48 protein-coding genes and 2 pseudogenes (1 of these 50 only partly in view) are annotated in these 57671 nt (G+C 64.1%); 11 read left to right on the top strand and 39 right to left on the bottom strand.

The genetic code is table 11. The features are described 5' to 3' along the window. Positions 1-57: 57 nt before the first annotated feature. The gene (locus tag GSQ87_RS09190) at positions 58-873 is read left to right on the top strand and encodes an IclR family transcriptional regulator (protein ID WP_158915174.1); all 816 of its coding nucleotides are present in this window, start codon (positions 58-60) and stop codon (positions 871-873) included. Between the two features lie 71 nt (positions 874-944). On the opposite strand, the gene GSQ87_RS09185 is transcribed toward GSQ87_RS09190, so the two are convergent. The 9 genes from GSQ87_RS09185 to mug form a co-directional block, all read right to left on the bottom strand. Continuing rightward, positions 945-1754 (bottom strand): RMD1 family protein, encoded by an 810-nt coding sequence (locus GSQ87_RS09185; RefSeq protein ID WP_158915173.1) that lies wholly within the window; start codon positions 1752-1754, stop codon positions 945-947. A 109-nt stretch (positions 1755-1863) separates the two neighbouring features. After that, complete coding sequence (locus GSQ87_RS09180; RefSeq protein WP_216839169.1) at positions 1864-3015, bottom strand: TauD/TfdA family dioxygenase; 1152 nt, start codon at positions 3013-3015, stop codon at positions 1864-1866. Positions 3016-3019: 4 nt separating this feature from the next. Then, positions 3020-4369 carry a DUF5690 family protein gene (locus tag GSQ87_RS09175; RefSeq protein ID WP_254062845.1) on the bottom strand — a complete coding sequence of 450 codons (1350 nt, stop codon included), beginning with the start codon at positions 4367-4369 and terminating at the stop codon, positions 3020-3022. Positions 4370-4551: 182 nt separating this feature from the next. Continuing rightward, entirely contained in the window at positions 4552-5388 is an 837-nt protein-coding gene (gene modA / locus GSQ87_RS09170) for a molybdate ABC transporter substrate-binding protein (RefSeq protein ID WP_158915171.1), read from the bottom strand. Beyond that, complete coding sequence (locus GSQ87_RS09165) at positions 5388-7526, bottom strand: TonB-dependent siderophore receptor (RefSeq protein ID WP_158915170.1); 2139 nt, start codon at positions 7524-7526, stop codon at positions 5388-5390. The genes modA and GSQ87_RS09165 overlap by 1 nt, the downstream gene beginning before the upstream one ends. A gap of 339 nt (positions 7527-7865) precedes the next feature. Beyond that, the gene (locus GSQ87_RS09160) at positions 7866-9308 is read right to left on the bottom strand and encodes an efflux transporter outer membrane subunit (protein WP_158915169.1); all 1443 of its coding nucleotides are present in this window, start codon (positions 9306-9308) and stop codon (positions 7866-7868) included. Further along, on the bottom strand, positions 9305-10924 hold the full coding sequence (locus GSQ87_RS09155) for an MFS transporter (protein WP_158915168.1): 1620 nt from the start codon (positions 10922-10924) through the stop codon (positions 9305-9307). Before GSQ87_RS09155 ends, GSQ87_RS09160 begins: the two co-directional genes overlap by 4 nt. Further along, positions 10921-12012: an HlyD family secretion protein gene (locus GSQ87_RS09150; RefSeq protein WP_158915167.1), complete on the bottom strand. Its 1092-nt coding sequence runs from the start codon at positions 12010-12012 to the stop codon at positions 10921-10923. Before GSQ87_RS09150 ends, GSQ87_RS09155 begins: the two co-directional genes overlap by 4 nt. A 210-nt stretch (positions 12013-12222) precedes the next feature. Next, the gene (mug, locus tag GSQ87_RS09145) at positions 12223-12741 is read right to left on the bottom strand and encodes a G/U mismatch-specific DNA glycosylase (RefSeq protein WP_158915166.1); all 519 of its coding nucleotides are present in this window, start codon (positions 12739-12741) and stop codon (positions 12223-12225) included. 466 nt (positions 12742-13207) lie between these two features. Between mug and GSQ87_RS09140 the strand changes: the two genes are divergently transcribed. Then, positions 13208-13591 (top strand): glyoxalase, encoded by a 384-nt coding sequence (locus GSQ87_RS09140; RefSeq protein WP_158915165.1) that lies wholly within the window; start codon positions 13208-13210, stop codon positions 13589-13591. A gap of 35 nt (positions 13592-13626) precedes the next feature. On the opposite strand, the gene GSQ87_RS09135 is transcribed toward GSQ87_RS09140, so the two are convergent. Then, positions 13627-14535, bottom strand: a complete 909-nt coding sequence (locus GSQ87_RS09135; RefSeq protein WP_158915164.1) for a LysR family transcriptional regulator — start codon at positions 14533-14535, stop codon at positions 13627-13629. A 137-nt stretch (positions 14536-14672) separates the two neighbouring features. On the opposite strand from GSQ87_RS09135, the gene GSQ87_RS09130 reads away from it, so the two are divergent. After that, entirely contained in the window at positions 14673-15392 is a 720-nt protein-coding gene (locus tag GSQ87_RS09130; RefSeq protein WP_254062844.1) for an SDR family NAD(P)-dependent oxidoreductase, read from the top strand. Positions 15393-15416: 24 nt separating this feature from the next. Here GSQ87_RS09130 and ribH read toward each other — a convergent pair whose 3' ends face one another. The 4 genes from ribH to ribD are packed head-to-tail and all read right to left on the bottom strand — an operon-like array spanning position 15417 to position 18728. Beyond that, entirely contained in the window at positions 15417-15881 is a 465-nt protein-coding gene (gene ribH / locus GSQ87_RS09125) for a 6,7-dimethyl-8-ribityllumazine synthase (RefSeq protein WP_158915163.1), read from the bottom strand. Then, complete coding sequence (gene ribB / locus GSQ87_RS09120) at positions 15878-17122, bottom strand: 3,4-dihydroxy-2-butanone-4-phosphate synthase (protein ID WP_158915162.1); 1245 nt, start codon at positions 17120-17122, stop codon at positions 15878-15880. Before ribB ends, ribH begins: the two co-directional genes overlap by 4 nt. Further along, positions 17098-17712 carry a riboflavin synthase gene (locus GSQ87_RS09115; protein WP_158915161.1) on the bottom strand — a complete coding sequence of 205 codons (615 nt, stop codon included), beginning with the start codon at positions 17710-17712 and terminating at the stop codon, positions 17098-17100. The genes ribB and GSQ87_RS09115 overlap by 25 nt, the downstream gene beginning before the upstream one ends. After that, on the bottom strand, positions 17697-18728 hold the full coding sequence (gene ribD, locus GSQ87_RS09110; RefSeq protein ID WP_158915160.1) for a bifunctional diaminohydroxyphosphoribosylaminopyrimidine deaminase/5-amino-6-(5-phosphoribosylamino)uracil reductase RibD: 1032 nt from the start codon (positions 18726-18728) through the stop codon (positions 17697-17699). Before ribD ends, GSQ87_RS09115 begins: the two co-directional genes overlap by 16 nt. A gap of 574 nt (positions 18729-19302) precedes the next feature. Here ribD and GSQ87_RS09105 point away from each other — a divergent pair. Beyond that, complete coding sequence (locus GSQ87_RS09105; RefSeq protein ID WP_158915159.1) at positions 19303-21573, top strand: ATP-binding protein; 2271 nt, start codon at positions 19303-19305, stop codon at positions 21571-21573. Between the two features lie 166 nt (positions 21574-21739). On the opposite strand, the gene GSQ87_RS09100 is transcribed toward GSQ87_RS09105, so the two are convergent. The 3 genes from GSQ87_RS09100 to GSQ87_RS09090 all read right to left on the bottom strand — a co-directional run bounded on the left by GSQ87_RS09100 (position 21740) and on the right by GSQ87_RS09090 (position 27091). Beyond that, positions 21740-22363 (bottom strand): potassium channel family protein, encoded by a 624-nt coding sequence (locus GSQ87_RS09100; RefSeq protein ID WP_254063131.1) that lies wholly within the window; start codon positions 22361-22363, stop codon positions 21740-21742. A gap of 157 nt (positions 22364-22520) precedes the next feature. Then, a complete protein-coding gene (locus tag GSQ87_RS09095; RefSeq protein WP_254063129.1) occupies positions 22521-26213 on the bottom strand; it encodes a two-component regulator propeller domain-containing protein in 3693 nt (1230 codons plus the stop codon). A gap of 302 nt (positions 26214-26515) precedes the next feature. Beyond that, entirely contained in the window at positions 26516-27091 is a 576-nt protein-coding gene (locus GSQ87_RS09090; protein ID WP_158915156.1) for a methyltransferase domain-containing protein, read from the bottom strand. 383 nt (positions 27092-27474) lie between these two features. On the opposite strand from GSQ87_RS09090, the gene GSQ87_RS09085 reads away from it, so the two are divergent. Further along, the gene (locus GSQ87_RS09085; RefSeq protein ID WP_158915155.1) at positions 27475-28032 is read left to right on the top strand and encodes a sugar O-acetyltransferase; all 558 of its coding nucleotides are present in this window, start codon (positions 27475-27477) and stop codon (positions 28030-28032) included. 207 nt (positions 28033-28239) lie between these two features. Here the strand turns inward: GSQ87_RS09085 and GSQ87_RS09080 are convergent, their stop codons facing one another. The 9 genes and pseudogenes from GSQ87_RS09080 to GSQ87_RS09045 form a co-directional block, all read right to left on the bottom strand. Continuing rightward, entirely contained in the window at positions 28240-29547 is a 1308-nt protein-coding gene (locus tag GSQ87_RS09080; protein ID WP_216839168.1) for a hypothetical protein, read from the bottom strand. Between the two features lie 32 nt (positions 29548-29579). Next, positions 29580-32372 carry a TonB-dependent receptor gene (locus tag GSQ87_RS09075; protein ID WP_158915154.1) on the bottom strand — a complete coding sequence of 931 codons (2793 nt, stop codon included), beginning with the start codon at positions 32370-32372 and terminating at the stop codon, positions 29580-29582. Between the two features lie 103 nt (positions 32373-32475). After that, positions 32476-33198 (bottom strand): FecR family protein, encoded by a 723-nt coding sequence (locus tag GSQ87_RS09070; RefSeq protein WP_254062840.1) that lies wholly within the window; start codon positions 33196-33198, stop codon positions 32476-32478. Positions 33199-33375: 177 nt separating this feature from the next. Beyond that, positions 33376-33513: pseudogene (locus GSQ87_RS23090) on the bottom strand (FecR/PupR family sigma factor regulator); the annotation flags it as partial. Next, positions 33506-34045 carry an RNA polymerase sigma factor gene (locus tag GSQ87_RS09065; protein WP_158915152.1) on the bottom strand — a complete coding sequence of 180 codons (540 nt, stop codon included), beginning with the start codon at positions 34043-34045 and terminating at the stop codon, positions 33506-33508. The pseudogene GSQ87_RS23090 and the gene GSQ87_RS09065, both read right to left, overlap by 8 nt. A gap of 553 nt (positions 34046-34598) precedes the next feature. Further along, on the bottom strand, positions 34599-35291 hold the full coding sequence (locus GSQ87_RS09060; RefSeq protein ID WP_216839166.1) for an alpha/beta fold hydrolase: 693 nt from the start codon (positions 35289-35291) through the stop codon (positions 34599-34601). Positions 35292-35358: 67 nt separating this feature from the next. After that, positions 35359-35664 (bottom strand): TlpA disulfide reductase family protein, encoded by a 306-nt coding sequence (locus GSQ87_RS22945; protein WP_256375881.1) that lies wholly within the window; start codon positions 35662-35664, stop codon positions 35359-35361. 67 nt (positions 35665-35731) lie between these two features. Continuing rightward, on the bottom strand, positions 35732-36244 hold the full coding sequence (locus GSQ87_RS09050) for a hypothetical protein (RefSeq protein ID WP_216839164.1): 513 nt from the start codon (positions 36242-36244) through the stop codon (positions 35732-35734). A 44-nt stretch (positions 36245-36288) separates the two neighbouring features. Next, positions 36289-37182, bottom strand: coding sequence for an SDR family NAD(P)-dependent oxidoreductase (locus GSQ87_RS09045; protein WP_158915149.1), 894 nt, complete (start codon positions 37180-37182; stop codon positions 36289-36291). 185 nt (positions 37183-37367) lie between these two features. On the opposite strand from GSQ87_RS09045, the gene GSQ87_RS09040 reads away from it, so the two are divergent. Continuing rightward, on the top strand, positions 37368-38054 hold the full coding sequence (locus GSQ87_RS09040) for a TetR/AcrR family transcriptional regulator (protein ID WP_158915148.1): 687 nt from the start codon (positions 37368-37370) through the stop codon (positions 38052-38054). Then, complete coding sequence (locus tag GSQ87_RS09035; protein WP_158915147.1) at positions 38047-38211, top strand: hypothetical protein; 165 nt, start codon at positions 38047-38049, stop codon at positions 38209-38211. Before GSQ87_RS09040 ends, GSQ87_RS09035 begins: the two co-directional genes overlap by 8 nt. Positions 38212-38798: 587 nt before the next feature. On the opposite strand, the gene GSQ87_RS09030 is transcribed toward GSQ87_RS09035, so the two are convergent. Further along, positions 38799-39281 (bottom strand): MucR family transcriptional regulator, encoded by a 483-nt coding sequence (locus tag GSQ87_RS09030; protein WP_158915146.1) that lies wholly within the window; start codon positions 39279-39281, stop codon positions 38799-38801. An 80-nt stretch (positions 39282-39361) separates the two neighbouring features. Here GSQ87_RS09030 and GSQ87_RS09025 point away from each other — a divergent pair, with 80 nt between their 5' ends. Next, positions 39362-39736 (top strand): hypothetical protein, encoded by a 375-nt coding sequence (locus GSQ87_RS09025; protein WP_158915145.1) that lies wholly within the window; start codon positions 39362-39364, stop codon positions 39734-39736. 776 nt (positions 39737-40512) lie between these two features. On the opposite strand, the gene GSQ87_RS09020 is transcribed toward GSQ87_RS09025, so the two are convergent. The 5 genes from GSQ87_RS09020 to GSQ87_RS09000 form a co-directional block, all read right to left on the bottom strand. Beyond that, positions 40513-42243, bottom strand: coding sequence for a hypothetical protein (locus GSQ87_RS09020; RefSeq protein WP_158915144.1), 1731 nt, complete (start codon positions 42241-42243; stop codon positions 40513-40515). 35 nt (positions 42244-42278) lie between these two features. Then, complete coding sequence (locus tag GSQ87_RS09015) at positions 42279-42683, bottom strand: hypothetical protein (protein WP_158915143.1); 405 nt, start codon at positions 42681-42683, stop codon at positions 42279-42281. A 50-nt stretch (positions 42684-42733) separates the two neighbouring features. After that, complete coding sequence (locus GSQ87_RS09010; protein WP_158915142.1) at positions 42734-42910, bottom strand: hypothetical protein; 177 nt, start codon at positions 42908-42910, stop codon at positions 42734-42736. 5 nt (positions 42911-42915) lie between these two features. Next, a complete protein-coding gene (locus tag GSQ87_RS09005) occupies positions 42916-43095 on the bottom strand; it encodes a hypothetical protein (RefSeq protein ID WP_158915141.1) in 180 nt (59 codons plus the stop codon). 167 nt (positions 43096-43262) lie between these two features. Continuing rightward, positions 43263-44519: a cupin domain-containing protein gene (locus GSQ87_RS09000; RefSeq protein ID WP_158915140.1), complete on the bottom strand. Its 1257-nt coding sequence runs from the start codon at positions 44517-44519 to the stop codon at positions 43263-43265. A gap of 205 nt (positions 44520-44724) precedes the next feature. Here GSQ87_RS09000 and GSQ87_RS08995 point away from each other — a divergent pair, with 205 nt between their 5' ends. Both GSQ87_RS08995 and GSQ87_RS08990 read left to right on the top strand, forming a co-directional pair. Next, entirely contained in the window at positions 44725-45588 is an 864-nt protein-coding gene (locus GSQ87_RS08995) for a LysR substrate-binding domain-containing protein (protein WP_158915139.1), read from the top strand. Between the two features lie 243 nt (positions 45589-45831). After that, a pseudogene (locus tag GSQ87_RS08990) lies at positions 45832-45966 on the top strand (integrase); the annotation flags it as partial. A 42-nt stretch (positions 45967-46008) separates the two neighbouring features. Here the strand turns inward: GSQ87_RS08990 and GSQ87_RS08985 are convergent. From GSQ87_RS08985 to GSQ87_RS22455, 7 genes are all read right to left on the bottom strand, one after another. Beyond that, the gene (locus GSQ87_RS08985; protein ID WP_216839162.1) at positions 46009-49527 is read right to left on the bottom strand and encodes a DUF3857 domain-containing protein; all 3519 of its coding nucleotides are present in this window, start codon (positions 49525-49527) and stop codon (positions 46009-46011) included. Positions 49528-49662: 135 nt separating this feature from the next. After that, on the bottom strand, positions 49663-51573 hold the full coding sequence (locus tag GSQ87_RS08980) for a S9 family peptidase (RefSeq protein WP_158915137.1): 1911 nt from the start codon (positions 51571-51573) through the stop codon (positions 49663-49665). 555 nt (positions 51574-52128) lie between these two features. Continuing rightward, on the bottom strand, positions 52129-53304 hold the full coding sequence (locus GSQ87_RS08975; protein WP_158915136.1) for an epoxide hydrolase family protein: 1176 nt from the start codon (positions 53302-53304) through the stop codon (positions 52129-52131). Positions 53305-53312: 8 nt separating this feature from the next. Beyond that, the gene (locus GSQ87_RS08970) at positions 53313-54413 is read right to left on the bottom strand and encodes an alpha/beta fold hydrolase (protein ID WP_216839160.1); all 1101 of its coding nucleotides are present in this window, start codon (positions 54411-54413) and stop codon (positions 53313-53315) included. Beyond that, positions 54410-55528, bottom strand: coding sequence for an alpha/beta fold hydrolase (locus GSQ87_RS08965; RefSeq protein WP_216839157.1), 1119 nt, complete (start codon positions 55526-55528; stop codon positions 54410-54412). The genes GSQ87_RS08970 and GSQ87_RS08965 overlap by 4 nt, the downstream gene beginning before the upstream one ends. Then, positions 55525-56037, bottom strand: coding sequence for a DUF302 domain-containing protein (locus tag GSQ87_RS08960; protein WP_158915135.1), 513 nt, complete (start codon positions 56035-56037; stop codon positions 55525-55527). Before GSQ87_RS08960 ends, GSQ87_RS08965 begins: the two co-directional genes overlap by 4 nt. Before the next feature lie 89 nt (positions 56038-56126). Next, on the bottom strand, positions 56127-57194 hold the full coding sequence (locus GSQ87_RS22455) for a TetR family transcriptional regulator (protein WP_216839155.1): 1068 nt from the start codon (positions 57192-57194) through the stop codon (positions 56127-56129). A 116-nt stretch (positions 57195-57310) separates the two neighbouring features. On the opposite strand from GSQ87_RS22455, the gene GSQ87_RS08950 reads away from it, so the two are divergent. After that, a protein-coding gene (locus GSQ87_RS08950) for a DUF302 domain-containing protein (protein ID WP_158915134.1) crosses the window boundary here: on the top strand, positions 57311-57671 show its 5' portion. Its footprint extends 137 nt past the window's final position; 361 of the gene's 498 nt are visible here — the first part of the coding sequence; the start codon lies at positions 57311-57313; the stop codon falls past the right edge of the window.

Raw genomic sequence — 57671 nt, 5'->3', positions numbered from 1 at the left:
ATGTTCTTATATGAACATAATGTTCAAATAACTTATTCAGACCGAGGGGACGCGTCAATGCCCAAGGGCCGTAAAGGGATGGCGACCTCCGAGCCAACCTCGAAAGAGCGGGCCAATCTGGACGAACTCTACATGGTTCCGGCCGTGGATCGGGCTTTCCAGCTGCTCACGCTGCTGTCCCATGCGCGCCGGGAGATGCCGCTGGCGGAGATCACCCGCGAGCTCAAACTGCCTCACGCCACCGCCTTGCGGCTCGTCTACACGATGGAGCGTCACGGGGTGCTGCGAAGGACTCCGGCAGGCTATGAGGTCGGCCCGCGGGTGCTCACCTTTGGGTTCGAGTACCTGGCTTCGCAGGACATCGTCGCGGTGGCGCGGCCGGGGTTGACAGCTCTGTGCAACGCCACGGGCGTCTCGGCCAACCTGGCGGTGCGGGACGGCCGCGAGATCATCTACCTATGCCATGTGGCGCCTGTGGGCTCGCTGAGTTCCCGGGTCGAGATCGGCAGCCGTCTTCCCGCCCATGCCTCGTCCACCGGTCGGGTGCTGCTCAGCGGCATGGAGGTCACGGCGCTGACGGAACTGTACAGCGGGGTGGCGCTCGCCCCTCTCCCGGATACGGTCGACTCGGTGGAGGGCATCCTGGCCCAGAGCGAGGCCGATCGTCGGCGCGGTTGGGTGCTGAAGCACGGTGTGTTCACCCGGGACCTGGTCGCGATCGCCGCGCCGATCTTCAACGGCGCGGCTCAGATGATCGCGGCCATCAACATCAGCGGGTCGGCTGCGGTCATGGGCGGCGATGGCCCGGAAAACGCGAAGATTCAGGAGCTGCTGGTTTGCGCGAGGCAGCTCTCCGGTCGGCTAGGCTTGTGACGTGGCGGCGCTCGAATCCTGCTCCGCATCGATCCGAAGGCGGGGCGTCTGGGCGCCGGTCACGCTGGCTCTCATCTCACCATCTGAATCAGTGTCAGCGCAATCTCAGCCAGAATGAGGCCAACGACGATGGCCTCCAGACGAAGCGAGCGTTTTGTGTCGATGAGATCGGTCAATACGGTCACGGTGTCACCGATGAGGTCGAGCTTGTGGGCTAAGGTCTCAGCGCGCTCGACGAGCTCATATTCGTCCTCAAGCCGGGCATAGAGACGCTCAAGATCAGGCCGCTCCCACAGGATGTCGGGCTTCTCTCGAACCGCCACCCGTTCGGCTAGCCGATGCTGGACCAGCAGGGCGGAACCGATCAGTCGAAGCATGTCCCGCCGACCCCCTGGACTGCGGCCGGTGTTGGCCAACTGGCGCGCCCAAGGCTCCACGGTATCGAAGACCCTAGCGACTTGCCGTTCGTCCTGCGCAAGCGCCGCGCTCTTGGCGAGGGCGTCCGCGACGACCAATAGCTTGTCCGGCGCCAGGGCGCCGATCCTCACAACGCCATCTGCACCCACGCCCTCATCCTGATCGTCGCGCAACGCGAGCTGGATCTGTTCCTCTTCGCGTTCCGAAAGGACGCCTTGCACCCGCGGCAGGATTCTTTCGAGCGCGTCGTCCTCCGTTTGGGCGTCCAGGCCGATCAAGACCACGACGCCGTAGCGGAAGACCACGATCAATCCATTGCCCGCTGGAAAGGATAGCGGAGCCGTCGAGATGGCGTCGCGGCGCTCCAACCCAGCCGTATCGATACGCTCCCCCAGGACCAACGCCTTGGCGGACAGGGTCGACAGGGTGGGGGGCGTCGGGCCAGCGGGCAGGGTGGATGTCATCTAGATACATCAGCACGGGTTCGGTATCGTGTCGCTTGTCTAGGATGTCCTCGGGCGAATACTCACCCAATGCGCTCGATGATATCGCCCCCGTCCAGGGTTGGGGTCGTCAATGCTCTGCGCTGTCTTCCTCGAGGGCGGCGAGGGTCGATGACAGGCCGTCCTTATCGGCATAGCAGCCTTGCAACCAGCGTTCGCCGCCGCTGGTGATGGCGCTCCGGGCGTGCAGCACGCGCAGATTGTCGACGATGAATAGATCCCCCGGCGTCAATTTAAATCGCACCGCCAAGGCCGGCTCCTCAATCAGTTCAGCCATGCGCCGATAGGCGGCGTAGTAGTCGGCCATGTCGTCATAGGGGATATCGGTGAAGGGCGCCGCCGAACGGTTGTTGAAGCGAATGGAGATCAATTCGCCGTCGGGGCCCAGTTCGATGACCGGGCGCTTGGACCGCAGCCGGACGCCCTTGGAGCCCGCGTATTCAAACCGGGCGCAATACTTGGCGAGCAGCTCAAAGCCGTGCGGCGATTGGGCCTGCAGCTCTTGCGCCACTTTGAAACCGTCGATGACGATCGATTCCCCGCCCTCAACGCTGTTTTCCAGGCAGGCCAGGATTTGCAGGCCCGGCGCCGGATCGCGATAGGGATTGTCGGTGTGGGCCTGCAGTCCGAGGTTGGTGTAGGCGAGGTTGCTCGGATCGACCTCTGCGCGGACGTCGAACGTCCGACCGTAGTTGGTTTCGCGCACGTAGCCGAACAGTCGGGCCACTTCCAGACAGCCGCCGCTGGTCGTCGGCGCTTCGGTCAACCGTGCAAAGCCATAGCGTTGGACTGTTCTCAACCATCGCAGTCGCGCGCCAGGATCGGTGCGAACGACGTGATAGCGCTCGACGGGACCCTGGTCGCCCAGGCTGGCGTCCCAGCGGCTGATCTCGGGGCCTGTCCAGCCGGCGGCGGGAGGCGCGGGCTTGTCATAGGTGCGGGAGAGCAGCCAGTCCGGGTCGAAGCCGACCACCTTGCCGTCCGGCTCGAACCGGACGGTCAGCCCGCCTTCATCCCACCGCGCGTCGGCGATGCGGGTCTCGCGCGGGATGTCCAGCAGGGTGATCAGGCGCTGGCCGTTGCCTGGGCTGCGGGTGGCGGCGTCCTGGGCGTTGTCGCGCAGCCAGATGGCGTGGAACCGATGCGGTTCGCCTCCGAGCTGGACCTCCAGGGCGCCGCCGCCGTCCAGCAGGCGCGGTGGTGGGGAAGCTTGGCCTTGCACCCGATCATCCTTCCACATCGAAACTCGGTGCGAGGCGGTCGACCGCCCAGGGCGCCGCTAATCCCGGCGCTCCTGCGCTGCGATCCGCCGAGCGACGGTAGAAATAGATCGCCGCCAGCGCCGTGGCGGCCACCCCGATCAGGCTGGTGACATAGGCGCCCATGGTGAAGAACTGCAGCCAGTTGAGCGAGGCCTGGCCGAAGTTGCGCCACAGCAGCAGCGCCACGCTGCCCATATAGCCGGAGGCGTCCGCGACATAGATCAAGAAACCAGCGTTGGCGACTCGTCCACTGACCGCGACCAGTCGGTCGAACAGCACGGCGTTGATCGGGTTATAGGCGATATACAAGCCCGACCCGGCCAGGATCATCCAGATCAGCGGCGAGATCAGATGGGCCTGAAAGGCCAATGTCGAGAGGCCGAGCAGAGCGAAGCCCGCCGCCACCATGGCGTGGATGATGGTCAGGGCGCGTCGGTTGTCGCGCACGACGATGACCGCCGCCATGCCGACCAGGGCGATGATCGCCACGGGTAGCTCGCTGGCTGAGAAGATCCCCGCCTCGCCGCCATAGCCCAGCGCGGTCCAGATCTCGGCGGCGAAGTTGTCGCGGAAATCACGGAAGGCGGTCAAAAGGATATAGGCGAAAACGATGGCGAACAGGCCGGGGCCATAGGTTTTCAGGAAATCGATCCGCTCGGCGCCGGTCATCGGCGCGCGTCTGACCCGTTCGGCCTCGTCGCGGGCGCTCGGCGGCGGCAACTGGCTGAGCACCCAGACCGACAGCAGCAACAGCGGCATGAACAGCGATCCGGTTGCGGCCGGCATCCAGAACCGGTCGACATGCCAGGTCTGCATCAGCCAGACGCCCACCGACTTGACCACGCCGGAGGATACGATGAAGCTGGCGCACATCATGGAGGCCAGGATTTCGGAGACGCGGCGGCCCTCCATGAAACCGTAGACCAGACCCCAGATCATGCCCAACGGAAGGCCGTTGACGAACAAGGCGAGCACATTCCACGGGGCCGGGATCACCGCGAAGGCGACGAGGGCCAGCCAAGCCACCCCGATCAGGCCAAGGATCGCCCAGGCGCGGTGTCGCGGCTGAATCTCCGAAATGACCTTCACGCCGATGAATTTGGACAGGGCGTAGCCAGCGACCTGGGCCAGGACCAGGGCGATCTTGTAGTCGAGCGCGAAATGCCAGCCCGGTACGCCCTCAAAGGTCGCCGCCGTGAACGGCTTGCGAAACGCGTACATCGAGAAATATGCGCAGAACCCCGCTAGTCCGGCGACGGCGGTGAATATGATGGGATTGCTTTGCGCCAGGACTTTCCGAAGGCGATCGTTCACGTGGATGTCTCGGACTGCGCCGCCTAGCGACCTGTCCGTCATACTGCGAGCTCATGACAGTTGCGCTTCGTCGGCGCTCGCCTTCCGAGGCTCCCGACTTGAGCTTCCGTGTTTTTGGCGACCTCCATGCGTCGGCCGCGCCCAGATCCATGGGCGCGGCTCGGACATCGCGCCTCTCGTATTTAGGAAGCGGGGCCGATGGCTGCGACAGGGATGAAGCCGTACGGGACCATCATGGCCTGGGCTTGCGGGCTCATCAGATATAGCGCCAGCTGGTCGGCCGCCTCGCGACGCGCGGCGTCGCCCGAGGCGATCAGCACGGTCATCCCGTAGTCCACCGGGATGGCGAGGTTGGGCGGGAGCCCCACTTGCGCGACGCTGAGGTCGCGCTTGGTGGTGTGGCCGCTGCAGTAGCCGATCATCACGTCGATCTTGTATCGGTCCATGGACGCCAAGGCCGTGGCCGGAGCAGCTTCCTTGGGGGGCGCAGGCTCCACGCTGCCGCCGACGACCTGATGCGCCTTGGCCTTCAGGCGCTCGGCCGCGCCGGACCGGACCGTTCCAGCCTTGTCGAACAGCGCCCAGGCGTAGTCGCCCCCGGGGTCGGCCTTGGGCGTGGAGGTGCCGATCCGAACCTTCGGGTCGAGCAGCTTGTCGAGCAGGTTGGCGCTGGTCATCCCGAGCTCGGGGCGCGCCGAGACGCAGACCCGGTTGCGGGCGAAGACGACGGTCGCTGTCGACTTGTGTTCGTCGGTGAGCTTCTGTGGATGCGCCATATTGGCGGAGACAAAGACGTCGGCCGGTTCGCCGGCTTCGATCTTGTCCAGCATCAGGCCCGCCGGCCCGGTCTGCAGGTCGACCTTGCGTCCCGTCTCGGCCATGTAGCGCTTGAGCATCGCGCCAAGCGCGCCCGTCATGCTGCCCGCGGCGTAGACCACGAGCGGGGTGGGCGTCGGTTGGGCCCTCGCTGTACCGGCGAGAAACAGGGCGGTGGTCAGGGCAAGAGCGTGGAGCCGCATTAGAAACCCACTTCGATGGAGACACGCACCGTACGCGGAGCGCCAAGGGTGCCGGTGCCGCTGTCGGTCCCGGTATAGCCGTTCTGCCCCACCGGGGCGATGTTGGCCCAGTAGCGCTCGTCGCCCACGTTGTCGGCGGCGATCCGCAGAGCGACCGGCCGACCGGCGACGTGCATCTGGTAGCGGGCGTTCAGGTCCACTACCGTGTAGCCGTCGACGAAGTCGGTATTGGTGTAGTTGCCGGCGCGACGGCTGGCGTAGTTCACGTTGGTGCTGAGCGTCAGCTGGGGCAGCACGGGCACGCGGTACTCCAGCAGCACGTCCAAAGTGACCTTGGACAGGCCAAGGATGTCCTTGTCGGAGGTAGCCGCCGAGCCGGTGTCCAGTAGTTTCGGATCGAGCAGGGATAGGCCGGCGAAGACATTCAGGTTGGGCGTCACGCGTCCGTTGGCGGTCAGCTCCAGACCACGGTTGCGCTGTTCGCCCCCCAGCGCGAATGTCTTGTCCGGCTGGGTGAAGGCGTAGGGCCGCTCGATCTGGTACAGCGCCAGCGCCAGGTTCACCCGGCTGATATCGATCTTGTAGCCCACCTCCCATTGCTTGCTGCGGTAAGGTGCGAGCGCCTCACCTGCATTGGTCGTGCCGGCCGGCGCGTTGTCGCCCTGCTGCAAGCTGTCGGCGTAGGTGACATAGGCCGTCATGTTGGCGCGGGGCTTGTAGATCAGGCTGGCGGTAGGGCTGAGACCATCGGCGGAGTACTGAGAAGTCACCGCGCCGGTCTTGCTGATGTTGGATGCGCTGATCCAGCTCTGGCTGGCGGCCGCCATCACCGAAACCTGGCTGCCAAGCTCCAGGGTGTCGCCGAAATTGAACGACTGCTGGTTGGTGGCCTGGGCCCGGAAGCGGTTCTGGAAGTTCGGCAGAACCGGTTCGGCGAAGGCTACGGGATTGGCCAGGGTGGCCTGACCTAAGGTGATGGCCCCGGTCTGGAACGGCGTGTAGCGCTGCCAGGTGAAGCCCGTGGTGCCCAGGAAGAGATTGTTGACCAGCCCCGCCAAAGTGACCTTGCCGTTCAGCGCCGCATTGTTGCTGAGCACACGGTCCAGGGCGAAGGTGGTGTTGACGGTGGTGGCGGTATAGGCGCCCGTCGTACTGGTGATCGTGTCGGTCGGCGCCGTCGAAGCCCGATCGTTGGTCATGTAGAGCAGTCCGCCGGTCAGCTTCCAGTTCGGAGCCAGATCCTGGAACACCCGGCCGGCGAAGATGTGCGTCTCGTTGTTGTCGCCCGCCCAGGGCAGGCCATAGCCCACCTTTGTCGGGTCTGGTGGCGTAGTGGGGAAGGGAACGCCTTGGGCCAGCGAGAAGGTGCCCGGAAAGCCCGTGTCGATGTAGCGATAGGTGCTGAAGTCGAGCTGCACCACGGTGCCAGGCAGGACGTGTCCATCCAGGGCCAGGCTCACCAGTCGGCGCTTCAGGCCGCTGCCGTCGACGTAGTTCTCGCCCGCCTGGTTGAGCAGGTTGAGCCGCGCGCCGAACATGTCGTCCGGTCCGAAGCGCCGACTGAGGTCGGCATGCTCGATCAGCGAGTTCTGCGAGGCGTAGGCGAGGGTGACTGCGTTCAGCGGATCGACGGTCGGGCGCTTGAAGACGTAGTTGAATGTGCCCGCGGGGCTTGCGGGGCCGTAGAGCGCGCCTGCCAGTCCATTCAACACCTCGACCTGCTCGAACTGCTCGATGGCGTAGTCGGTGGTGGCTGCGATGTTCAGCCCGTCGATTCGGGTGTTCTGCACCACCCCGGCCTGGAGACCGCGCGACTGGGGTCGGATGTTCTCGCCCTGGACTGAAGGTATGTAGCGGAACAGCTCGCGCACGCTCTCCAACTGCTGATTTTCCGCCAGCTGAACCGGGACGACGCTGATCGAATAGGGGGTGTCGAGCAACAGTTTGTCGCCCAGCGGCCCCACCTCGACGGCTGGGACGCGGTAGGAGTTGTCGACGGACGGCAGGATGCCGTTGACCACGACCTCCTGCACTTGGGTCGGAGCCTGCGCCGCCTGCTGTGCATGGGCGGTAAGCGGGACGCTGGCGGCGACCGCCAGCGATAAAACGGCCGAAGTGCGGCCAAGCCCATGTCCCATGAATTCCCCCGATACAGGAAGGCGTTATGTCCTAGACGACATAACGAGGCAACCTGGGACCGTTGGGTGCGTGTGAGCGACCAATAGCATCTCTCGCTTGGCTGGCGCTTACTCGCCACTATAGATTGTAACCAAACTGAAATCTCGGCCAGAAGCCAGGACGATGGTAAGCTGAAAGACTGTAAAGTCTCCGGGCAGATCTCTCGCCGATTGCCGGAGAGCCGCCTCGCGGCAGGCCAGCTTTCCAATCTGGCGATAGTTCGCCGCGCTACCTCTCCAGTGGCGCTTGATCTAGGCGAACAGCCTTCGCCGACGTCGCGACCTTCATTCGACATTCTCCTAGTTCGAAGGCTTCCCTGACGCCGGCGCCGCCCAGCCGCCGCCCAGGGTTTTAAACACCGCGACCTGGTCTTGAACGATGGCGGCGTCGGAGGCGGCGAGAGCGGACTCCGCGGAAACCAGGGCTTGTTCCGACGCTAGGATATCGAGCTGGGTTGCCGAGCCGGCGAGGAATTGGCCGTGCGCCAGCTCATAGGCGCGCCGCGCCCGGTCCTGGGCCTCGGCCAGGGCTTCGCGGTGCTTGAGCTCGGCGCTGTAGGCGGTGAGGGCCTGTTCGGTCTCTTTCAGCGCCTGGAGCACGACGGAGTCGAATTCCGCCAGGGCGGCCGCTTCGCCTGCCTTGGCCTGACGGATGCGGGCGCGGGGCAGGGATTGGTTAGGGAAGCTCCAACTCACTGAGGGGCCGATCCCCCAGGTCAGTCCGCGCTCGTCGGTCAGGTCGGAGAGGCGCGAAGCGATTCCACCATAGAGGCCGGTGAGACTGATACGCGGATAGAGGTCGGCGGTGGCCACGCCGATCTGGGCGGTGGCGGCGGCGACCCGCCGGTCGGCCTGACGTACGTCTGGCCGGCGTTTCAACAACGCCGCTCCATCGCCGACGGGGATCAGGGCGAGCAGCCCGGGCGGCGTGACGCAGCCCTCGGCCTCCGTCGGGGCTTTGGCGGGCGTGCGGCCCAGGACCGCGGCGAGTTGGAAGATAGCTGCGCGCCGCTGTCCCTCCAGCGGTGGGATGGCGGCCCGGACCTGGGCGACCAGCACCTGGGTGCGGACGACGTCGAACTCCGAGCCGGCGCCTGCCTCGCGCCGGTTGACGGTGATCTGCGATTCCCGGCTGACCACCTCCAGCGCATGACGCGCCACGGCGATCTGTTCGCCAAGCGTGCATACCTGGGCATAGGCGCGGGTGGTTTCCGCCGCGATTGTGACCTTAAGATTGTCGCGGGCCGCGGCCACGGCCTGGGTGTCGGCGCGGGAGGCCTCGATGGAGCGGCGCACCCGACCAAACAGGTCGAGTTCATAGGAGACGTCCAGCAGGGCGTCATAGGTCCAGATGGTCTGCGGCTTGGCGCCGCCGATCTCGAGGATTTCGTCGGTGGTCGCGTCGCGGCCGTAGATCGCGCCCCCCACCGCCGTGGTGGACGGATAGCGGCCAGTCCGGGAGGCGTCGAGCACGGCGCGAGCCGCGGTGAGGTTCGCCTCCGCGGCGGTGAGGTCGGCGTTGGCCGTCAAGGCCTCGGCGACATAGCGGTCCAACAGGGGATCGTTGTACAGCCGCCACCAGTCGTTGGGGGGGCCAGCAGCGCTTGTCACCGCGGGATTCAGCGAGACCAGCGGGTTCGTCGCGCCGACAGGCGTCGGCGGCGCGTGGTAGTCCGGTCCCACGGCGCAGGCGATGAGGGTCAGGGTCCACGCCAGCGCCGTGATGAGGCGCAAAGGCGTCATGACGTGGTGACCGATGGGGGCGGTTGCGCCACGGACGTCCGCGAGAACAACGGCAGGTGGGACGCCGGGCCGATGGGCGCGGATTTGTGGGCCACCAACATGATCAGCGCCAAAGCGGTCATCGCGCCGATGACCACGAATCCGTCGATCACCCCTTGCGTGGCTGCGGCGTTACGCACGACCGCGCTAAGCACCGCAGTCGCTCGCCCCGTGGCGGACGCCGGATCGACCGAGCGCCCGACGGCGCCGGCATAGGCCTGCAAGCGACGCAGCACCTCGCCGTCGCCTGCTTGGATATGCAGGCCGATGTGGTTGGAAGCGATCTGGGTGCGGACCCGCACCAGGGTGGCGATGAAGGCGGAGCCGATCTGGCCGCCCATCAGCCGGGCGGTCTGGAGGGCGGCGCCGAAGGTCAGCGCGTCTTCGGGTTTCAGGTGCAGGATGCCGAAAAAGATGATGCCGGAGAGCGCCAAGCTCTGGCCGACGGCCTGTAGGAGCTGAGACAGCAGGAACTGGTCCGACGACCACAGGGGTGTCAGGCCGTGGGCGACCATCAGGCATGCGAAGCTGACCAGCAGGAAGCCGATCGATGAGACCAGGCGCGGGTCCATGCGGCGAAGCATCACTGCGGCCAGGGGACAAATGATGAGCTGTGGCGCCGCGACCCAGATCAGCGTGTCGCCGACCTCCAGCGCCCGGAAGCCGCGCACCGGGCCGAGGAACTGGGGAATGAGGTAGGACGTCGAAAGGATGGTCAACCGCAGGAAGGCGATCAGGACCAGCAGGCGGGGCAGCGGTTGGGTCGTCGCGACCTTGAGACTGATGAAGGGATGGGGCGAGCGCCGCTCATGCACGACGAAGGCGACCACGAGGACGATCCCGGCGGCCAGGAGACCGCAGACCAGGCCGGAGTTCAGCCAGTCCAGGCGATTGCCCTGGTCGAGGCCGGCATAGATGAGCGCTAGCCCGACGCCGCTGAACAGCAGGCCAAACCGATCCGCCTTCGGACGGTTCCGAGGGGACGGGTCCGGGCGCGTGCCAAATTTGAAGCAAGCGAACATCCCGAGCGCCAAAGGTACATTCTGCCAGAAGATCCAACGCCAGGAGAGATGGTCGACGTACCAGCCCTCCAGCGACGCGGAAATATTGAGCGAGAGCTCGAGGTTGAGGGCGTAGAGGGCGATACCATAGGCCCAAAGCCTGGGCGGCGTGGCGCGCAGGATGAAGCTCAGGGTCAGCGGGATGAAGAAGCCCGACGCCAGGCCTCCGACGAACTGCAAGCTCAGCAGTATGGCCAGGTTGGGCGAAAAGGGTTCCAGGAACGAGACGACGGCGAAGGCGAGCGCCGCTTCGATAAGCACCCGGCGCGATCCGAACACGCCGCCCAGCCAGATCGCCACGGGCAGGATCAACATCTGGGCGACTGTTTGCGCCGTGGTGATCCAGGCTCCATCGTCGAAGCCGGCATGCACCGCCCCACGGATGTCGTTCAGCCCGAAGTTGGAGAGCCGGCCGTTCAGTGTGGAAATGAAGGTCCCCAGCAGCACGGCGGCCAGTCCAAGCCAGGGGATCGACTGAGTGGCCGGCCGGGCCAGCGGGGCGGCGGCGTCGCTCATTTGCGGCCGTCGCGCGCATTGATCCTGGCCACCACCGACATGCCGGGACGCAGACGGTCGGCGAGACCGTCTGCGTCGTCGATGGCGATCTTCACCGCGATCCGCTGGACGACCTTGGTGAAGTTGCCGGTGGCGTTATCAGGCGGCAGCAGGGCGAACTGCGCGCCGGAGCCCGGCGCAAAGGCCTGGACGTGGCCCTTCAGCAGGCCTCCGGGGAAGGTGTCGACGGTGATCTCGGCGCTCTCGCCCACGGCCATGTGGGTGAGTTGGGTTTCCTTGTAGTTGGCGATCACCCAGACCTTCGGCAGGGGCGTGAGGGTGGTGATCTGGCCGCCGACGCCGACGAACTGGCCAGGCCGCACTTGGCGCTGGCCCAGCACCCCGTCCTGTGGAGCGACGATCCTAGTATAGCCCAGGTTGATGCGCGCGAGTTGCAGATTGGCCTGTTGGCCGGAAACAGTCGCGGCCGCCTGGACGGCTTGGGCCGAGAGCACGCCGAGCTGGCGCTGGGCGGCGTCGGCCTGCGCTTGATTCTGCTTCAACTGGGCGGAAAGCTGGGTGCGGGTGGTCTGCAGCTTTTCGGTGGCTTCCAGCGAGGAGGAGCCGGTCTCCAGCAGCCGCTTCTGGCGGGCCAGGTCGCGGATGTTTTGGTCGAGGAGGGCGGCGGTGGAGGCGGAGACCGCGCGGGCCGCCTCGACATTGGCCTCCTGTAGGTTGCGCTGAGCCTTCAGGGCTTCGATCTGAGCCTTTGCGGCTTCGACGTTGGCCTCTCCCAGCGCGACCGTGGCGCGGTAGTCGTCGTCGGTGACCTGGGCGATCAACTGGCCGGCGTGGACTCGCTCGAAGTCCCCGCCGGGTACGGCGCGCACATAGCCCGCCACCTTGGCGGCGATCGGCGTCAGGTCAGCCTGCAGATAGGCGTCATCCGTCGTTTGCCATCCAGCTCGGCCCTGCCAACGGTTCCAACGGGTGGCGACGATGATCAGGATCGCCAAGGCGGCCAGAAACACCAATGCTCGCCAAGCCACCTCCGAAGCCGAGCGCCAATCGATCCTGGACTTGCGTGGTGTCGTGCCGGGTTCGGTCATGCACGGCGGCCCCCCTGGCGCCGAAATTAAGGCCGCGTGGCGGCAGTCTTTGGCATCGCCGAGCGGGAACAGAGCGAATGGCATGCTCGAAGTTTTGCGGATCGTACTTTGATGAGCGCGATCCGCTTCGTGAAGTGTCACCCGAAATGATGAGAAATTCCACCGCGCCGGCGCACCTTGATTTTAGCGATGGCGGCGCCCTTAAGGCGTCTATTGCAGGTCGATGGCCGCGGCGATCCGCAACGCGCTATAGGCCTCGACGAGCCGATCGAGACTGAAGCTGCGATTGAGACCGCTAGGGTTTGGCAGCAGCCATACTGAAGCCCCGCCGAAGCTTGCCGGCTGCGGGCCCCATTGGATGTCACGCTGTGCGGTGATCGCCGCATAGGCGGCCTTTCCAAGGAAGGCGATCGTCCGTGGTGCAAAGTGTTCGATCTTTCGCCGCAACGCATCCGAGGCTGCGATGAGTTCGTCTCGCGACAGTTCGTCGGCCCGTCGAGTGGAGCGGCCCACGGCCGTGGTGAGACCGCAACGGTAGTTAAGAAGTGTTTGATCCTCTGTGGCGGGGATTTGCATGGGCGTGAAGCCGGCAAGATGGATGGCGCGCCAGAAACGATTGCTATGGCCGACGAAATTATGTCCGACGGCCGCTGCGCGGGCACCTGGATTTATCCCGCAGAAGACGACCGCCAGGCCTGGAGCGATGACATCGGGCAGGGTGTCGTTCATACGGCTTCCGTTAAATTCGCCAGGTGGACGGGGTGGGTCCGCGGTCGCACTCGCGTACGCGTAAGGGCCGACGAAATGAAAAACTATATGACGTAGGCGGCGGCGAAGCCGGCCCGATCTGCCGGGACGAGCTACCCTGGCGGCATTGGCAGAAGCAGGTCGAAGCCATCCGGAATCTTCTAGGCGATACACAATGGATTTATGCGAGACACGCCGTTTCCTTGCGCAATCGGCTAGACGCCTTTCGCCGCACCCAGCAGCTCAATGAACCACTTGTTTGAGCGAAGGTGACGTCGGCTTTGTCGGAGCAGTTGTCATATGGGCTGCGCGAGCATTGGGGTCGTTAGCGGCCGCGCCCTCGCCGCCGGAAAACGGACATCCGCCAAGAAATGTTGACCCAACCCATCTGAAGTTGACGGGCGAGCGCCTATGCGAAAAATACTCCCGTTAACGACGGAGCAGACGGATGTCCGAGTCCCCGAGCATCGGCGCGTTCGCCATTGTTCCGAGCAACGACTTGCCTGCCTCGGTTCCGTTTTGGGAACGTCTGGGTTTCGTTCGGACGGGCGGGGACGCCAACTACATCATCATGTCCGGCTGGGGCTGCGAGGTGCACCTGACCCAGGCAGGGGATGGCCCTTGGCGCGTGCCGGAGGAGAACAACCCGTTTGGCGTCTTCATCCGCACGCCAGACGTGGACGCGATCGCCGCGCGAGTAGAGGACTTGATCATCCGCCCAGGAGGCGTCCTACGCCACCGCGAATGGGGCCTCTACGAGGTAGGGATTTGCGGGCCGGACGGCCTCTTGGTCCGCATCGGCTGGCCCTCGCGCTTGATTCAGGGCGATTGAAGTCCTTGTTGAAAACAAACCTCGTCGGCGGCGCTTCAGCCTGCGCAGACCTTCAGCACGATACCGCGCAGCCACCGGTGGCCCGTATCCGCATCCATCCGCGGGTGCCACATGAGCGACACCGTGATCTCGTCCACATGCAGCGGCAGGTCGAATATCTCGATCGCATGAAGCGGGCCTGATCGCCGTGCGCCTGCAATAGCGAACGACTGCGGAACCAGCGCGACCAGATCGGACCTCTCGGCCAGCGCCAGGGCTGTGGAGAAGCTCGGAACCACGGCCATCACCTCGCGGGAAAGGTCGAGTTCGGCGAGGGCTCGATCGACCGGACCGGTTGCGCGGCCCCGCCGCGAAGCGACCACGTGCTCGCACGCTGCATAGCGAGCAGGCGTGATCGGGGCGGCGAGAAACGGATGACCTTTTCGCGCGGCTCCGACAAACCGATCGCGGAACAAGGTCTGGATCCGGATTTCCGGGCCAGAGTCGCCGAGCACGCCGATCTCCAGATCCACGCTGCCGTCGCGCAAGGCGCGGACATCCTTGTCGGGCTTGGGAGTGAAGCAGAGTCTGACGCCTGGCGCGACAGCCCGGGCGGCCCTGACCAGCTCTGCGCCATACGCTTCGACGAAGCCGTCGTTCGCGCGGATCGTGAACATCCGCCCGAGCGTGCTCGGGTCGAGGGCGGCGCCATCGGGCTGAAGAACTGAGATCGCATCCTGGGTGAGCACTCGCACGCGATCCCGCAACGCTTCAGCGCGTGGGGTGAGGACCAGTCCGCGGCCCGCGCGCACGAGCAGGGGATCGTCCGTCGTCGCCCGAAGCCGGCTGAGCGCCCGGCTCATCGCCGATGGGCTCAGACCCAGCCGGCGGGCGGCTCCGGTGACGCTCCCTTCCGTGAGCAGCGCGTCCAGGGCGACAAGAAGATTGAGGTCCAAGCCCTCCATAGCGCCGGTATAACGCGGGCCCAGCCTCCGGGCATAGCGCTCTACGCAACTATTCTTTGCGTCTGATGCGTCTGGCGCACGACCTGCGGCCTGGTTAGCTCCGGCTGACCGTTGAACCAACGAAGGGGCTCGCGCCTGTGACCTTCATCTCACCTGACCAAGCCGCTTACACGATCCTGATCGTTGGCGCCTCGCGAGGCCTCGGCCACGCCATGGCCGCCGAGTTCCTGATGAAGGGATGGCGCGTCGTCGGCACGGTCCGGGCTGGGACGAGCCGGACCAAGCTGCACGACCTGGCGGAGACCTCCGAAGGCCGATTGGAGATCGAAGTGCTCGACATCAACGATCCAGTGCAGATTGTGGCGCTGCGAAACCGCCTGTCGGGCCGCGTGTTCGACGTCCTCTTCGTGAACGCCGGAACCACCACCCAGAACGAGCACGTGAAGGTCGGAGAGGTGACTACCGACGAGTTCATGCGCGTCATGGTCACGAACGCCTTGAGCCCGATGCGTGTCATCGAAACTCTTCAAGACCTTGTTCCTGCTACCGGTATGATCGGCCTCATGTCATCCGGGCAAGGCAGCATCACCAACAACATGATGGGGATGCGGGAGGTCTACCGGAGCAGCAAGGCGGCTCTGAACATGTTCATGCGCAGCTTCGCGGTACGGCCGTTCAACGCATCGCGCGCCATGGTGCTGATGGCGCCGGGTTGGGTCCGCACCGACCTGGGAGGGCCGGATGCGCGCCTGAGCATCGAGGAAAGCGTGCCTAACCTGGTGAACGTGATGCTCGCGAAGCGCCAAAGCCCCGGCCTGCATTATGTCGACTACCTCGGCCGGGTGGTTCCCTGGTGAGCCCTTCTCGCCGAAGAGCCCCTTCTATTTGACAGCGCCCTGGCGGATACGCGTGAGCAGGCGGGCGGTCTCCAGGCAGGCGAGGGCCGCCTCGCGTCCCTTGTTCTCGGGGCCGGGCTGGCTGCGGGCCTCGGCTTGAGCATCGTCATAGGTGGTCAGGACACCGAAGCTGATCGGCGTGTCGGTCTGCAATGCGCCCATCATCAAACCGATGCTGGCGCCCAGGCTGATGAACTCGAAATGGGCGGTCTCGCCTTTGATCACGCAACCGAGACAGACCACCCCGTCGTAGCGGCCGGTCTTGGCCAGTGCCGTCGCGATCAGGGGCAGTTCGAAGGCGCCGGGGGCGTCGAACACGTCCTCGTCGCTCAGGGCGCAGCCCGCTTCCGCCAGCGTCGTGCGGGCGCCCTCCAGCAGGCCGCCGGTGACCTCGGCGTTGAAGCGGCTCACCACCACGGCGATGCGCGGCAAGACTTCCGTGGCGCTCATTGACAGGTTTCCTTGACCTTGGTTGCAGGCGGCTCGGCGGTCTCGGCCAGGTCATGACCCATGCGCAGTCGCTTGGTGGCGAGATAGGCTGCGTTGTGCGGATTGGGCGTCACCTGGACCGGCGCGCGCGCTTCGACTTCAATGCCGTAGGCGGCGAGGGCGTCGGCCTTGTGCGGATTGTTGGTCAGCAGGACGATCCGCTCCAGACCCAGAGCCTTCAAGATCTGGGCGGCGACGGCGTAATCGCGCCCGTCCACAGGCAGGCCCAGCGCGGTGTTGGCGTCCACCGTGTCCATGCCCTGGTCCTGTAGGGCGTAGGCGCGAATCTTGTTGGCGAGGCCAACGCCGCGCCCTTCCTGTCCGCGCAGATAGATCAGGGCGCCGCCGGTGGCCGAGGCCGAGATTTCCGCCACGGAGCGCCTAAGCTGTTCGCCACAGTCGCAGCGGAGCGAGCCCAGGGCGTCGCCGGTCAGGCATTCCGAATGGACCCGGACCAGGGGCGCGCCGAGGAACGGGCGCTTCACCAGCGCCAGATGTTCCCCGCCGTCGAGTCGGCTGACGAAGGCGTGGGCCTCCAGGTCCGCTCCGCCGGCGTAGGCGCTGGGCAGCCGCGCGACCGCCGCCTCTTCCATCCACTGCTCGTGGGCGAGGCGGTAGGCGATGACCTCGCGGATGGTCAGGATCGGCAGACCGTGGCGTTGGGCGAACACCTCCAGGTCCGGACGCCGGGCCATGGTCCCGTCCGCATTCATCACCTCGCAGATCACCGCGGCCGGCTCCAGGCCCGCCATCCGCATCAGGTCCACCGACCCTTCGGTATGGCCGGCGCGCGCGAGCACCCCGTTGTCCACCGCGCGCAGAGGGAAGATGTGGCCGGGCGAGACGATGTCGGCGGCGGTGGCGCCGGGCGCGGCCGCGGCGGCGACGGTGCGCGCCCGGTCGGCGGCCGAAATGCCCGTGGTCACGCCGGTGCGCGCCTCGATGGAGACGGTGAAGGCGGTCTGCCGGCTGGTCCGGTTGACCTGGACCATCGGGGCGAGCCCCAGCCGGTCCACCCGCTCGCCGGTCAGCGCCAGGCAGATCAACCCCCGCGCCTCGGCGGCTAGGAAGTTGATCGCAGCGGCGTCGGCGAACTGGGCGGCGATCACCAGATCACCCTCGTTCTCCCGGTCCTCGTCGTCGACGAGGATGATCATGCCGCCCTGACTCAGGCGGGTCAGGGCTTCAGATAGGGCTGACATAGGCGCTCCACGTACTTGGCCATGACGTCCACCTCGATGTTGACGCGGCTTGCGGGGCGCGCGTGCTGCAGGGTGGTGGCCGTCCAGGTGTGAGGGATGATGTTCAGGCCGATGCGGAAGCGTCCGTCCGCCTGGGGCGCCGACACGGTGTTCAGGGTCAAGCTAATGCCCGAGACGGCGATGGACCCCTTCTCCACGCAGTAGCGATAGATGTCCGCTGGCAAGGCCAGGACAAGTTCAGTGCTCTCGCCGCGAGCGGTGATGCGTTCGATCTCGCCCACCCCGTCCACATGGCCCTGGACCAGGTGGCCGGACAGGCGGGTCGAGAGGCTGGCGGACCGCTCCAGGTTGGCGGCGCTGCCCACCGACAGCTCGCCCAGGGTGGTGCGGGCGAGGGTCTCGTGGCTGACGAAGAAGCGGGCGAAGCTGGCCTCCGATCCCTCCGCCACGGTCAGGCAGGCCCCGTCCACCGCGACGCTCTCGCCCAGGGCGAGGTCGCTGTAGCCCGTCTCCATGTCCAGGATGGCGGCCTCGCCGGATCGATCGATCCGGCGGACGCGGCCAAGCCGCTCGACTATGCCGGTGAACATGCGAGGTCCCCTATGGTAAAGCGTTCCAGCCGCGCCGGATCGCGCCGGCGCACCTCCACAGTCTCGGGGGCGGCGGTCGGTGGCTGGCGGATCAGCACGTGTTCATCCCAAAGCTCGGTCGAGAGCACGGCCGAGGTCAGGCTCGGGCCAGCCTCCACTAGGACCTCCAGCGCGCCGCGGCGGCCCAGTTCGTCCAGGGTCGCTTCCAGGTCATCGGCGCGAAAGGCGTCCAGCCCGCGCACGCCTGCGGCGGCGAGGAAGGCGGTAGAAACGCGCCCCCGCCGATCCAGCACCGCCAGCATCCGACGCTTGCCAGGGTGATCGGGAACGTGACGCACGGTGAAGGCCGGGTCGTCGGCCAGCACCGTGCCCGAGCCGGTCAAGATGGCGTCGGCCCTGCGGCGCAGGCGATGGGCGTAGGTCAACGCGGGCGGGGAGGTGAATGTGGTCTCTCCCGGCGGCGGGATCATGCCGCCCGCCGAGTCCAACGCCTGCTTCACCGTCACCCAAGGCCGATTGGTAAGTTTATGCTTGGCGAACGGGGCGATCAGGTCCCTGCACCGAACGCCCAGCGCGGAGTCCGGATCGAGCACGCGAACATCCAGGCCTGCATCGGCGAGCCGAGCCGCCCCGCCGCCGGCGACGTCGCCGTTAGGATCGATCGCGCCGATCCAGACCACGCGTGCCGAGCTCGCGAGGATCGCCTCGGCGCATGGCGGCGTACGGCCCCAATGATTGCAGGGCTCAAGCGTGACGACGACAGTGTGGATGCGGTCCTGGGCGCCTGCACGGCGGCACGCAGCGAGGGCGTTCGCCTCCGCATGGCTTTCACCCGCGCGTTCATGGGCGCCAGCGGCGAGCACCTGGCCGCCTTCATTGAGCAGCACGCATCCCACCGGCGGATTCGGGCTCGTCGCGCCCCGGTGTTCCGCCGCCATATTCAAAGCAAGATCGAAATTAGGCTCAATCGTGGACGATGCACTGCTAATTAAAGATTGCAAACTGACGGTCGTCATCAAACTCTATGCCTTACCAACGCAGCATAATGCGGGCCCAGGGGTCGGGCATATAAAGGTGTCCTGTTGTTTGGACGATGATCGCTGAGCCACCGATATCTCTATCGGCCGCCACCGCAAGCGCATTCGACAACTGGTGCAGCTAACATTTTACGCTCAGGCGCCCCACGTCTCAGCGCCGGTCTTCGTGCCCGCCTCGCCAGTCGCTGCGAGAGCCCAAGCGACCCCCGAAGATACCTGCCCGGTGGGCAGAGCGAAAAGCGCGGCGTCTCGCGGCCGATCGTGCAAAAGCTGGCGATTATAGGCTACTGTTTCCGCACCGCTAAGCTGATTGCGGTTTCTGACAAAGGCTCATCTTTAAACGGCTGGGATCGTGTGTTCCCGTCTCTCGGAGGCCTCGCGCCGCTTTGGCGTTCGGCGCGGCTCGACATCATAGCCATTCCACCTCCACAGGTTGTGGATAAGGCCCCGGAGGCGTTGGGCGACCCCGATCGTCAGCGGTCTATTGAGCCGCCGTTTACGTGTTTGTGCCCTAATGCCGCGAAATAACGGTAAACCTTAGAACGCGTAGGCTATGGTTTTTCTGCAGCACGACCTTCCGCTCGTGGCGCTCGCTGTCGGCGTGTGTTTGGTCTCTACCAGCACAGCGCTGCGTCTGATGATCTATGGCGCGCGATCAAAGCGGCGATCAGGACCAGCGTTGCTCATGCTTGGCGGCGCATGTGGCGGTATGGGCGCCTGGGCGACCAGCTTCATCGCGTTTCTGGCGTTCCAGCCGCAATACCCGGTCGGCTATGAGACGGGGGGCGTTCTAGCCTCGCTTTTGGTCCCGGTCATCAGCGGGGCGCTCGGCGTTTTCGTCACCGACCGTACCCCGAGACCTTGGAACCTGCCGGTCTGGGGCGTTATTTTTATCTCTGGTCTGGGTGCGATGCAGTTCCTGGGCCTCAAGAGCTTGCTTGTCCCTGGCGACCTCGCGCCTAGCCCCATCGCGATGGTCGCGTCCTTGCTGTGTGGCGGCGCGTTTGCGGTGCTCAGTCTGCGGATTGCGCTCCGGGCGCACACGCCAGCGAAGTTCCTACTGTCTTCGGCTACGATGGCGATGGCCATCTGCAGCCTGCACTTTATCGGCATGGTGGGCCTGGGGCTGGTTCCCGACATCCATGCCCAGGCGCCCCGCAACCTGGTCTCCCGCAACGGGCTCGCCTTGGGGATCGCCGGCCTGACGGGCCTGCTCGTGTCCGCGGGACTTGGGCTGGTTTGGCTACGGGCTTCCAGCCGCAAACAGTCTTTGAACCTACTTCAAGCGGTCATCGAAGCCATGCCCCAGGGGCTCGCCTATTTTGATGGCGACGACAGGTTCGTCCTCGGCAACGAGATTTACCGTCGGGAGCTGGCGAGTGTTGGGCTGACGCCGAAGATTGGCCGCACCTATCGGCAGACCATCGAAGCCGCCGTGGCCGGCGATTGGGGCCCCGATACGGTGGAGGGGAAGCGGGCCTGGGTGGAGGAGCGCCTCAACGCCCGGCGAGACGGAGCCGCGGAATTCGACCGGGAGACGGTGGACGGCCGGTTCCTGAGGGTGCAGAGCAGCCGCACCGGTGGCGGCGTTGTGACCGTCGTCTCCGATATCACCGACCTGAAGCGTCAAGCGGAGAGCCTTCTCCTTGCGCGGGATCAATCCGAGGAAGCCACCCGCGCCAAGAGCCGCTTCCTGGCGACGATGAGCCATGAGATCCGAACGCCCCTGAATGGCGTGCTCGGCATGGCCCAGGCTATGGCCAACGACCGCCTCTCCAAACGACAGCGAGAGCGGCTCGACATCATCCGCACATCCGGCGAAACCCTTTTGGCGGTGCTCAATGATGTCCTCGATATCTCCAAGATCGAAGCGGGCAAGTTTGAAGTCGAAGCCATAGCGTTTGAGCTCGATGAGGTCGTCGGCGCCGCCAGGGACGCCTTCGCCAGCGTCGCTGCGGAAAAGAATTTAGACTTCACTCTGGCGGTAGAGACAGGCGCGCAAGGCGCCTACGTCGGCGACCCAACGCGGATTCGGCAAATCCTACTGAACCTTCTCTCCAACGCGCTGAAGTTCACCGAGACAGGGTCCGTGCGGGTGGAGGTCAAGGCTGGCGCAGGCGAGCAGTTAAGCTTTGTGGTCCGCGACACCGGGATTGGCATGACGCCGGATCAAGCCGGGCGGCTCTTTGAAAAGTTCACCCAGGCGGATGCTTCCACCACCCGTAAATACGGAGGGTCCGGGCTAGGTCTCGCCATCTGCTACGAACTTGCGGCGCTCATGGGGGGAGCGCTCGAAGTTGAAAGCGCGATCGATCGAGGCTCGACGTTCACGCTTCGCCTGCCGCTTGCGCGTGCGGATGGGCCGGTCGCGGATCAAGCGGTCGAAGCCGAGAACGAGCCGCATTACGCGTTGCGGGTGTTGGCGGCGGAAGATAACGCCGTCAATCAACTGGTCTTGCGCACGCTCTTGACGCAGGTCGGGATCGAGCCTGTGATCGTCGAGAACGGCGTTCAAGCGGTTGAAGCCTGGGCGCGGGCCGACTGGGATGTCATTTTGATGGACGTGCAAATGCCGCAGATGGACGGACCGACGGCGACGCGGGAAATCCGCGCGCGTGAGCTGATCCAAGGGCGAGTGCGCACTCCAATTATCGCTTTCACCGCCAACGCCATGGCGCATCAAATCAGCGCTTATCGCGAGGTCGGCATGGACGGATTCGTCGCCAAGCCGGTCGAGACGGCGAAACTCTTCCGAGCCATCGAAGAGGCGCTGGCCGATGCCGGCTTTGAAGAAGAAAGCCCACTAGTGGCATTGTCAGATTAGAATTTCTGACTACGATTTGGCGTTGATCCAGTGTTGGGGTCCTCGCGTTACACTTGTAGTGATGGAATCTGCTGATGTCCCCGCAAACGGGTAGGGCCAAGATCAATAAATTCCATTTTAATCTGACAGTGCCCGTTAGGCCTTAAGGGGGCCGCGACGGAGACGATCAACCTTTTCGATCACCTGCCGCGTGAAGCGTGACCAGGCGGGCTAGCAGTGTCGCGGGGAAAAGTTGGCCAATGACCGCCTCCAGATTGGCCAAACTGCGCACGAAGGGATGAATGGGCGTGATGTCGCCGAATCCCGTGGTCGTGAGCGTGCTGAGACTGAAATACAGCAGCGCGCTGAAGCCTTGCCCGGGATTACTCGTCAGCCCGGCGAAGGACGGGTGCAACAGAAGTGCGGTCGCGCGGTAGGCGTTCGCGAAGATCAGCCCGATGGAAAGATACAGGATCACCGCGCCCATGATCCTGTGGATCGTCACCTTACCCCCGCCGAATGCGACGTTCGCGACGGCGGCGGCCACCGCGATGTCGAACGCCGTGGTGGCCGCAAGCCGCTCGAGATCGATGGCCAAGGCGGCCATGCCGGCCTTCATCACGACCGAAAGAAAGAGCGACACCAGGAAGGTCGCGATGATGGCTATCGAGGCCACGCGGTTTCGCGTCAGCAGGACGACGGCGGCGGCGGCCAGACCGATCCGGAAAATCTCCACCAGCACGGGCGGCAGCCGCCCTGTCGCCGCCAGTGGAGACACCACGAACATGATCCCGACCTGGATCATCAGCACGACCGTCAAGCCGATTTCACGCGATCTCGCCGTTCGGATCATTCGCCTGACACCATGCTTGCACGATCAAATCTAGGCACAACGAATGTTGCCTTTCAGGACCGAAGCCAATGGCCGTTTTGGGGGCCTTCCTGTCGTATCAAGCATGCCGTCGTCATTACGCCGCCATGTCCCCGTCATCCCGCATTGAGAGCGCGGTGTTGATGGCGTCGAACAGGGCCGAGGCGATGAAGGGCTTGGCAAGGTGCAGGTCTGCGCCGACGGCCAATGCATTTGCGATGTGCTCGGGCAGCGCATTGGCGGTCAGCATCACCACCGGGGTACGGGCCAGATTGTCCGCAAGCTCCAGCCGGCGAATCTCGGCGATGGCGCTCAGACCGTCCATCACCGGCATCTGCATGTCCATCAGGATCAGGTCGAAGCTCCCCGTGCGGAAGGCCTCCAACGCTTGAGCTCCGTCCTCCACCGAGGTTAGCTCCGCCAGTCCGCCCTCCAGCATCAGCTCCACCACCTTGCGGTTGGTGGGATGGTCGTCGGCCAGCAGGATTCGCAGCGGCTGGTCGTCGCCTTCCGAGGCGAGGGCGGTCTGGATGTCCAACACCGCCTCGGCCACGGCCGGCGCCAACGGGAGCTGCATCCAGAACCGCGAGCCCACGCCAGGTTCGCTCTCACAGTCCAGCACACCGCCCATCAGGACGGCTAGGTCGCAGCAGATTGACAGACCCAGCCCCGTACCTCCGAAGCGGCGGGTGATGGAGCTGTCGGCCTGCTCGAAGCGGCCCAGCACCTTGCTCCTATGGGCCATGGGAAATCCGACTCCGGTGTCGGCCACTAGGAAGCACGCCTGTCCGTCCGACAGCCGCTCCGCTGTCAGCCGCACCTCGCCTTTTTCGGTGAACTTGATTGCATTGGAGAGCAGGTTGGTGACCACTTGGCGCACGCGCACCATGTCGCCCATCACCATCTGGTCGATCTCCGGCGCGATCTCCACAATCAGCCCTACACCCCTCTCGTCGCACTTTAGCTGCATCAGGCCCGCCACCGCGCGCACCATGGCGCCGGCGTGGAAAGGGGCGGTCTCGATGGTGATCTTGCCGCTCTCGATCCTGGCCATGTCGAGGATGTCCGACAGCAGGCGTTGGAGGGTGTCGCCCGAAGCGCGGATAATCTCAGCCATGTCCCGCTCTTTCTGCGGCAGGTCGCAGCGGGTCAGCATGTCCGCCACCGCCACCACCCCGTTCAAGGGCGTGCGGATTTCATGGCTCATATTGGCCAGGAAATCGGTCTTCGCTTGAGCGGAAGCTTCGGCCCGGGCCCGCGCTTCGGCCAGTTCGATCGCTTGGTCCTCAAGCACATGGGTTCGCTCTGCAACGAGCTTCTCCAGCGCACGGCGCTGGCTATGAAGGTGCGCGGTGCGCCAGCGGATCAGGAGCAGCACCACCCCACATGCTGCGAGCCCCTCCAAAACGTCAAACCACCAGGTCTGCCACCAGGCGGGCAGGACAGTGACAGGCAGGTGCAACACCTGAGGGGGCCAGGCTCCGCTGGGGTCGGTCGCGCGGATTTCCAGGCGATAACGCCCTGGACCGAGATTGGTGAAGGCGGCGAGCCGCCGGGTGGCGTCAACCTCTGTCCAGGTGTCGTTCGAACCAACCAGCCGATAAGCATACTGCACCCGTTCGGGCGCAGTATAGTCGAGCGCAGCGAAGCTGATTTCGAACCCACCGCCCCCACTTGGGATGCGGAGCGACGAGCCGGTTGTAAGATCCAAGAACGGATCACCCGGCAAGGAACGACCACGAACGCGCACCTCGGTGATGACCAGCCGCGCTTGAGGTCGGACGGGTTTGAGCAGCTCAGGTCGGATCAGCTCCAGCCCGCCGCGTCCTGCGAACAGAAGTCGATCATCCTGCGTGCGCAAGCCTGCATTGTAGAAGAAGGTGCTGATCGACACGCCTTCGGGCAGCCGGAACGTCTCGGGGCGAAGAGTTCTCGGATCAATTCGCGCGAGGCCTCCGTCCGTGCTGGCCCATATGTAGCCCTGCCGATCCTCCAGCACCTTGTTCACGTTGCTGTTGGGGAGGCCTTCAGAGGTGTCCAGGCGACGGAACCTGAGCGGCTGGCCCGATACGGGGGGCTCGGCGACCGACAGGCCGTGGCCAAAGGTAGTCACCCATAGCCGGCCCCGGCTGTCGTAGCTCACACTGGAGATGAAGCCTCGCGGAGTGGTCTCATCGCCGGGGGGCGGGACTATGCGCTGGACCCTGCGGCTGTCGGGGTCGTAGTGGTTCAACCCGTTATCGGTGCCGATCCATAGGCCGCCGCGAGGATCGCGGGTCAGGATATCGACCCGCCGGTCCGTTAGCTCGTCCGCGGGCACGGCGATCTCGGGCAAGAGGGTGTCGCCCACACCAATCCGGTAGGCCCATACCCCGTCCCGCCCGGCTACCCAAAGGCGCCCACCGTCGCGGAGCAGGGCTTGGACCCTGGCGTCCAGCGCACGGCCCGGCTGACGAAGGTGGCGGACGTGCTTAGCGTTGGCGTCGGTTCGGAAGAGGCCAGCATCGGAGCCCAGAACCACGTCTCCGCCCGGCGCGACCGCATAGGTTCGGATGGCGACATTCGGCAACCCGTTGGCGCTGGGCGCTACGTTGACCACCCGCCCGGTCTCAGGATCGATCAGATCCACGCCGTGGCTGGTGTAGCCCGTCCAAATGCGATGATCTGGAGCCTGGAACACCGAGATCGACGATCGGTCGGTCAGGGCCGCGATAGGAGTCGATCCGCCCATCAGGGTCGCGAAGGCTGTTCGGCGTGGATCATATCGGGTGATCGCGCCGTTGGCCGCGATGAACACCAGGCCATCGGGGGCACGGAGAAGCGCGCGGATATTCTGGTCGCCGTAAAACAGGCTCGCGTTCCCGGCGCGTATGTGGCGGCTTTGCAAGGTCTTGGGATCGACCACCTGCAGTCCGTCATCGTAAGCGGCCAGCCACACCTCGTCCGGGGCGACCTGCAGCAGGGCGCGCACACGCATCCCTCGGCGACTGGCCGCGGTCTTCTGCGACCCGGGGATCGGCTCCGCATGCATCGCGCCCGGAGAGACGACAAAGGCTCCCTGGCCCTCACTGCCCACCCAGACGCGTCCGTCCGACGCGAGCATCAGCGCATTGACCTGCGGCGCGCCGGACTCCCCGAGATGGATGGTGGCCATTGCACCAGTTCGCAGGTCGCGGTGTAGAAGACCGCGTTGGGTCCCGATCCAGAGGTCACGTCCGCCATCCGTCGCCAAGGCCGTGACGCCGGCGGCGAGAGCGTCGCGGATCTCGATCTGAGGTGAGTCGGCGACGCCGACATGGCGCACCTGGCCGGTCGAAGGCGTCAGTTCGTCGAGTCCCGCCTCAGTCCCGACCCACAGCTTGCCACTCGGCGCGTCCGCCAGGGCTTGGATGCCGACATGGCTCAGACCGAGCTTGCCGGCCGAATAGGAGATGAAGCGTCCGGTACGCGGATCGTAGCGTGCTAAGCCCGCGGAAAGGGTCCCGACCCACAGCCGCCCTAGCGGGTCGGTGTGCAGTGTCTGCACCTGACTGTCAGGAAGCGAGCCTGGAGCGGGATCGCTGTTGAAAATGCGAAAGCGCAGGCCGTCCCATCTGGCCAGCCCATTCTGGGTGCCGATCCACAGGAAGCCTTGGCCATCGGTTGCCAGCGCCATCGGGATCGCCGAATTCGGCAGGTGTTCGTCCTGAGCGATCGGTTGGAGCAGCGCGGTCGTCAACGTCTTCCAGCCGTTCGACTCCGCGTTCGCGTTGGAAGGCGCAAGATACAAGGCCGCCAGGGCGGCGAGCATCGCCGTCAACCCCGCTTTCATGTACGGCCAACGCCACCCCATCCGCGCAAGACCGTCCATACCCCCTCCGACGTCAAGTCGACAGCATGAAACATCTGTACCCTGTAAGATCACGTTACCGCCCGCAAACGCTCAATATGGTCCGAAAATCTGGGTGTAAGCTTCGCGGTGAGCACCTGATGTTCGAAATAGGCGCTCGCGTTGGGCTCGCATGCGAAAGCCGGCATTGGGCTTTTCATGCCGCGGGGAGGGGGGCAGCCGCCGCCTATGTCCGATTTGGACCTGGGGTAATTGGGTCCAGACTACCCCCGACGCCGACCCAATGATCCAATCATCGCAGGCCAGTAATACAGGGCTGTGGCGCCAAGGAGCCCGGAGCTCGCCCGGGAGGCGGCGACCTGCCTGTCGCGGAACCAGAAGGACAGCGACACCACCGGGGTTCCAGGCTCCAGCATACGATCGAGGAAGGCTGCTAACCTTGGCATCGGCTTGATCATCAAATAGCAGGTCACGGCTTGTGCATCGGCCAGATCGCAGTCGTAGAAACTCCCCCGTCGCAGGAGCACATTGGGGATGTTGCGGGTTCGGACCCTAGAGACCCAATAGGGCAGCGGAGATATTTCGATGCCGCGGATCTGGGCCTGGGGAAAGGCTCGGGCCAGCGCGATTGCAAGCGAGCCCCAGCCAGAGCCGAGTTCGTACACCACCGCCTGTTCCGCCAGGCCAGCGTGCTTCAACAACGCCACGACATCGGCGGCTTCGTTCGGACTGGATGATTGGGGCGGAACCCCTGTGACGCCCTGAAATAGCAATATTGATGCGCCGAGCACCAAAACGATGGACAGCGCCACTGTGGCGACGACATCAGGTCCCGACATTTGCTGGCGTTCGTCGTCTAGGTGAGGCGCGGGAGCGCGCCGAACGACGAAGTGTGTCGTTCATAAGCTCCAATCTCAGAAACTCGACGCTCTCGGATTGTCAATGTGCACCCAAATCTTCGGCGCGGAAAACGCTCCTCAGGGGGAACACCATTACGGGCGTTCTCACAATATCAAACGTGCGGAATCCGGCAGAGAGCCTCTGGGGGGTAGGACGCGATCGCGCCCGCGACCACCTTTTGAGCTTGGCAGTCGGAAGCGGTCGTGTCGATCGGCAGGGAAGGTTGGATTCCGGCACCCCCATCTCGTGGCTACACTCATCGAATCTCAGCGCGTTCGGCGCGCGCCGACTGCTTGCTCGACCGCGCCCAAAGGAATTAAGAATGGCGAACGACGATCGCACAAAGATCATTCTCCGGAGAACGCCGGAATCAGCCGTCATGTCGGCAGAAGTCAAACGAGCGATGGAGATCACCGCCGATCTCAATCGTTTGACGTTCAACGATGCGGACGAAGTCCGAGCACTGTTCAGCATTCTCATAGGAAAGACGGTGGACGCCAACTTTGTATTGATACCGCCGTTCTACGCAACCGGCGGAAACAATACCCGTGTCGGGCGCAACGTCTTCGTAAATCAAAATTGCACCTTCTATGATTTAGGCGGCCTCGACATCGCCGACGATGTGATGATCGGACCGAACGTCAGCATCATCACGTCCGGCCACCCGCTAGAGCCCGCCCAGCGGCGCTCCTCAGTCGTCGCAAAGCCCATCACGATCGAAAGAAACGTCTGGATCGCAGCCGGCGCAACCATCATCGGAGGCGTAACAGTAGGTGAGAACTCAGTCGTCGCAGCGGGTTCGGTCGTCACCAAGGACATTCCGCCTAACTGCCTTGTCGGGGGGAATCCGGCGGGGGTCATTCGTTCGATCGGCGACTGAGAAGATGTTCGTAAGGATCTATTTTCGCCCTACCGCCCGTCCCAACCCCGACGCTGAGGCTCGCCAGGCTTTGGTGCTAGAAAGCGGACCCGGAAAAGGTTGCTAGGGATGGTTAGCTGACGTGTCGGTCGTTCTGCCGCCGCACATTCCGCGCGCCCGCTGAGCCGTACCACGCGACCTATGTTGAGCGCGCGTGCGACGGCCGCGTCAGTTCGCTGGATAGGGGCCAAAATGCCCGATGACCTCACGGGCCGTGTCCTCGTCGTTCAGGACGAAGACCTCATAGTTCGATCCACCAGGCGCAACGCGAATAACCACGTGGCCGTGATAGCTTCGATAGATCTGATCCATGATTGGTCCGATGGCGGCCCGTGTTTCAGGGGCCATCCCGGTCGCGAAAACGTCCCGGGGCCCGGAATAGAACTCCTGAGACGCCAATCTGACCACCACCTCCTCGCCCGGCTGAGCTGAAAGCCAGTTTTGTTGGACGATAACTCGAGGCCTGAGCGCCCGCAGGATGGCGCCGTTGACCGTGTCCCGATTGCCGTGATGGTCGAGCGTCATCACGCTGACCGGCCCGACCACGGCCGCGACCGGCGTCTCCATGTCGCGCCACCATGGTTGGGTGTAGTTCGGAACGCCTGGGATGTCGCCACCCGAATAATAGCCGAATTTTCCGTAGGTGATCTTGATCACGTTGCTGAACGGATTTTCGTCGTAATGACAGTCCTTGATGGCGTCGGCCGGAATGTATTTCTGGGTATCCTCACCCCGGCCCGTCCAAATCACTCCGCTCGACGCGATATTCCTGATGTGGAAGTCGGGAAATTTTTGCGGACGGACCAAATGAATTTGATCCAGCAAACCCGGACGCAACCCCTCGACCGGCTGCTCGCTCCGGCGGCGGAAGTCAACCATCTTCAAATAATTGACGAGCGTCTTCTCGTTATTGGTTTCAAGGCACGTTCGAAGATTGACCGGCGTGGTGTAGTTTGGCGCGGCTCGATCGACGAGGGTTTTGATCGGGATCAGATCAGCCACCTCGGTGATGCCGGTCAGCTGATAGGCGCCTGTCGCCGACATCGGACTCGACGGCAGCAGCATACCGATGTGGTCGGTGTGGAAATGAGTGATCAGCGCATAATCGAGCGCGACAGGGCGGTCATGCGGCGCGAAATGGCGGATGTAATCCGCGATCCAGTAACCGGCGGCATGCTCGGCGTTCGGTCGGGGCGGGAACGGCTTGAGAGGCGCGACCGACTTGATGAACTCTTGATCTGTCTCACCGGCGTCGATCAGCATAGTCGTGCCATCGGGCATGACGATGTAGGCGGAATTCCCGCGACCGGTGCTGATGTGATGGACGTACAGGTAGCCATCCGTCCATGGAGGCAGGACTTGCTGGCGTGCCGGTGCGATCGATGACGCCCCTGCCGCCCCACCGGAGGCGGGACCTTCGGCCTCCGCCGCCCCAGCCACCAAAGGGGCCAGGGCGAGAAGACCGAGCAGCGCCAAGATACGGGATCGAGTACGCAGAGCCACGCCGCTCACCACCGATAGAGTACGGAGACGGACGCCTCGCGCCCGAAGATTGGGCGGCCGACCGTAGCATCGCTCACCGTTCCGATCCCGAGCGCCGAAGCGCGGGAGTTGCCCTCGGTCAGGCCGGCCGAGTTCGTCACGTTTGAAACCAACGCCCGCAGCTCGATACGGTCGGTCGGCTTGGCGGTGACGCCAAGGTCGAGCGTCGTGTAGCCCGGTAGGACGCTGAGGTCGGAATCGTCCTGAAATCGCTTGCCCACAGTATAGATGTCGGCGAATGCTCGGCCGCGCCAACGGCCAATATTGAACAGATAGGCCGGCTCCAAGGAAACGCTGTAGGTCGGCACGCGTGGGATCGTATCGTTGAGCGAGCTGGCGGCGGACAGTCCGGTCAACGTCTGTATCGAGTCGATCTTGGGGTTCTGGATTGTGAACGTGCCCGACAGATCGAAGAAACGAACCGGCCGCCAATCCGCTTCTCCTTCCACGCCGACCGTTGTCGAATTGAACACGATGCTGGAGTTGGTGACGCTGCCGTTGGCGGCGGCGACCTGGGTGGTCGCGCTCAGCTGGTCGAAGTGGGCGTAGTAAGCCGTGACGGCGGCTTGGAAAGTCGATGTCTTGAACTTCAGGCCGCCTTCCGCCTGGTTGACAATCGAAACAGGGAGAGGCTGGCCGTTGGGCAAGGTCGCGCCGCTGATGATCGTCGTGAACTGCGGCATGCTGTAGGCGTGCGAATACCGCACAAACGCGTTCAGGTTTGAGAAGATGTCGTATGCCGTGCCAAAGGTGTAGGAGGTTCCGTGCAGGTCTTCCCGATGCGGCGTGTAACTCACCACGCCCTGAACCGACTGGGCCGCCAGTGGGCCCGTGGTGCTGAGCACCTGGGTTCCTAGAACGCCCTGTTCGCCCTTGTTCTGGCGGGACTCGTAGCGCACGCCGCCGTCCACCTGCCACTGAGGTGTAAGATGGACCGTGTTCTCAAGATAGCCTGAGAGCGCGACCCCGTTAAGCGACCCGCTGTTGCTGCCGGATCCATAGCTTAGAAAACCGTTCTCGGTCACATTGCCCAGAACCGCGCCGGACGCGCTCAGGGCGCGAATGTCCAACGCATTGGGGTTGTTTTGGACGTTTTGCAGGATGGCGTTCTCAAGCTCCTGGTGACCGTAGTGATAGGCGCTCGCATAGAAGCCGAAGGTGACGTCGTCTTTGATAGTGTCGGTCACATCGAAGGTCTTGGAAAGATGCACGTCGTTGATGACGTCGCGCATCTGGGTCCGGATCGAGTCGTAGTTGTTCGCCATGACAAGGCCGGCGGTGGTCGCGGGATTGTATTCGGTTCCCGATCCCACCACAGAATAGTCCAGCGACGCTGTTCCGGGGAACGCCTTCTGGGCCGCCGCCAGGTTGGAGGAGAGGAAGCTCGAAGCGCTCGTCGGAGTCGCGGCGTTGAATATGCCGTCCAGCCCAACGCGTCCATCCACATAACGCGCTCGGTCGCTGATCGTCCATCCGCCGCCGAGGTCGTAATCACCGCCCGCCGTGAAGGTGGCGATATCGGGATGAACCCCGTCGGACAGGGTCCGCGAGACGACAGCGCCGGAGGGCGTGCCGTTGAGCGTCCGGATCTGGACATGATCGAAGGCGCTACTGGTAAGCGTGCCGTAGTTCGGATTGATCAGGTTGCTGAGGGAGGCGCCGGTCAGGGGGTTGGTCAGCGGAATGTCCGTATAGATGGCGCTCGTGTCGTTTAGGTACTTGATGTCGGCGAACAACTTGCCCTTTGGCAGCAGATAGGTGGCGCCCATCTGGATTTGACCGCCGTTGTCAGCGGGCGAGAAGCCTTGGTCGCGAAGACCATTATCAACCCGGTATGATCCGCCGACGCTGTAGAGCAGGTTGTCGGTGATCGGGCCCGACTGATACCCCGAGACGCGGAATAGGCCAGCGGTGCCACCTTCGACCTGGATGGCGCCTTCCGGCGTCGGCGTGCCATGTCGGGTGATCAGGTTCACGACGCCGCCGGACGCGTTATTGCTGAAGATCGACGCGGTCCCGCCACGCTCGACTTCCGCGCGCTCGGTCATCAGGTCGACGCGAAAGATCTGGTCGATGTTGAGAAATCGCTCGTAGTTGGATTCGAACAGGGGAATGCCGTCTTCCAAGACGTCGATCAGGCGAAATCCGGCGTAAGGCAGCCCACGTATAACGATGTTTTCGTTTCCGCCCTCACCACCCGAATTCTCGACATTTATGCCCGGCTGGCCGCGCAGCAAATCCACAAGGCTTCGCGGCGACTTGTCGAGGATGGCTTGTTCCTTAAGGGTCGAAACCGCGTAGGGCGCCGTGAATTTGTCGATCGACCCGGCGGTCCCGGTCACGACCACTTCCTGCACGGCGAACACGTTGTTGGTAGAGGCCGCCACCGAATTCGATGACTGTTCAGGGACGTCAGTCGATGCGGATCGACCCTGTCGAATGACAAATCCCCCGGTAGGGGTCCGCTCGAAACCGAGGCCCGATCCAGCCAGAAGCCGCCGCAGGGCTTCCCCGGTGGACAACTGCCCCTGAACGCCTGAGGTGGTCTTACCTTTCACGAGCGCGGGGTCGAAAACCACATCCTTGCCGCTCGACATCGCGAAGGCCCGCAAGGCTACACCGAGGTCCTGGCCGGCGATGGAGTAGGATTTTGGCAAGTCTTGAGCCAGCGAAGGCGCCGCAATCGCGAATCCCGCAAGACTGATGGCAGCACAACCCGCCATCAAAGCCATACGCTTCCTGATATTTGCTCTGAACATAGTCTTTCCCCCCGTTTCGACGCCCTTCGCGTTGCCCGCTAAGACGCGGAGCAAGCACGAGCCCCCGGGGAAAATTTGTGAAATTTAAACGACAACCTGCCGGCTAGTGGGGCTTCAGGACGATGGTGTTTTCGTCCTGGCGGGCGATTTCCACGGGAAATGCGCTCGTGACCGCGTCGACAAAATCATCGGGGCGTCCCGTGTGGAACACGCCGCTGACCCGGATGCTCGCCAGTTTGGGGTCGGCGAGGATGATCTGCACGCCTCCGTATCGGTTGAGGTCAACGACTGTTTCGCCCAGAGTGGCGTCGTCAAGGATCATCCTGCCATAGCGCCACGCCTGAACCTTGCGAAGATCCACCTGGCGCACCGAAACGGGTTCGGCGGAGCTGACCCATGCCTGCTCACCCGGCGTCAGCACGGCGGCGGGTTCGACCTTGGCTAGCGTGGCTTCGGGAAGCGATCGGGATTGCCGTCGCCCGCTCTTGTAGGGCGGCTCGTCGCGCGGGTTTCCATCGCGATAAATTGCGACGCGCCCCTCCTCCAGGGTCACCAGGACGTCGCTGCCGACGCGCCGAACCTCGAACGCCGTGCCAAGCGCTCGAACCTCGTCCCGACCGGCGAAGACGCGGAAGGGGCGGTCGCGGTCCTTGGCGACCTGGAAAAACGCCTGGCCTCGATCGAGATAGAGCCGCCGCTCCGATTTCGACAGCTTCACACGAAGCCTGCTGTCGGTGTTCAGGAGGACGCCGGTCCCGTCGGCAAGACGAACGCGCTTCTGTTCGCCCGGCGCGGTTTGCAGCATCTGCTCGCGGCCGAGCACCACGAACGCCGCGATGCCCGCCGCTGCGGCTGCGACAGCGCCTGTTCCTCCGAAAACAGCCGTCCGCCGTGTCACACGCCCGATGACGCGGGCCGGCGTGCGTAGGGGCCGAAGCGCCCTGTGGCCGTCATCGGACGCCGCCAGGTGTTGCGCGCCGTCCCATAGGGCGGTGCAGTCCGCGAAGGCCTGAGCGTGGGCCGGGTCTTCCTCCATCCACGAGCGGAAAGCCTCTTCGTCGGCGCGCGTGCGTTGGTCCGAGCCTAGGCGCACGACCCAAGACGCCGCAATTTCGCCAACGGTCTCATCGATCTCAATCATGGCGAGGGAACCGGAGCCGAAGATGGTTGAGGGCCTTGCCGATATGGCGCTCCACCCCTTTGACGCTGAGGGCGTAACGAGCGGCGATCTGCGTGTAGGTCAAACCGTCCTCCCGATTGAGCAAGAACATCTCTCGTGTGTCGGTCGGCAATTCGCTCAACGCTGCAACAAGCCTTTCGAGAGCCTCTTTTCCCTCTAAGACGCGATCCGCAGCCGCTTCCCCGCTGGCCAGGGAAAAATCTTCGATCGGATGATGCTGGGCGTCATAACGGGTCTTGGCCTTGCGGGCTCGGCTGATCAGCACGCTGGAGGCAATGGTGAAGAGGTAGGCTTCGGCGTTTTGCACCGTCTCCTCATTTGTGCGCGCGAGCCGGACGAACACTTCCTGTACGCAGTCCTCGGCCGCGTCCAAGGGGAGGCCCTTGCGTGTGAAATAGCGCAAAAGGGGTTCACGATAGCGCAGCGCCAAGCCCTCCAATCGCGTGGTGCGATTGGAGTTCGTGCCGGCTTGCCTTGCGCCCAGGTCGACCATGTCGCTTTAGACAACCGCTCCTCACCGCGCCAACCGCGGGCATTGGGCTGCTCTCTCCTAAAGACGCGCTTCGTTCGATTTCCCCCGACTGAAACTGGCGAGGCGTCAAAAAAATTCTGGCGCCGCCATGTCTCAACCGGCCCGCTAGCCACCGTCCTACCAACGGCCGACCAGCAGCGGACACCTGCCTAGAGCGTTGGTTCGGAAACCTGTCGCCGACAACGTCTGGTTTGGGGAGGGGTGGTCTCGTCCGAACACCTTCCAAAAGCCGCCAATGAAGCCAGCCTGAGCGGCGGTCTTGTGGCGATCAAAATGTCTCGATGCAAGCTAGCCGGGGCAAGCTAGCCGGGGAGGTATTTTCGAATTGGGAGAGCACGGCTTGGTTCAGTACAATTCCACCTGAACAGCTTCCGGTTACAGGTTAACACAATCGGTTGTTGGGCATCATTCGAATCGACTCTCGCTTGTCCGCTAACGGGTTGGTTTCTTTGAGGAGTGGTCGGGGCGATCAAGCGGATGCCCGGTTGAGCACCTGGGTCGGACGTCGACCAAGCTAGCTCCGTTGAAGAAGCTCCGAGAGTAGCGCGGCTACGGCTTCGGGCTTCTCGACTGGCGGAAGGTGGCCGCAGCCCGGGATGACGTGAAGGGTCGATCCAGGTGTGAGCCTATGGATCTCGCGCGACAAGCTGACAGGGGTCATTCGGTCGTCTTGGCCAACGATAACCGACGTGGGCGCCCTGATGCCAGGGAGCACTTCGCGCAGATCGCCCCGAGCGAGCACCGCACGGTTCTGCCGAACGTAAGCACGGGCGCCGACCCGCACGCTCATCTCCACCAGCTCCGCACGCACGTCGTCCGGCGCATTCGGATGGACGAGCAACGCAAGGCTGCGCTCGGCCTGACGCCTGAAGTTGCGCGTCCTGCCGACGACAAGATTGGCGAGGAGGCGGTACATCTTGCGACCAAGAGTGTCTGGCAGCGCGTTCGTATCGATCAGCGCCAATTGTGTGATCCGTTCGGGCGCGAGCCGCATCAGCTCCAGTGCAACCATTCCGCCCATCGAGACGCCTGCAAGAGCGAAGCGTTCTGGCGCTTGGTCAAGGATACGACGGGCCATCCCCGCAAGAGTGTCGTCGCTATGCGTGTCGCCTATCAAGCACTCGACGCGGCTTCCCAGGGCTGCAACCGTGCGCCGCCACACAGCGCCGTCACTTCCGAGCCCAGGTATCAGAACAAGAGTTTGCATATGATGTGAGCCCATCTTTACCATGAGGCCCCAGCTCTACACCTTCAACCGTGGTTGAAGGTCAAGCCTATGCGCATTGGTGAACTGACGAAGTGAGCCAGACCCGCGCGTCGGCGGCTTCGTGAAATCGATTCAACAAGGGCAGATCGATCCGGCAGGCGGCGCACCACGTCGCCCAGACGTTGATCAGCATGACCTTGCCAGGCACGGCCGCCAGCCGCACCGGCTGGCCGTCGGGCCGGGTCAAGGACACCGAGGGGAGGCTCTGCGCCGGCTCTATCAAGGTGAACCGCCCCCTCCCGGTTCGGAAAAGCGGTGGATTGTCGAGGGGCCGAGCAAGACCGCATCCCGCGGTTACCGAAGCGGAGACCATGCCAACCAACGGCGCCAGAGGTGCGCGACGGGTGCGCGGGCGACCGCAGTAAGTCCCGCTGGGCTCGCTATCCATGGATGTAGGCCCAGCCCGTCTCCTGCAATTCGGCAATCCGGCCAATGCCAAATGGCACTAGCCTCGCACCTTGAATCGGGTTGATCGGGTGTCCCTCTCGCTCCTGGGCGAGCTGACGCGATGCGTCACACATGCTGAAGACGATGTCGGGCATCATCCGGCGCAAGGCGGCCAACGGTTGCTGAAGCGAAGACGTGTCGTCTCGGAAGAGCTTGATTCCCGAACCGTTCGCCACGATTTCAATCTGCACCGTCTCATGCTTTTCGGCGTAGGCGCGAGCGAGGCTCAGCGAGTAACTGATCGCGTGACCCATGACCTTGTCGTCATCGGAGTCGATCAGGATCACGACATGGTGTCGCCTCGCCGTGCGGGTGGTGATCACGCGGGCGAACGCAGGTGTCGCCAGGCTGGTCATTTCGCTGGAAGCGAGCGCAGCGAGGACAAGCCAGAGAAGGGCTCGACGCTTAAAGCCCGTAATCCCGCTCGAGACCTCAAGCTTGCCCATTGGTCTGGTTCTTTCCGGAAAGGCCGTCTGTACCTGGCCGGGCTTCAGTCGGCTGCGGGCAGGCCAACCAAGGCCGCGCTGTCGCGCCAAAGGCTGGCCATCGCAGCGTCATCGCTGGCGAGCTCCGAGATATCCGGCCACGTCAGGCGGCGTTTGATCTGGGAGGCGTAGAGCCGCCCCGTAGGTGAAACGGTCCGGCCTAGCGCCAGGTCGGCCAGAAGGGCTCCGCCACCTGCAGGGGTGTTCATGCGCAGGAAGACGCTCAGAATGGGCAGCAGTACCGCGAAGACAAATTTGAAAGCGGGCGACTGGTGGCGGGATAGCTGCGTCCCGGGTGTAAGACCTGGATTGAAAGCGATCACTCTGATCCCCCGCTCTTGCGCGAAGGCGGATGACGCCAAGGCGCGGGCGGTCAGCAGGTTGCAGAGCTTGGACGCCGCGTAGGCGCGCAGTCCCGACCTCGGGCCTTGCGATTTCGCGAGTTCGACCTCGCCGCGGACCAGCTTGCCGGCGTCGGCGTGCTCGGGCGGTGCGATGGGGTTGGTCTTTGGATCATGGAGGTTGCTCGTCGTCATCACCACGATCGCCCCCGGCGCCAGCCGTGGCGTCAGCAGCCGGAGCAGCAGATAATGGGCGAGATGGTTCACGGCGAAGGTGGTCTCGAACCCGTCTTCCGTGCGGTGTTTGACATCGCCCACCTGAACGGCGGCGTTGAGCACGAGCCCGTCTATGCGAGCGTCGCCGAGCCTTTGTTCCACCGCCGCCGCGAAGCTGCGCACGCTGGCGAGGCTGGCTAAGTCCAGCGGTAGACATTTAATCTTCGAGGGCGCCTTGCCGCGCGCGCCAACCAGGAGCCGGACATTCGGGTCTCTAAGCATTTGCTCCGCCGCGACGAGCCCGATGCCGTTCGTCCCACCTGTCATCACGATCGTTTTCATATGAGCGTAGCCTTTCCGGGGCGCTTGCAACCTCGACCACGTCGGATCTTCCGCAGCCTTGTGGGTGCATTCAGTGGGCGCTGAAGCCTCCATAGTTAGAGCGGTCGTTCGATCTATTTATGAGTGGGTGTCAATCTCGGGTCAAGGGTTGTTAGATTGAACGCTCTAGGTTAGGGGGCCTCTAGATGCGAAAAGTCGATCCGGTCAAATACGAGGAGAGGCGCGGCGGAATCCTCGAAGCGGCGGAACGCTGCTTCGCGCGTCACGGCTTTCATGGGGCGACCATAGCGCAAATTTGCGCGGAAGCGGGCATTAGCCCCGGCCATCTGTACCACTACTTCGAGACGAAAGAGTCCATCATCGCAGCCATTGCGGATTCGGAGCTCGAATACGCCAAGTCTCGATCTGCGCAGATGCTGGAAAGTTCCAATCTGATTGCGGCGCTGATCTCCGAAATCGAGCTTGTGAACATCCGACATAAGGAGACGGGCCCGGGAGTCTTGCTTGATATGCTGGCTGCGGCTGGACGGAATGCTGCGGTAGGAAATATATTGCGAGAAAACAGCGCCAGTGTGTGCGAACTGTTGGCCGAACACCTGCGCAGTGGGCAGGCCAGCGGTCAAATCGATGCGGGCCTTGATGCGGATACGGCGGCCGCGGTTTTGCTCAGCCTTATCGACAGCTCCAAGACCTTATCGATTCGCGTCCCGAATTTAGATCCGAAAAAACGGTCGAAAGCTCTTGAGCAACTGATCACACGGTTCCTATCGCCGCCGGGCGCCCACGCCCAGACCACAGTGGGTTCCGTCATCGTCGAGGGCGACAAGACTTCCGCCAGCGCCCAGGCTGTGACGACCCAGAACAGTGCTTGACATCGACCGTGGCTCGGTGGTGACGATTTTGCCAATCGGACGAGGAGCCGACGCAGCGGCCTACGATCCCGAGCGCCACTGGGTGTTCAGTTCGAACGGCGCGGACGGGACGCTAACGGTCATCCAGCAGAGCGGCGCCGACAGCTATACCGGTTGAGGCCCTTCTTATTTGCAATGGAATGCGATGACGGTTGCCTCCGAATAGGGAGCAAGCCGGGCTGGAGCCACGCCTAAACATTTGCTCTGACAATGCCGCCTTGCGCTCTCAGCCGCGCTGGGGGCCCTCGGCTGTTCGGGTCTGCTGCATTAGCTCGGAGCTGAGGTGGTCGATCCAATCCTCCAGCATTTTCCGAGAATGGGCCGGACATCGAAGATAGACGCGCTCAGCGTCCGCTAGCAGGTCAAGAAAAGCGACTCGGAGGTCCATTTGGCCTAGGTACGCGGGGCGGCCCGCATCGGCCAGCCCACAAACTCATTAAATGAGTCTTAAGTGATCTCGCACCTGGAGCGGGGCGCCGGTCTAGTCTCTGACCCGACCTGTTCCTGGCAGGGGATCGGCAAAGGTGCGACCCTCTGCGAGCATGTCCGTAAGGCTGTCGATCACCCTCGCGTAAAATTCGCGCAATTTGGGCGCGGCCTTGAGGTAGGCCCGGTGCGCGTCCCGTAGCATGGCCATTTCGTCCGACATAACGGACAGGTAGGCGGGCCGGCCTACAGGGGCCAGCCCGCTCACCTTACGGATGATTAGGCGGCCTTCTTGGCCTTGGGCCCGGGCTTGCCCTTTGCAGCGGTCTTCGCCGGGGCCTTGGTCGCGACTGGCGCTGGCGCTGCGGCCTTGCGACCCAGGCCGAGGCTTTTGGCCAAGTTGGACCGTTGAGCCGAATAGGCGGCGGCGACCATGGGGTAATCTTTCGGCAGGCCCCACTTGGTCCGGTACTCGTCGGGGGTCAATCCGAAGCCCGAGAGGTGACGCTTCAGAGACTTATATTTTTTGCCGTCTTCCAGGCTGATCAGGAAGTCGGGAGTGACGGATTTCTTGATCGGAACCGCTGGGGTCGGAGCTACTGCTTCCGCAGGTTGGTCAGCGGCCGACAGCGCCTTGAATGTCGCAGAAATCAGTGCGGGCAGGTCGGCAACCGGGACGTTATTGTTGCTGACGTATGCGGCGACGACATCGGCGGTCAATTCGATCATGGTCTCGGGCGCTTCCTGGGCTTCTTCATTCATGGGGAATACTCCTACTCGAATCGGGTGGTGAATACTGACAGAGTATTCCCGTTTCCTTAATTTTCCAATCTGGGGCGGCAATGATCGTAGATGAGCAAGCTGTGATCGGCGAATATATCGTCAAAGCTGGCCGGGATTTGGAGAATCGTCTGGAAAAGGCCGAGATGCGGCATTGTCAGACTAACCGATTGGTGGGGAGGGGCAGCGAGTGGGCAGCTATGAATCGCAGCCTGTTTCGCTGCTTCAACAGCTCGCCGGATGTGATCCGAACGGCGGCGCTGATGTACGTTAAATACCCTCTGTCGCTGAGGAGGGGGGAGGGCCTGCTTGCCGAGCGGGGCGTCGCCGCCAGCTATGAGCCAGCTATGAGACGGTGCGGTTCTGGTGGAATCGACGCGATCCGCGCCGTCTTCCACAACCACTTCAACCCGGAGCGCGCCTCGTCGGCCGCATAACCTGCAAAGACCGACGCTCAGCCGCCCTGGTCGAGTGGCGGCCGGTCGCGGGATAGAGCTGGCTCGGGTTTGAGCGAACTGCGCCCAACTGGAGACAGTTTCTCGTTGGACTGACAGCGCTCGGGGGAGAGATCACATCGACAAGGGGCGACTGCAAAATGGCGCGATTCCCATACAGCCGGGTGCTCATCGCCCACTTAAGAGTCCGGTTTGAAAGTTTTCCCCTTATCGGCTTCTATCCGCCAATATGTATCATTCCCCTTCAATCCGTCCTGCACGATGCTTTCAATGTTGTTCAGCCGATTTTCGATTTTCGCGAGCGCTGCTGCGGCCTTCAGAGAAGCGTCCTCTGAGTCTTGCCGAGCTAAAAGCCGGCCCAGCAACAATTTCGTCGCCGTGCTCAAGCTAGCGAGTTCACGCCTCAAGGCCAGGAGTGAAAGCCGATCATACTTATTGAAGTGCCGCTCTCGAGAAATCCTGGAGCGGACGACTGCGGTCGCCCACTCTGTCAAGGACATGCCTGCGAGGCGCGCCTCCGCCCGCATTCGCTCCAGGTCGCACTCCATGAGATGAAGGTAAAGCCTTGTATCCGCGGATGAGCCGACGCTTGAGCGCTTTTGTTTGCAGGTATCTGTGGAATTTTGAGGAATATTTCCCATGAATTCGGTATTTATGTTTGAATCGGGGGCGAACGGTAATTTTCAATCTATGTGAGGCATGCGTCGAGTGGCGAGCCGAAGCAAATGTAACTTCGGTTCGCCTTATCGCGCCGTTATTTAGAACGGATAGTATCGGAAGCTTGTGAATAGCATGTTGTCGTGGGCTGTCGGTGCGCCGCCAACTCCGCCGAAAGCTTCACGGTCGATATAGGACCACTGCAAGCCAAGGCGGACCTGACCCCAGGGGCCCGAGTACATCTTCTGCCACAGACCGGCGGTCAGCTCCGATAGCATACGGGTGTTGCCGGTGCAGGTGAGGGTAGAGGCTTCTACGTCGCATCCGGTGTTCACCGCGGTGAAGGCGCCGTAGCTGCCCTTGCCGCCGTCTGGACGATCGTCGTGCTCCTCGCCGCCGAACACGTAGATGTCCAGGTCTTTGGTCGGGTGTCCGGTGACGCCGAACATGGCCGCGGTTTCCTCGATCGCCGTGATCTTGCCGCTAGGCGTGAACGCCACGTCCGGTAGACCCGCTGTCGCGTAGCGGCCAACGCCCTTGCCGGTGACGCCGGAGAGCTGGACGTCCAGCCAGCCTGGAATGGCCTGTGCGGTGAGGCCGCCGCCGACGCTGCCGGCGCTCAGGTTGTTGCTCTTCAGGTTACCGAGCTGCTCGTAGAACGAGCGGTACATGCCGAACACCTCGCCATGGACGTGCCGGCCCATGACGTCCTGCTCGGTGGCGACCTTGCCGATGAGATCGGGGATGTGGTTGATCGATTGGGTGGCGGGTGCGACGCCGCTGACAGCGGTCACGGCGCCGCCGGTGGATGTGGTCGACAGGGTTCCGGTATCTCCGCCGAAGAAGCCGGACCCATTGTTGATCGTGGTGATCACGTTGGCCGCTGCCGGCGCCGAACCGCCGAAGGTGGTCTGCGGATTTTCCGCCGACACCGCCAGCCAGAGGCTCTTGTTGAACAGGTCCTTGGTCACGCGGAGCTGCGGCTGCCGCGTCCAGACGAAGCCGGCCACGTATTGCGCATCGATCGAGGGAGGGATGACCTCGTTGCGCGGGCTGATGCCCTTGCTGTTCATGGTCGCCAGCGACCAGTTCTGGCCCGCTAGGATGTGCCACCCCTCGTCGGCCCAATCCACGGTCCCGTACAGATTGCGAATCCGCAGGTTGTAGGAGTTGGACTGGTTGGAATTGGCGGTCTGGGCGGCGGCCTGGAAGTCGAACTCGCCATACATGCTGAGCTTCAGGTCGGGATTGACCTGGCCTTCGGCGAGGCCGGACAGACGGCTCTGGCGAGCCGTCTCGCGGAATTCTTCCGCATGGCCCTGGCGCGATTGGGCGAAGGGGATTGAATTGAATGGCGAGGAGATGTCGGCGGCCAGATTATGCTGACGATAGATGCCCGCTGCTTCGATGAAGCCGCCGGGGGTGATCTTGACGCCCTTGACGTAGATGCCGTCGGTCTTGGGCTTCACCTTGTCGATCTCGGCGGCGACGGCCGTCGGGATGGACTGGATGATGGCGGCGGTGGCGTCGGCGTCCTGGGCCTGGGCGGTCTGGACTTGTTGCTGCGCAGCGGTGGCGACCGCCTGGGCCTGCTGGATTTGAGCCTGAGTCGCAGCCTCGGCCTGGTCCTTGGCGTCCAGGCGAGCCTGCAGAGCGTGGAGCTCATCCCGCAACGTGGTCAACTCGCTGGAGGCGGCCGTGTGGATCGTCTTCTTATGGACGATCCGCTTATGGGCATGATGGGAGTCGGCCGCCTGGGCGGCGACGCTCGTCGCCACAGCGATGAGCGCGCCGACCGCAGCGCCACGGAAAAGCGTGGTCTTGGTATGCATTGGAACTGTCCCCTCGGGTGGATTTGGCCTGCGGATTACAGGCCAGCCTTGGTTCGGCTTACGGACGCGGCCGCGACGGTTCCGTCGGCGGCGGGCGTGATCTGAATCTTCCAGGTGATCTCATCCAGGCTCATGCCGGGACGATGCTCAAAGGAGGAATGGGTGCAGGAGATCGCCCCGCCTTGGGCGCTTGGGAGGCGGCAGAAGGCGCCGGCTTTGCGCACCACTTGAGTGGCGGCCTGAACGGGCATCCCTACGCTGATGTTCTGAGCGAAGAAGGCCCTCGCGGCCGGCTCGCGTTGCTCCAACGGCATGAATTCGGCTGATTCAAACGTGAAGCGGGTGGGCGTCGCGAGCGCGCTCGAAGCTGCCGTGAACAGAAGCGTTGCAGCCAGAACCCGGACGGCGTTCGGGCGGCAAGCGTTCGAGGAAATGATCATTGTTGGCTTCCATTTCAGGTTGGAGGGGTAGGAGGGGGAAAGGCGGGTCCTCACCGCATGAACTCGTGGACGAAGGCGTACCCGGCCTGGGCGGTGGCCACGCCCAGCAGTCCCCGCAGCGCCAGCAGACCGCCACGCGCCGCTGGGCTCAGGCGCATGGGCGGTGGGGGCGACCGGGCCCAGGGACGGGCGTCGTCGGGTCGGTCGAGGTGGGAAAGGGCCTGCATGACGCTCAGCCGATCTTGACGCCGATGGCGCCGAGGAAGCCCACGACGGCGTATGCGCCGCCGGCGAGCGCGGTCAGGGCGGTGATGGAGACGCCCAGCACATTGGTCAGCCGCCCGTTCATATGCGCGCTTATGATCTGGCGGTCGTTGCCGAGCATCAGCAGGAACACCAGGGCCGAGGGCATCAGGGTGGTGGCCAGCAGGGCGCGTCAGGAAAGAAGGCAGGCTCGAGGCGAACCCCGGCTCCGGGGCGAACGCATCGAGGGGCGGCGGAGACATGCTCGCGCTCCTTCGGGTTCAATGCGAATGGAAGAAGGCCTGGCTGGGTCTTTCGGTCCAGGCAGGCCAAGGCTCAGACGGGGAGGACGTCCGGCCGAGCTTTGGAGAACTGCGCGATCAGCGCAGGGTCCATATTGAGATGCTGGGAGACCAGTTCAGGCGGTGTGCAGGCCAGCCATTGGATCAAAGACACTTCGGCGAACCGTTCAGCCTTGAAAATCTCAAGGAAGACCAGATCCGTGTTACCGACGTTCTGGACGTAGTGACCGAAGCTCTTCTTGACGTACCCAAGATCGCCGGGTCGGAAGTCGGCGGTCTGGGCGCGCGGTCCGGTGTTGAACACCGTCATCCGGGCCCGGCCCTTGAGATAGTACTGCCACTCGTCCGCATTGGGGTGCCAATGCAGCTCCCGCAGACCGCCAGGCTTGATGGTGACTAGCGCTGCGGCGATCGTCTTGGAGATCGGGAAGTTGCGGCTGTCGATCACCTTCACTTCGCCGCCGCGAGTGGCCCGGGTCGGCTTCATGTCGTTCATGGAGAAGGTGAATTCGAATTCCGGCTCGCCATAGGGAGAGGCGATCGCGCGCTGGACCTGCGCCAGCGGCGGCGGTTCGGGCGCCTGATAGATCCATAGGTTGTCGACCGGGATGTTCTTGAAGGCGCTGACCGGCAGGTTGAAGTTCTCCGCCAGGATTTCCGGAGGTGTGTGCGCGATCCAGTCGGTCAGCAGCAGGGTGTTGAACTCAGACGAATGACCGTTGTCGAACACCAGGGTGAATTCTGCGCCGGATGGGCCAAGGCCCTGGAGGGAATGGGGCAGGCCGGGCGGGAAGTACCAGAGCTCGCCCTCCTTCACGTCGCGCACCGCCGGGCGACCGTCGCCGTCGATCACGGTGATGCGGCACTTGCCGTCGGTCATCACCGCCCACTCGGCCTGTTGGTGCCAATGCAGTTCGCGCACGCCGCCGGGACCCAGGCGCATGTTCACGCCAGACACGGCTTCCGAGATCGCGAAGTCGGCCTGGGTCACTTCGCGCGCCCAGCCGCCGTTCTGGATGCGCTTATGGGCGTTGTTGAACGAGGCCCAGAACAGATCCATCCCGTCTACGTCGGTGGCCGGCGGATTTTGGAACGACGGGAATTCATCGGCGAGCGCGGCGTTCTGCGGGCCAGGATTTTTCAGCGTGACCGGATTGGCGACGTTGATGGCGCCCTGAGGCGGACGGTCGGGATTGCCGAAGACAGCGGCGTTCGCCGCCGTGCCGACGGCCGCGACAGCGCCGCCAACGGCTGTAGCGGTGAGCAGGTTGCGCCTGGACATTTCAGTCATTGATTTCGCCTTAGGCTTGTGGCGGCAGTTATGGCTCTTGCAAGCGCACTTCGCTCGCGAGTACTTCCAATTACAAAATTGGGACGCACGTTACATCAGGTTGTATTGATAAGGTCCGCGCCTCTCAAAATCTTGTCGTTGATCTTGTAGGGGCGGATGCGTAGGATCGATATTGATTAGTGTCATGCCGGTTTTGAATGATCCTATGTACGACGTAAATCTGCTGCGCACGTTTCTAGCCGTCGTGGACGCGCGCCATTTCACGGCGGGTGGCGCGGCGATCGGGCTCAGCCAATCGACGGTCAGCCAGCATATCCGTCGTTTGGAGCTCATCTGCGGTCGGCAGCTGCTGGCGCGCGACACCCACGCGGTGACCCTGACGACGGACGGCGCCGTGATGGTCGGGTTCGCCCGCGACATCGTGGGGACGAGTCTTCAGGCGGTGGACTATTTCTCGGGGGCGGCGCCTCGAGGGCGGGTGCGGTTTGGCGTTTCCGACGATTTGGCGTTGACGCGTCTGCCGGTGATCTTACGCGAACTTATTCAAGCCAATCCTTTGCTCAGCATCGAGCTGACGGTCGGGCTGACCAGCATGCTGTATCAGAAGCTGGATTCCGGCCGGTTGGATCTTGTGTTCGCTAAGCGGCAGCCCGGCGATGATCGGGGAAGGCTGGTCCAGCGGGAGCGACTCATCTGGATCGCGCATAGCGAGCTGGAACTGGACGCCGCCGATTCCGTCCCCCTGGTGCTCTACCCCACCTCCAGCATCACCAGCGCCCTGGCGGTGGACGCCCTCAATCGAGCCGGGCGCCCGTGGTTCGTCGCATGTTCCAGCGAAACCTTGAGCGGGGTCCGAGCCGGCGTGCGGGCCGGCCTGGGCGTCACCGCGCAATCGCCCCTCCTTCTGCAGATTTCCCAGGGGGATTTGGTGCAGGCCCCCCAGAGCGCCGGCCTGCCGGAACTTGGCGAGGTCGAATTCGTGGTGCTCGGCCGAAGTGTGAAGCTTCAGGGCGCCATCGCGGCCTTGGCGGCTCTGGTCGAAGAACGGGGACCGGCCCTTTGGGATTAATGATCCCCGGTATGGCCTGAGGTTGCGCGGGATTTCTGCGCTCGCGCCTTAGCGGGTCTCGGGCCTTTTTTCATCAGGTTGCGGATAAATGAATCGACTGGGCGACCCCCGTCGCGATTGGCGCATGCGTGCGTTCCTGTTGGCGCTCCCCTTTGGCATGATCAGTACGCTCGTCGGCGGCGGCGACGTCGCCCGCGCGCACGTTCCCGCTTCCGACGCGGGGCGCCACCCAGGTCAGCGACGGCCTGGATTCGCGGTTGCGATCTCGTAAAGCTTCGGGTTAGCGATATTGCTCCAGGTGGCACGCTCCGGCAGCGAGCCACAGTGATCCAGCAGAAAACGGGACGGTCCGCGCCATTCGAGATCACCGACTCCACCCATAGCCTGCGCCGAACCAAGGCGAAGAACGGGAACAAACGCCTAATCACCGCCGGGTTTTGGAGTTGTCTCCGCCCGCGTGCGGTCCATTGGCGAGCCGTCGGCCGGAGATAGCCCCATCCGCTTGAAGTTGTCGGCGATGATGGGGCCCAAGGCGAGGGCTGCGGCGATGTCGCGTTTGCTGTCGGCGGTCTGGCCGAGTCGGCCCTTTACCAACCCCCGACCGTACAGGGAATTGGCCTCGTCCGGGTTGATCTTGAGGGCTGCATCATAAGCCTTCAGAGCCTCGCCGTCGCGACCTAGCCGCATAAGCACGAAGCCACGGCTGTCGAGGGTGGCCGCGTCGTCCGGCCTCAGCTTCAGTGCAGCGTCGCAATCGGCCAGCGCGCGTTCCAGATGCATCTGCTGCACGGCCAGCGAATAGCAGATGCTGTTCAACGAGCCTGGGTCGCGATCATCCGCCTCGGCGACATCGAGCGCCTTGTCCGCCTCCGCGTCACGGCCCAGCCTGTGCAAGAGCACGATCCGGTCCATACGCAGGCCGAGCGAGTGCGGCGCGTCACGTAGGGCCTGCTCGCAGTCCGCAAGCGCGGTCTGTGGCCGCCACTTGGCTTCGAGTTCCCATTCGCAAAGGGTGGCGGGCCTGGCGGCGGCTTTGCCGGTCAGGGTGTGCGCGCGATCGAAGTCGGCGTCCATCTTCGCCGACTGGTCGAGACGGCCCTCGAGCATGGCGCGGGTGGCGGCCAGGGCGCCGTCATCCTCCGGGTGATCCTTCACCAGCCGGTCGATCAGGGTGAGGGCGCCTGGGTAGTCCCTCTGCTGAACGGCGGTGTTCACCTTCCAGTACTGTGCGAAACTGTTGGTCGGCTCCAGCTTCAGGGCGGCGTCGACGTCCGCGGTCGACTTGGCGCTAGCGTAGCCGCCATCGGTGTCGGCGCGCATCAGCCAGGCCCCGGCGTTGGGCTCCAGCTTCAGGGCGGCGTCGATGTCGGCCCGCGCAGCGTCCTGGTCGCCGATACTTAGGTAGGCGTGGGCGCGCTTCAGCAGGTCGTTCGCCGTCCCGCCCGGCGCCTGAGCCAGCTGGGCCTTCGCCACTGCTTTGTCGTGGTGATCTGTCCATTCGATCAGTCCACGCCACATGTGGGCCTTGCCGGCGCTCTCGGGGTTATGGCTCACGAGGGCGTCTAGGTTCTTGCGAGCCGCCTCGAGGTCGGAGGAACTCATCTCAAGCTCGATCAGATGTTCCAAAGCGAACTCGTTCCCAGGCGCAAGAGCGAGAACCTGCTCGTATCCAGCTCGCGCTCCCTTCGCGTCGCCCGTGGCCTGAGCCAGTATGGCGCGGGCGTTCGCCGCCACGAGGCTGGGCGGGCCCAGCTTATCGGCCTTGTCGGCATCATCAGCCGCACCTGGCTCGGCTAGCCATGCCCGGGCGACTGCGCGCTCGGCCCAGGCGTCCTGAGACCTTGGGTCGAGCGCGATCGCCGCGTCGAACTCGGCCGAGGCCTCCCTGAATCGATTGACCTCCAACAGCACGTGACCACGATCCAGGTGGCCGTCCAGGTTGGAGGGGTGGCTGTTCAGCGTCGCCGCATCGTTGGCGGCCTGGGCGTGGATGCCGGCCGGGGCGTAGACGCCCTGCTCCCCCAGCTGGGTCAGCGGATCGACCGAGGCCTTGGCCTCCATCGCCGTGATCTCCGGCTGTAGGGCGCGGGTGCTCGCGACCACGCGCAGCACGTTGCCGGCGATGGTGGCCGAGCGGCGGTAGGCCAGGCCCGCAATGACCTTGTCCACGTCGGCGCCCTTGGCGCTTTCCGGCGGAACGACGTCGCCCGGCGGCAGGACCACGCTTTCGTCGATTTCGACGTAGGCGGGGAAGTCGACGACATACGGGGCGTCGGGGTCGCTGGCGGCGGGATCGCGCTTGATGTCCGGCGCGCCGCCCAGCTCGACATGCTGCAGCTCAAGACCGGAACCCGACCAGTCGAGCTTGCTCGCGCCGTCGGCCGTGAGCTTTTCCTCGCCGGTCGCCGGGTCCCAGGCGGCGGCGACATGGGCCGCCGTGAAGGCCGTATGGACGCCCGCCCAGTACTGCTTCAGCGCCGACTCCATACGATCGGGCGGAACCGCGGAGAGCTGGGCGTGCAACACCGCCGCCGCATCCCCGCGGAAGATGGTCTCGAACCTGGTCGGCAGGGGCGCAGTGACCCCGCCGGAACCGTCGTACCGGATCACCTGCGACATCTGCGGCCGCTTGGGCGACGCCGGCGCAATATGCACGAGCTTGCCGTCCGCGGCGCCCATGGGCAGGACCCAGCCATAGGCGGGCGTGGCGATGTCGTCCAAAGCTCGGTCGCCTTGGCGCGCGCCGTCCAGCCAGTAATCCTGGCCGCCGAGCCGTACGCGCACCAGCACGTGGTTGAACAGGGCGGCCGAGGGCAGGCGTGCGTCGAGCCCGTCGCCGCCGCCGATACTGGCCAGCGCCGGCTCGGCCGTTACGCCCAGTTCGCGCAGCAGGGCGAGCAGCAGGACAGTCTTGGCCTTGCAGTCGCCGTAGCGCACCCTCCAGGTCTCGTCGGCGGTCTGGGGCATGTAGCCGCCGTCGCCGTCCGCGTGGGCGAGATAGCGCACCTGCCCCTGCACCAGCTGCAGAGCCGCTGCGGCGCGGGCCTTGGGATCGGAGGTGGTCTTGGCGATCTGGCGGGCTTGCGCCGCCACCGCGGAGTCAGGCGCCAGCTGGGCGGCCTTGAGATACAGCGGCGCCATGATCTGCGCCACGTCCTTCCAGTCCGTCAGGGTGGTGAACTCGACCTGACGACCGTGCAGGAAGCGTGCCGGCGCATGTGCAGGCACGATCGGCGGGCGGACATCCTCCAGGTCGAGTGTCGCAGTGGTCACGCCGCCAACCTCGGTGCGGCGTAGCGGCGCCAGGCCGGCGGTCTCACGCCAGCGAACCGGGAGCGAGGAGGGCCAACGCGCCTCCAGCCGGAAACGGTTCACCGGCGTCCAGTCCCACCCGGCGATCAGCGCTCCGGTCCGCCCCTTCAGCAGAGGGTCGGCGTGGCGGATCGAGACGGCGATGTCGATCACGTCGCCCACCTGCAGCCCCTCGGGCTGGAGCACCGCCGTCAGGACGCCGGTGAGCATCGCCTGCTCCAGCCCCGTCTCCCGCCGCAGCACGGTGAAGGCGCCGTCCTTGGGCAGGATGTCGATGGTCTGCCCGTCGCGTACGATCCGGGCGTGGTGGAAGGTGAGGGTGTCGCTCCAGGGCGACCATTGGAAGGGGATCGCGCCCAGGGCCTGAAGGCCGGTGGGGGACTGCACCTTGGCCTGGATTTCATGGAACTCGGTCCAGCTGTCGGCGTCCAGGCTGAGCTGGATGTCGTCCAGCCGCATCACGACGGGCAGACCCTGAATGTCGCTCTTCTCGGGCGGGATGGCGGGCGCGGCGCGCACCCAAGACGGCGCGGCCCCGACCTGTGGTGTGTTGGCCGCCGCGGCGGCCTGTGGTTGCAGAGCCAGCCAAGCCAAAACCCAGGCGCTAGCCAGTAGACATGTCTTCATGCTCAAAGCGGATCTCCCCGGCGCGATCATCCAAAAAGCGGCGTGGGTCTGCAATAGCTAAGCTCTCCGGCGGCGGGGCGCGCCGGCAGGACGTGATAGCCGGACGCCTTGTCCTCCCTTGCCCTTAGCAAGGCCCTAGCCTGGCGGATTGTGTTCCAGAACGAAGTTGACGGACGCCTGCAGCATCTGGGTGCGGGTGGCCGGGCTGGAAAGCCAGTGATCCTCGCCATCCAGCTTCAGCAGCTGGTGAGGTTTGCCTGCTTTCTGGAGCGCGTTATCCATGGTGTCGCTCTCCGCAGGAGGCACTACCGTGTCGTCCTTCCCGTGTATTAAAAGGATGGGGGCGTCCGCCTTGGAGGCCTGATGGAGCGGGGAGCGCGCCCGCAGGCTATCTTCCCCCGACCACGTGGCGCCCATGGCTCGCTCTTCCCATCGTGCAGCGAGATTGTTACGTCCGTTGTGGCCAGCACGCGCCATCATGGTTCCGAGATCGCTGACGCCCCCATACGATACGGCGCATCGATATACGCCTTGTTGCAGCGTCACTCCGGCCAGCGCGGCATAGCCGCCGTAGCTGCCGCCCACAATGCACACGCGTTTCGGGTCGATTGTTCCCTGGGATGCGAGGAAGGCGATTCCGTCGGACAGATCGCTCTGCATCTTGCGTCCCCATTCCCCATAGCCCGCCCGACGAAAGGCGCTGCCATAGCCGCCGGAGCCGCGATAGTTCGGCTGCAGGACAGCGTATCCCCGCGAGGCGAACGCCTGCGCCCACCAGTCGAACCGCACCCGATCGGTGATCCCGATCGGCCCGCCGTGCGGCAGCATAACGAGTGGGAGGCGTTCGGGCTTGCGTCCCGGCGGCAAGGTCAGAATGGCTTCGATTTCGAGCCCATCTCCGGCTTTGTATCGGACGAGGCTCGCCGGGCCCACGTCCGCTGGCTGGATGTCGGGATAGGCCTGAGCGAGCGCACTCGCCTTCCCGCTTGTCAGATCGACGAACCAGTAGGTCCCAGCATCGTCGGCGCCTTCGGTAAGCAAAATTAGCCGGTCGAAGGCTGCATCATAGGAGATCAGGCTTACATGGTACTTGGCAAACGGCTTTCGAGCCGCTTTGAAACGTTTTTTCAGCAGTGGATCGAAGAAGTCAGCGTCGCCACGGTGCAGATCCATCGCGCCGAGAAGGGTGTTATGGTCGGCCGAGAAATACACTTTCCCATCCTTTAGGTCCTGGAAAAGCTCCTGGGGTTTACCTGTTCCTTGTAGCGGAACCTCAACGACGGAATCTTCGTCTCCACTCTGATCTTCGACCAAAACGGTATCGGCGGTGCGGCCCAGTCCGATCAGCGCCAGATCGGACACCTTCGAGGTCCTGCTGAACACCACATGGTCGCCAGTCGCGCCCGCATAGAGTGACCACATGTTCGTAACGGGATTGAAGGCCGAGCGGGCGGCGATACGCCCTTGCTCGTCGAGTACCCATTCATGCCCAGGCGCATTGCTGTTATTGACGGTGGTCGCCGTTCCGTCTTCGAGGTCGACTCTAAATAAGTCGGTGCTGCTGCCTCGACCAAGCAACTGGCTGCGAAAATAGCCGAAGCGGTGACCATTTAACTCCGCAGTTCCATAATAACCCAATATGTTGCCAATCGCGGAAGTTCGTTTTGTCAACAATTCGAGCGACTTGCCAGTTTTTACGTTTAGGCTGACAGTGCTCATCATTTCGTATTCGTAGGCGTCAACAGATCGATGATGCAGTGTCGTACTGACGAAAACGAGCAGATGGTCATTCCCTGCCCATCTCAGATAACGGGATTTCATCTGACCAAGAGATAGGGTCTGTAAAGGTGCGCCATCGACGGTTTGTACAATAAGGCGACGCTTGTCAGACTCTACGGAGACATAGGCGAGGGCTTTGCCATCTGGCGACAGCACCAAGTCTTCCGTGGCTGGGAGCTTCCCATAAACAGTGAGTGGTGGCGTAGCCCATGCGGGACTCAAGCCAAACCAAAGCACGGCCAAGCCGGCCAGCAGCCATTTAAACATGAACGAGAGCCCCCAGCCTCATTGAAGCCGAGGGGCGTGACGACGTCAACCCTGCCTTGCATTCAGGGTTTGGCGCCTTGAATTGTCCAATGCCTGTCGCCGCCTGAAACTCAACCGGCGCGCACCCTGGGGCCTGGCTTGGGAGCGAGGCGGCTTCGATTGGGGCCTTTTATCTGCGACGCTGGTGCTGGCGATCTCGGTCTTCGCCACGCGGCTCTATCAGCTGAAACGTATCTTGCCATGAGCGCGGCAGCCGCAAAAGGATGACCTCTAGTGCATCCGTGGTGCCGCAAGCCGTCGGTCAGCTGCCGGCGAACTCTGGCGTCGGTGATGCCACAAGCAGTCCGCGGAAGTCGGGTTCTGGAGCCAGACCGATGTCCGGAAAGGAACGCCAGCACGCATCGGCTCAGTTCCCGAAACTCGCCTTTTGGCTATGTCTGCTATGTGGCCGTGGCGGTGAGTCCGCTAGACCTCCAGCTTCGGACAATACGTCGGAACTCGGCGCCCTCTCTTCCGAGCCGCCGGTGGCGGCTTAGGGCGCTGTGCAGACGGAAGCTATGGCGCCGAGTTTCTAACGGTGTGGAACGCCCTGCGTAATTCATCGACGAAAATTTCTGGCTGTTCGAAAGCGGCGAAGTGACCGCCGCGGTCGAGCTCGTTCCAGTGGATGAGATTGGGCCAAAGCGCCTCGGCCCATGCGCGTGGAGGGCGATAGATTTCCTTTGGGAAAATCGAGGCCGCGATTGGCAGATCGATCCGCCCGGCCGAATAGGATGGCGGACCCGGCTTGGTATTCTCGAGATAGAAACGGGCCGATGAAGCGGCGCTGTCGGTCAGCCAATAGAGGGTGATGTCGTCTAGCATGGCGTCGGTCGAGAGAGCGTCCTCGGGTCGGCCATGATTGTCGGTCCAAGCGTGGAACTTCTCGTAGATCCACATGGCCTGGCCGACAGGAGAATCGGCCAGAGCGTAACCCAGGGTTTGGGGGCGGGTCTGCTGCGCCTTGGCGTAGCCGGTCCCATAATCCAAGAAGCGTTGCAGGTCGGCGTAGGCGGCTATCTCGGCGGGCGCGGGATGCGCCGGCTTTTCCGCGGGAAATACATAGGGCCAGTTGGTATGCGCCGCGACTAACCCCGGGGGCCGCATCTGGGCCAGGGCGTGCACCACGCGCGAGCCCCAGTCCCCGCCCTGCGCCACCCACCGGTCGTAGCCGAGCCTCTGCATCAGAACGGCCCACGCACGCGCCGTACGGCCCGCGTCCCAACCTCGCTCCGAAGGTTTGTCGGAGAAGCCGAATCCGGGGAGCGATGGGATAACCACGTGAAAGGCGTCCTGCGCCCGCCCGCCGTGACGGGTGGGGTCCACCAGTGGATCGATGACGGCCAGGAACTCGACGAACGAGCCGGGCCAGCCATGGGTCAATACGATCGGCAGGGCCCCAACGTGGGGCGAGCGTACGTGGAAGAGGTGAAAACCGAGGCCGTCGATCCGGGTGCGCACTTGTGGATAGACATTGGCCTGCGCCTCGAACCGCCGCCAATCATAGTGGTCGCGCCAATGGGCGATGAGAGCCCGTGCGACGGCGAGCGGCACGCCCTGGCTCCAGTCCTCCGCGGGGCCGGCGTCGGGCCAACGCACGTCGGCCAGGCGCCGGTTCAGGTCGTCGAGTCGCGCCTGCGGAACCGCGATGCGGAAGGGTGTCAGCGCGTCGGTCGCGGGAGGAAGGATCATGGACTCGCTCACATTCCCAGTTTCGCCGATCGCCACCGGTCGATCGCCGCATTGACCTCGGCCTGGCGCTCCAGCGGTAGCCAATGGCCGCCCGGAAGGTCGACCACGGTCAGATCGGCGCAGGCTTGGTGCATCGGCTCGCCGAGCCGGCTTCGGGTGATGTCGCAGATCCCGTCCCACGCGCCGTTTAGGAACAGGATGGGTTGGTGAAGCCTGCCTCTATCAGGTGCGCCCTCGGCATAAGCGATGTTGGCCGCATCGTTCAGATACCAGGCGTCTGCGGGACCAAACCCGGTCTTGCGGAACGCCGCTGTCCAGGTGTCGAAGTCCGCCTGCGGGATCATCGAGGCGCCCGGTAGCGTCGGCGGCGCCCGGTGTGCAGCGCCGTAGCGACCGCCGTTGGCCGTCACCCTGGCCGTGGGCGAGGGCTTGCCGACGTCTGCTGGCGAGCCGGGCTTCAAGATCGAAGCCAGGGTGGCGGGAATATCCGCTTCATAGTCGCGCGCCGCCTGGTCGAAATGAGTTTGATAGAAGCGGAAATAGTCCCATTGGCCGTCGGGGTATTGATCAACCGGATAGAGGCTGCGGTCGACCAGGGGGGTGAGGTTCGCCAGGGCGAAGCCTCGCGGGAAATAGGGCAGAGAGATCAGGACCGCGCCGCGGCACCGCTCGGGATGACGAGCGGCGAGGGCGCTGACGACCGGGCTCCCCCAGTCGTGGCCCACCCAGACAGCGGGCGCGCCGCCGAGGGCGTCGTGCAGTTCGATTATGTCGGCGACCAGCTCCCGTATCGCATAGGCGCTCGTGGCTTTCGGCGTGGAAGAGCCGCCGTAGCCGCGCATGTCCGGCGCGATGCAGCGCCAGCCGGCGACCGCGAAATGCTCCATCTGGGCGCGCCAGACCAGGCTGAGCTCCGGCCAGCCGTGGACGAAGATCATCGGTGGTCCGTCGGCCGGCCCTGTGTCGAGGTAGGCGGTCGTGTGCCGCGGGGTGGCGACCCGGCGAACCGTGAAAGACGCGTCCTCAGCCACGGCCGGACCCGTCAGGGCGACGCCGGCGAGGGAGCCGACAAAGGCGCGGCGATGCACGGCGATCATCGCGCCGCTCATGTCCCATCGCCGAGCCAATGCATGAATTTGGCCACCTGGTCGGCCCAGAGTTCCGGATGGGCCATGGTCAGGTGGCCGAACGAGCTTGGCGTTCCGGGTTGCACCACGGCGCGGCCGTTCGGCACCCGCTTGATGTCGGTCTCGAGGACTTGCAGGACGTCGGGGTTGAACTCGTCGTCACCGAAATTAAGCGCGTAGAGCTTGGTGCGGATGCTTCCGAGGCCGGGCTCGGGATCGTAGTCGGCCGACGACTTCAGGGAATAGATCACGTCGCTCGGATCGGCTCCGGCGGATTGGGCGGCGGCGTCGGCCAGGAACGTGTCGGCTGAGGTGGTGTCCGGGGCGATGGCCTGCATGTGGGGCACGCCGTCGATCATCATCCGCAGGAGCTGATAGGATTGGGTCCAGCCCTTGAAAGGCTTGGTATAATCGCCGCCCTGCCAGTCCGGATCGGTCTCGATGTAGCTGATGGCCAGCCGGCGCCAGATCAGGTTGCGCCCCGAGACCTTGATGGGGAGCGACACCACTGGCATCACCCCGTCCATCGCCTCTGGATAGGTCTCGGCCCACTGCCAGGCGTTCATCCCGCCCATCGACATGCCGAGGATGGCGTGAAGGCGTTTGATCCCTAGGGTCTCAGTCACCAACCTGTGTTGCAGGTCGACCATGTCGCCATAGGTGTAGTGCGGAAACCGCGCCCTCAGGCCCTCGCTGGGCCGCGAGGAGCGGCCATGGCCGATGCTGTCGGCGAAGATCAGGTAGTAGCGGCGCGCATCGAGAGGGCGGCCCGGCTCGAATAGGGCCTTCATATAGGTGGGGGTCAGCAGCGCGCGGCTGTCGGACCCGGTCCAGTGCAGCACCAAGACCGCGTTGTCGACACCGCCGTCCTGGCCCCGGTGGGGCGTGCCGAGCGTGGCGTAGTGTATGCGCACCTTGGCTAGGGTCTCGCCATCGCGGAAACGGTAGTTGTCGTACCAGGCGTCGGCCTGCGGGGCGGCGGGGTTGTCGCCTTGCCCCCAGGGGCCGGCGTTTTGCGCCTGGGCGGGGCTCGAGACCGCCGCCACGGTCGCGACCGCCGCAAGCGCGCCCGCCATCCCGGAGGCCTGCCGGATCATGCGACAGTTCCTGCAATCGGCTCGCGCCCCACAGCCTGTTCGGCCAGCGCCGCCAGCTTGGCGTCGAGTTTCGCCGCCGCCGCAGCCGCTTCGGGATTGTTCAAGCGGCTCATCAGACTTGAGGGCTGATCGTAGGCGATCCGCGTCTCGCCGTCCGCCGTCTCATAGATCATCAGCCGCACCGGTACGTTCAGGCCGACGCGCAGATCGTGCTTCAGCATGGTGCGTGCGATCAGGGGATTGCCGAGCGTGTAGAGCCGGCATTTGGCCCGCTCGCCGTAGAGCGCTAGCCAGGCGCCGTGATCGAGCATGAGGAAGCGCATGAATCCGCTGTCGCCTTCATGGCCGCGGATCCGGCGCTCAAAGTCCTGCAGGTCCGTCGATGCGGCGAGTTCCTCCGCGAACGCACCGTCTTCGATTTCGCCGGTGGCGGCTTCGAAGGCTGCGACCACGTCCTCGAAGGATCGGTTGCTGCGGTGCTCGATGTGCTGAACTGCGTAAACGTCCATGGTCATGTCTCCATCTTGCTGCCCCGATATAGGGGTATATGCATATGAAAGGGGTTGGTTCCTTCCGGGCGTACGATTTGGAGGTGGGCCTATCGCGCTTCCGGCGACGTGTTGGCCGGAAGGCTGAAGAGGGCGGGGTTGCGCGCAATGGAGATCAGGCGACCGCGCAGGTCGGCGGCCTCCGCCTGGGGCACGGTGGCGGCGAAATGCGCCTGCGCCTTCCGCCAATAGGGTGCGGCCGCCTTCTGGAGCGCGCGCCCCTTGGCCGTCAGCACGATATGGCGGCTGCGATGGTCCCGATCGCCTTGCACGAGTTCGATCAGGCCGTCCCGCTGTAGGGGGCGTAGCCCGTGGCCAAGGCCGGACCGGTCCATGACCATCGCCTCCGCGAGTTCGGTCAGGGTCGGGGCCGTCTCGCGTGGGCGGTCGATCTCCACGAGCAGGGCGTACTGGGTGATGGTCAAGCCGGTTCCCGCCAAGGCGGAATCATAAAGGGAAGATAGGCGTCGCGAGGCCTTGCGGAGCAGTGTGGCGCTGCATTTGGACGGATCCTGCGCAAATGGCGCTGGATCGGCGGAGGGTGGCGACAGATCGGTGAAGGTTTGCCTGTTCGCGAGCGTTTCCCGGCCGATACGCAAGATGCGATCCGCCAATTCCGGTTCGTCCATCGCCCGCGCCAAGATCAGCGAGCCTAGCATCGTCGCCATGGTGGCCCAGGCCTCGTCATCGGCGGCGGGTGTCGCGGGGGTGTTCGTCAGCAGGCCTCGTATCCTGGCGTGGGTCCGTCTGATCCCGGCGGTGAAGCGGGCGCGAACGGACGGGCTCTGGCGGGGGATTTCGCTGCCCAGCGCGGAGAGTGCACAGCCATCGCCGCGATGGTCGCGGTGGTCCGGCGAGAGGTATTCCGCCACGTAGTCCGCCAGACGGACGTTGTCCGCCATCCTGTCGGCAAAGGCTGTAAACGCCTGATCCACGGCCTCGGCGGCCAAGCCGTCCTTGGATCTGAACTGGCTGTAGAGGCCACCGTAACTGAGGCCCGCGGCGGCGGCCAACTCGTCCACCCCCACGCTGGCCAGGCCCCGCTCACGGAAAAGGCGCGCTGCGCTCTCGACGATCCGCCTGCGGTTGTCGGCCGCCTTCTCCTTGGAAACCCGCACTCTGACCTCACTGTGTTCGCTGTCGCCTTGACAAATATAATGGCGATCGTCACCTATGCAACGATGACGATCGCCATCAAAATGCGTATCGCGCGCGCCGACCCGAGGAGGATGCGATGATCAGCGAATACGTCGTGAAGCACTACGAGCACGTGAGCCCCAAGTCGTTCGAGGACCTAGTGACGGCCTTCGAGCAGGCGGTCGGCGACGGTGACGATGGCCGGTTCCTGAACGAGATGCAGGCGCTTTCCACGGCTGCGGAGTGGGAGGCGCTTTGCAAGATGCATTTCGGCCCGAGCGGATTTGTCCATGTGCTCAGCTTCGACCACGGTCGATGGCAAAGGCTCTACGGCATCCAGGCCAAGGCGAAGCAGTACACCTACGGCAACCCGATCCTGGCCTACAGCATGGTCAAGCACGACATCGGCGCGTGCTTCCAGGTCCCCTTCCGCGTCATGATCTATGAAACGCCCGAGG

This window comes from Caulobacter sp. S45 (genome assembly GCF_009765965.1).
Classification (GTDB): domain Bacteria; phylum Pseudomonadota; class Alphaproteobacteria; order Caulobacterales; family Caulobacteraceae; genus CAHJWH01.
Note: the sequence above shows the minus strand (reverse complement) of the source record. Positions and strands in the feature narration are given on the sequence as shown.

Bases quoted from the DNA above. Each gene is read 5' to 3' on its own strand.
- GSQ87_RS09185 (WP_158915173.1), bottom strand. From the start codon at position 1,754: ATGACATCCACCCTGCCCGCTGGCCCGACGCCCCCCACCCTGTCGACC.
- GSQ87_RS09000 (WP_158915140.1), bottom strand. From the start codon at position 44,519: ATGACTGAAATGTCCAGGCGCAACCTGCTCACCGCTACAGCCGTTGGC.
- GSQ87_RS09005 (WP_158915141.1), bottom strand. From the start codon at position 43,095: ATGCCCTCGGCCCTGGTGTTCCTGCTGATGCTCGGCAACGACCGCCAG.
- GSQ87_RS09160 (WP_158915169.1), bottom strand. From the start codon at position 9,308: ATGACGCCTTTGCGCCTCATCACGGCGCTGGCGTGGACCCTGACCCTC.
- GSQ87_RS09040 (WP_158915148.1), top strand. From the start codon at position 37,368: ATGCGAAAAGTCGATCCGGTCAAATACGAGGAGAGGCGCGGCGGAATC.
- GSQ87_RS22945 (WP_256375881.1), bottom strand. From the start codon at position 35,664: ATGGTCTCCGCTTCGGTAACCGCGGGATGCGGTCTTGCTCGGCCCCTC.
- GSQ87_RS09140 (WP_158915165.1), top strand. From the start codon at position 13,208: ATGTCCGAGTCCCCGAGCATCGGCGCGTTCGCCATTGTTCCGAGCAAC.
- GSQ87_RS09095 (WP_254063129.1), bottom strand. From the start codon at position 26,213: ATGCTCGCCGCCCTGGCGGCCTTGTATCTTGCGCCTTCCAACGCGAAC.
- GSQ87_RS09105 (WP_158915159.1), top strand. From the start codon at position 19,303: ATGGTTTTTCTGCAGCACGACCTTCCGCTCGTGGCGCTCGCTGTCGGC.
- GSQ87_RS09135 (WP_158915164.1), bottom strand. From the start codon at position 14,535: ATGGAGGGCTTGGACCTCAATCTTCTTGTCGCCCTGGACGCGCTGCTC.
- GSQ87_RS09090 (WP_158915156.1), bottom strand. From the start codon at position 27,091: ATGTCGGGACCTGATGTCGTCGCCACAGTGGCGCTGTCCATCGTTTTG.
- GSQ87_RS08970 (WP_216839160.1), bottom strand. From the start codon at position 54,413: ATGAGCGGCGCGATGATCGCCGTGCATCGCCGCGCCTTTGTCGGCTCC.
- modA (WP_158915171.1), bottom strand. From the start codon at position 5,388: ATGCGGCTCCACGCTCTTGCCCTGACCACCGCCCTGTTTCTCGCCGGT.
- GSQ87_RS09030 (WP_158915146.1), bottom strand. From the start codon at position 39,281: ATGAATGAAGAAGCCCAGGAAGCGCCCGAGACCATGATCGAATTGACC.
- GSQ87_RS08975 (WP_158915136.1), bottom strand. From the start codon at position 53,304: ATGATCCTTCCTCCCGCGACCGACGCGCTGACACCCTTCCGCATCGCG.
- GSQ87_RS09085 (WP_158915155.1), top strand. From the start codon at position 27,475: ATGGCGAACGACGATCGCACAAAGATCATTCTCCGGAGAACGCCGGAA.
- GSQ87_RS09020 (WP_158915144.1), bottom strand. From the start codon at position 42,243: ATGCATACCAAGACCACGCTTTTCCGTGGCGCTGCGGTCGGCGCGCTC.
- ribB (WP_158915162.1), bottom strand. From the start codon at position 17,122: ATGTCAGCCCTATCTGAAGCCCTGACCCGCCTGAGTCAGGGCGGCATG.
- GSQ87_RS09150 (WP_158915167.1), bottom strand. From the start codon at position 12,012: ATGACCGAACCCGGCACGACACCACGCAAGTCCAGGATCGATTGGCGC.
- GSQ87_RS09010 (WP_158915142.1), bottom strand. From the start codon at position 42,910: ATGCAGGCCCTTTCCCACCTCGACCGACCCGACGACGCCCGTCCCTGG.
- GSQ87_RS09115 (WP_158915161.1), bottom strand. From the start codon at position 17,712: ATGTTCACCGGCATAGTCGAGCGGCTTGGCCGCGTCCGCCGGATCGAT.
- GSQ87_RS08995 (WP_158915139.1), top strand. From the start codon at position 44,725: ATGTACGACGTAAATCTGCTGCGCACGTTTCTAGCCGTCGTGGACGCG.
- GSQ87_RS09060 (WP_216839166.1), bottom strand. From the start codon at position 35,291: ATGCAAACTCTTGTTCTGATACCTGGGCTCGGAAGTGACGGCGCTGTG.
- GSQ87_RS09025 (WP_158915145.1), top strand. From the start codon at position 39,362: ATGATCGTAGATGAGCAAGCTGTGATCGGCGAATATATCGTCAAAGCT.
- GSQ87_RS09015 (WP_158915143.1), bottom strand. From the start codon at position 42,683: ATGATCATTTCCTCGAACGCTTGCCGCCCGAACGCCGTCCGGGTTCTG.
- GSQ87_RS09050 (WP_216839164.1), bottom strand. From the start codon at position 36,244: ATGGGCAAGCTTGAGGTCTCGAGCGGGATTACGGGCTTTAAGCGTCGA.
- GSQ87_RS09155 (WP_158915168.1), bottom strand. From the start codon at position 10,924: ATGAGCGACGCCGCCGCCCCGCTGGCCCGGCCGGCCACTCAGTCGATC.
- GSQ87_RS09165 (WP_158915170.1), bottom strand. From the start codon at position 7,526: ATGGGACATGGGCTTGGCCGCACTTCGGCCGTTTTATCGCTGGCGGTC.
- GSQ87_RS09065 (WP_158915152.1), bottom strand. From the start codon at position 34,045: ATGGTCGACCTGGGCGCAAGGCAAGCCGGCACGAACTCCAATCGCACC.
- GSQ87_RS09190 (WP_158915174.1), top strand. From the start codon at position 58: ATGCCCAAGGGCCGTAAAGGGATGGCGACCTCCGAGCCAACCTCGAAA.
- ribD (WP_158915160.1), bottom strand. From the start codon at position 18,728: ATGACGACCGTCAGTTTGCAATCTTTAATTAGCAGTGCATCGTCCACG.
- GSQ87_RS08985 (WP_216839162.1), bottom strand. From the start codon at position 49,527: ATGAAGACATGTCTACTGGCTAGCGCCTGGGTTTTGGCTTGGCTGGCT.
- ribH (WP_158915163.1), bottom strand. From the start codon at position 15,881: ATGAGCGCCACGGAAGTCTTGCCGCGCATCGCCGTGGTGGTGAGCCGC.
- GSQ87_RS09045 (WP_158915149.1), bottom strand. From the start codon at position 37,182: ATGAAAACGATCGTGATGACAGGTGGGACGAACGGCATCGGGCTCGTC.
- mug (WP_158915166.1), bottom strand. From the start codon at position 12,741: ATGAACGACACCCTGCCCGATGTCATCGCTCCAGGCCTGGCGGTCGTC.
- GSQ87_RS08980 (WP_158915137.1), bottom strand. From the start codon at position 51,573: ATGTTTAAATGGCTGCTGGCCGGCTTGGCCGTGCTTTGGTTTGGCTTG.
- GSQ87_RS09075 (WP_158915154.1), bottom strand. From the start codon at position 32,372: ATGTTCAGAGCAAATATCAGGAAGCGTATGGCTTTGATGGCGGGTTGT.
- GSQ87_RS08960 (WP_158915135.1), bottom strand. From the start codon at position 56,037: ATGGACGTTTACGCAGTTCAGCACATCGAGCACCGCAGCAACCGATCC.
- GSQ87_RS08965 (WP_216839157.1), bottom strand. From the start codon at position 55,528: ATGATCCGGCAGGCCTCCGGGATGGCGGGCGCGCTTGCGGCGGTCGCG.